The organism is Streptomyces sp. KL116D, assembly GCF_030766975.1.
GTDB lineage: Bacteria > Actinomycetota > Actinomycetes > Streptomycetales > Streptomycetaceae > Streptomyces > Streptomyces longispororuber_A.
This window is the reverse complement of sequence record NZ_JASERH010000057.1, coordinates 345,018-394,964: the sequence shown is the minus strand read 5'-3', so window position 1 is coordinate 394,964 and position 49,947 is coordinate 345,018. Positions and strand designations below refer to the sequence as shown.

40 protein-coding genes and 1 pseudogene (1 of these 41 cut by a window edge) are annotated in these 49,947 nt (G+C 71.6%); 16 read left to right on the top strand and 25 right to left on the bottom strand.

What is annotated here, in order from left to right; all coding sequences use genetic code 11:
* Positions 1 to 224 precede the first annotated feature (224 nt).
* Positions 225 to 851 (top strand): NADH oxidase, encoded by a 627-nt coding sequence (locus RBJ77_RS23860; RefSeq protein ID WP_372346880.1) that lies wholly within the window; start codon positions 225 to 227, stop codon positions 849 to 851.
* Positions 852 to 869: 18 nt separating this feature from the next.
* Here RBJ77_RS23860 and RBJ77_RS23855 read toward each other — a convergent pair whose 3' ends face one another.
* From RBJ77_RS23855 to RBJ77_RS23840, 4 genes are all read right to left on the bottom strand, one after another.
* Positions 870 to 1,478 (bottom strand): DNA-binding response regulator, encoded by a 609-nt coding sequence (locus RBJ77_RS23855; RefSeq protein ID WP_372346879.1) that lies wholly within the window; start codon positions 1,476 to 1,478, stop codon positions 870 to 872.
* Positions 1,479 to 1,603: 125 nt separating this feature from the next.
* Positions 1,604 to 2,782 carry a sensor histidine kinase gene (locus RBJ77_RS23850; RefSeq protein ID WP_372346878.1) on the bottom strand — a complete coding sequence of 393 codons (1,179 nt, stop codon included), beginning with the start codon at positions 2,780 to 2,782 and terminating at the stop codon, positions 1,604 to 1,606.
* Positions 2,783 to 2,969: 187 nt separating this feature from the next.
* Positions 2,970 to 5,300, bottom strand: coding sequence for a TOMM precursor leader peptide-binding protein (locus tag RBJ77_RS23845; protein WP_372346877.1), 2,331 nt, complete (start codon positions 5,298 to 5,300; stop codon positions 2,970 to 2,972).
* Complete coding sequence (locus tag RBJ77_RS23840; protein ID WP_372346876.1) at positions 5,297 to 5,476, bottom strand: hypothetical protein; 180 nt, start codon at positions 5,474 to 5,476, stop codon at positions 5,297 to 5,299. The genes RBJ77_RS23845 and RBJ77_RS23840 overlap by 4 nt, the downstream gene beginning before the upstream one ends.
* 262 nt (positions 5,477 to 5,738) lie before the next feature.
* Between RBJ77_RS23840 and RBJ77_RS23835 the strand changes: the two genes are divergently transcribed.
* Positions 5,739 to 5,948 (top strand): DUF6059 family protein, encoded by a 210-nt coding sequence (locus RBJ77_RS23835; protein ID WP_255966459.1) that lies wholly within the window; start codon positions 5,739 to 5,741, stop codon positions 5,946 to 5,948.
* Here RBJ77_RS23835 and RBJ77_RS23830 read toward each other — a convergent pair.
* The 15 genes and pseudogenes from RBJ77_RS23830 to RBJ77_RS23760 all read right to left on the bottom strand — a co-directional run bounded on the left by RBJ77_RS23830 (position 5,910) and on the right by RBJ77_RS23760 (position 20,016).
* Positions 5,910 to 6,512 carry an NADPH-dependent FMN reductase gene (locus tag RBJ77_RS23830; protein WP_372346875.1) on the bottom strand — a complete coding sequence of 201 codons (603 nt, stop codon included), beginning with the start codon at positions 6,510 to 6,512 and terminating at the stop codon, positions 5,910 to 5,912. The two genes, RBJ77_RS23835 and RBJ77_RS23830, sit on opposite strands and share 39 nt — an antisense overlap.
* Before the next feature lie 52 nt (positions 6,513 to 6,564).
* Positions 6,565 to 7,842 carry a phytoene desaturase family protein gene (locus RBJ77_RS23825; protein ID WP_372346874.1) on the bottom strand — a complete coding sequence of 426 codons (1,278 nt, stop codon included), beginning with the start codon at positions 7,840 to 7,842 and terminating at the stop codon, positions 6,565 to 6,567.
* Positions 7,839 to 9,335: an aminotransferase class III-fold pyridoxal phosphate-dependent enzyme gene (locus tag RBJ77_RS23820; RefSeq protein WP_255966464.1), complete on the bottom strand. Its 1,497-nt coding sequence runs from the start codon at positions 9,333 to 9,335 to the stop codon at positions 7,839 to 7,841. Before RBJ77_RS23820 ends, RBJ77_RS23825 begins: the two co-directional genes overlap by 4 nt.
* Before the next feature lie 5 nt (positions 9,336 to 9,340).
* Positions 9,341 to 10,237, bottom strand: a complete 897-nt coding sequence (locus RBJ77_RS23815; protein WP_372346873.1) for a methyltransferase domain-containing protein — start codon at positions 10,235 to 10,237, stop codon at positions 9,341 to 9,343.
* Positions 10,238 to 10,280: 43 nt separating this feature from the next.
* The gene (locus tag RBJ77_RS23810) at positions 10,281 to 11,390 is read right to left on the bottom strand and encodes a type III polyketide synthase (protein ID WP_372346872.1); all 1,110 of its coding nucleotides are present in this window, start codon (positions 11,388 to 11,390) and stop codon (positions 10,281 to 10,283) included.
* Positions 11,387 to 11,866, bottom strand: coding sequence for a hypothetical protein (locus tag RBJ77_RS23805; RefSeq protein WP_372346871.1), 480 nt, complete (start codon positions 11,864 to 11,866; stop codon positions 11,387 to 11,389). The genes RBJ77_RS23810 and RBJ77_RS23805 overlap by 4 nt, the downstream gene beginning before the upstream one ends.
* A 14-nt stretch (positions 11,867 to 11,880) precedes the next feature.
* Positions 11,881 to 12,702 carry a bifunctional 2-polyprenyl-6-hydroxyphenol methylase/3-demethylubiquinol 3-O-methyltransferase UbiG gene (gene ubiG, locus RBJ77_RS23800; protein ID WP_372346870.1) on the bottom strand — a complete coding sequence of 274 codons (822 nt, stop codon included), beginning with the start codon at positions 12,700 to 12,702 and terminating at the stop codon, positions 11,881 to 11,883.
* Positions 12,702 to 13,904 (bottom strand): acyl-CoA dehydrogenase family protein, encoded by a 1,203-nt coding sequence (locus RBJ77_RS23795; protein ID WP_372346869.1) that lies wholly within the window; start codon positions 13,902 to 13,904, stop codon positions 12,702 to 12,704. The genes ubiG and RBJ77_RS23795 overlap by 1 nt, the downstream gene beginning before the upstream one ends.
* Positions 13,905 to 13,909: 5 nt before the next feature.
* Entirely contained in the window at positions 13,910 to 15,100 is a 1,191-nt protein-coding gene (locus tag RBJ77_RS23790; RefSeq protein ID WP_372346868.1) for an acyl-CoA dehydrogenase family protein, read from the bottom strand.
* Positions 15,097 to 15,363: an acyl carrier protein gene (locus RBJ77_RS23785; RefSeq protein ID WP_372346867.1), complete on the bottom strand. Its 267-nt coding sequence runs from the start codon at positions 15,361 to 15,363 to the stop codon at positions 15,097 to 15,099. Before RBJ77_RS23785 ends, RBJ77_RS23790 begins: the two co-directional genes overlap by 4 nt.
* A gap of 380 nt (positions 15,364 to 15,743) precedes the next feature.
* Complete coding sequence (locus RBJ77_RS23780) at positions 15,744 to 16,532, bottom strand: thioesterase II family protein (protein WP_372346866.1); 789 nt, start codon at positions 16,530 to 16,532, stop codon at positions 15,744 to 15,746.
* 370 nt (positions 16,533 to 16,902) lie between these two features.
* Positions 16,903 to 17,292, bottom strand: coding sequence for a YrdB family protein (locus RBJ77_RS23775; protein ID WP_372346865.1), 390 nt, complete (start codon positions 17,290 to 17,292; stop codon positions 16,903 to 16,905).
* The gene (locus tag RBJ77_RS23770) at positions 17,289 to 17,840 is read right to left on the bottom strand and encodes an SRPBCC family protein (protein ID WP_372346864.1); all 552 of its coding nucleotides are present in this window, start codon (positions 17,838 to 17,840) and stop codon (positions 17,289 to 17,291) included. The genes RBJ77_RS23775 and RBJ77_RS23770 overlap by 4 nt, the downstream gene beginning before the upstream one ends.
* A 142-nt stretch (positions 17,841 to 17,982) precedes the next feature.
* Positions 17,983 to 18,225 (bottom strand): annotated as a pseudogene (locus RBJ77_RS23765) (BTAD domain-containing putative transcriptional regulator); the annotation flags it as partial.
* Between the two features lie 300 nt (positions 18,226 to 18,525).
* Positions 18,526 to 20,016, bottom strand: a complete 1,491-nt coding sequence (locus RBJ77_RS23760; RefSeq protein ID WP_372346863.1) for an MFS transporter — start codon at positions 20,014 to 20,016, stop codon at positions 18,526 to 18,528.
* A 304-nt stretch (positions 20,017 to 20,320) separates the two neighbouring features.
* On the opposite strand from RBJ77_RS23760, the gene RBJ77_RS23755 reads away from it, so the two are divergent.
* The 7 genes from RBJ77_RS23755 (at position 20,321) to RBJ77_RS23725 (ending at position 28,783) form a co-directional block, all read left to right on the top strand.
* Positions 20,321 to 21,469 carry a DegT/DnrJ/EryC1/StrS family aminotransferase gene (locus RBJ77_RS23755; protein WP_372346862.1) on the top strand — a complete coding sequence of 383 codons (1,149 nt, stop codon included), beginning with the start codon at positions 20,321 to 20,323 and terminating at the stop codon, positions 21,467 to 21,469.
* 156 nt (positions 21,470 to 21,625) lie between these two features.
* Positions 21,626 to 22,915 (top strand): nucleotide disphospho-sugar-binding domain-containing protein, encoded by a 1,290-nt coding sequence (locus RBJ77_RS23750; protein WP_372346861.1) that lies wholly within the window; start codon positions 21,626 to 21,628, stop codon positions 22,913 to 22,915.
* Between the two features lie 31 nt (positions 22,916 to 22,946).
* Complete coding sequence (locus RBJ77_RS23745) at positions 22,947 to 24,014, top strand: glucose-1-phosphate thymidylyltransferase (RefSeq protein ID WP_372346860.1); 1,068 nt, start codon at positions 22,947 to 22,949, stop codon at positions 24,012 to 24,014.
* Complete coding sequence (gene rfbB / locus RBJ77_RS23740) at positions 24,011 to 24,997, top strand: dTDP-glucose 4,6-dehydratase (protein WP_372346859.1); 987 nt, start codon at positions 24,011 to 24,013, stop codon at positions 24,995 to 24,997. Before RBJ77_RS23745 ends, rfbB begins: the two co-directional genes overlap by 4 nt.
* 36 nt (positions 24,998 to 25,033) lie before the next feature.
* Positions 25,034 to 26,338 carry a lipopolysaccharide biosynthesis protein RfbH gene (gene rfbH, locus RBJ77_RS23735; protein WP_372346858.1) on the top strand — a complete coding sequence of 435 codons (1,305 nt, stop codon included), beginning with the start codon at positions 25,034 to 25,036 and terminating at the stop codon, positions 26,336 to 26,338.
* Between the two features lie 46 nt (positions 26,339 to 26,384).
* Positions 26,385 to 27,773, top strand: a complete 1,389-nt coding sequence (locus RBJ77_RS23730) for an NDP-hexose 2,3-dehydratase family protein (RefSeq protein WP_372346857.1) — start codon at positions 26,385 to 26,387, stop codon at positions 27,771 to 27,773.
* Positions 27,770 to 28,783: a Gfo/Idh/MocA family protein gene (locus tag RBJ77_RS23725; protein ID WP_372346856.1), complete on the top strand. Its 1,014-nt coding sequence runs from the start codon at positions 27,770 to 27,772 to the stop codon at positions 28,781 to 28,783. Before RBJ77_RS23730 ends, RBJ77_RS23725 begins: the two co-directional genes overlap by 4 nt.
* A 410-nt stretch (positions 28,784 to 29,193) precedes the next feature.
* Here the strand turns inward: RBJ77_RS23725 and RBJ77_RS23720 are convergent, their stop codons facing one another.
* Positions 29,194 to 29,994: a BTAD domain-containing putative transcriptional regulator gene (locus RBJ77_RS23720; protein ID WP_372346855.1), complete on the bottom strand. Its 801-nt coding sequence runs from the start codon at positions 29,992 to 29,994 to the stop codon at positions 29,194 to 29,196.
* Positions 29,995 to 30,400: 406 nt separating this feature from the next.
* Between RBJ77_RS23720 and RBJ77_RS23715 the strand changes: the two genes are divergently transcribed.
* Entirely contained in the window at positions 30,401 to 31,519 is a 1,119-nt protein-coding gene (locus tag RBJ77_RS23715) for a hypothetical protein (RefSeq protein WP_372346854.1), read from the top strand.
* Between the two features lie 557 nt (positions 31,520 to 32,076).
* A complete protein-coding gene (locus tag RBJ77_RS23710; protein ID WP_372346853.1) occupies positions 32,077 to 32,391 on the top strand; it encodes a hypothetical protein in 315 nt (104 codons plus the stop codon).
* Between the two features lie 2 nt (positions 32,392 to 32,393).
* Here the strand turns inward: RBJ77_RS23710 and RBJ77_RS23705 are convergent, their stop codons facing one another.
* Positions 32,394 to 32,789, bottom strand: coding sequence for a RidA family protein (locus RBJ77_RS23705; protein WP_372346852.1), 396 nt, complete (start codon positions 32,787 to 32,789; stop codon positions 32,394 to 32,396).
* Positions 32,790 to 32,895: 106 nt separating this feature from the next.
* Between RBJ77_RS23705 and RBJ77_RS23700 the strand changes: the two genes are divergently transcribed.
* Complete coding sequence (locus RBJ77_RS23700) at positions 32,896 to 33,921, top strand: helix-turn-helix transcriptional regulator (RefSeq protein WP_372346851.1); 1,026 nt, start codon at positions 32,896 to 32,898, stop codon at positions 33,919 to 33,921.
* A gap of 20 nt (positions 33,922 to 33,941) precedes the next feature.
* Here RBJ77_RS23700 and RBJ77_RS23695 read toward each other — a convergent pair whose 3' ends face one another.
* The 4 genes from RBJ77_RS23695 to RBJ77_RS23680 all read right to left on the bottom strand — a co-directional run bounded on the left by RBJ77_RS23695 (position 33,942) and on the right by RBJ77_RS23680 (position 38,982).
* Entirely contained in the window at positions 33,942 to 34,328 is a 387-nt protein-coding gene (locus RBJ77_RS23695) for a fic family toxin-antitoxin system, toxin component (RefSeq protein ID WP_372346850.1), read from the bottom strand.
* Positions 34,325 to 34,660 (bottom strand): DUF1778 domain-containing protein, encoded by a 336-nt coding sequence (locus tag RBJ77_RS23690; protein ID WP_372346849.1) that lies wholly within the window; start codon positions 34,658 to 34,660, stop codon positions 34,325 to 34,327. The genes RBJ77_RS23695 and RBJ77_RS23690 overlap by 4 nt, the downstream gene beginning before the upstream one ends.
* Before the next feature lie 56 nt (positions 34,661 to 34,716).
* Positions 34,717 to 38,220 carry a protein kinase gene (locus RBJ77_RS23685; protein WP_372346848.1) on the bottom strand — a complete coding sequence of 1,168 codons (3,504 nt, stop codon included), beginning with the start codon at positions 38,218 to 38,220 and terminating at the stop codon, positions 34,717 to 34,719.
* Between the two features lie 201 nt (positions 38,221 to 38,421).
* Positions 38,422 to 38,982 (bottom strand): DUF3291 domain-containing protein, encoded by a 561-nt coding sequence (locus tag RBJ77_RS23680; protein ID WP_372346847.1) that lies wholly within the window; start codon positions 38,980 to 38,982, stop codon positions 38,422 to 38,424.
* Positions 38,983 to 39,346: 364 nt separating this feature from the next.
* Between RBJ77_RS23680 and RBJ77_RS23675 the strand changes: the two genes are divergently transcribed.
* The 4 genes from RBJ77_RS23675 to RBJ77_RS23660 all read left to right on the top strand — a co-directional run.
* Complete coding sequence (locus RBJ77_RS23675) at positions 39,347 to 40,927, top strand: class I adenylate-forming enzyme family protein (RefSeq protein ID WP_372346846.1); 1,581 nt, start codon at positions 39,347 to 39,349, stop codon at positions 40,925 to 40,927.
* 92 nt (positions 40,928 to 41,019) lie between these two features.
* Entirely contained in the window at positions 41,020 to 42,309 is a 1,290-nt protein-coding gene (hemA, locus tag RBJ77_RS23670) for a 5-aminolevulinate synthase (protein WP_372346845.1), read from the top strand.
* The gene (locus tag RBJ77_RS23665) at positions 42,306 to 43,847 is read left to right on the top strand and encodes a long-chain fatty acid--CoA ligase (protein WP_372346844.1); all 1,542 of its coding nucleotides are present in this window, start codon (positions 42,306 to 42,308) and stop codon (positions 43,845 to 43,847) included. The genes hemA and RBJ77_RS23665 overlap by 4 nt, the downstream gene beginning before the upstream one ends.
* Positions 43,848 to 43,988: 141 nt before the next feature.
* Positions 43,989 to 49,947 carry the start of an SDR family NAD(P)-dependent oxidoreductase gene (locus RBJ77_RS23660; protein WP_372346843.1) on the top strand. The gene runs 12,722 nt beyond the window's last position, so 5,959 of the gene's 18,681 nt are visible here — the first part of the coding sequence; the start codon lies at positions 43,989 to 43,991; its stop codon lies off the right edge, out of view.

Below are 49,947 nucleotides of genomic sequence, written 5' to 3'. Positions count from 1 at the left end.
TCACCTGGCCGGACCGGTGCGGCTGCCGCACCGGCGGGCTGTCTGCTGTCTGCACGGTCATGGCGGAACCGTAGGAAGCGCCCCTTGCGACCGGCCAAAGCCGGGCCGCCGACGAGGGACGCCGCACCGCACGGACATGAGAAGTTCATGGGGGACGAATGACGATCTGTCTGTCGGGGGCACGGCGACTCGGTGAGAATCGGGCCCCGACGAAAGGGGATGACATGTCGCGGGTCGTCGAGGGCCGCGCGCTCCATCTCTGGTCGTTGCACGAGGACGTGACCGTCGAACAGGGCGACACGGACGACGAGTTGGTACTGCGCAGCCGGTTCGGCACCGAGCGGATCAGCGCGCCCACACCCGTGGTGCGCGAGGCGCTCCGGAGGATGCAGCTCGGTCCCGTCCTGCTGGCCAACATCAGCACGGGCCGGCTGCCGGCCGACAGGACGGGCGGGGGCCGGGCCGCGTACCTGGTGCTGTGGCCGATGCTGCGCCGGCTGTCCCACCTGATCGTGCGCACCCTGAGCCTGGAGGACCTGAAGGGGCCGCTGCTGTCCGTCATCACGACCCGGCAGGGTGCCGGGTTCACGCCCGTCGGAGTGTCCGCGCAGCGGCTGATCCGGCTGATGAGCGACGTGTCGATGACCCTGGAGTCGGCGGGCCTCGCGCTGCGGTCCGCCGGGTCGGCGCACTGGGTGCAGCTGCACAGGCCGGAGGCCGTCTGGGTCGTCGGCCTGCTGGCCTGGCCGGTCACCCCGTCCCGGGCCGCGGCGATCCTGCCGCTGCCGCCGGAGGTGACCGAGGCCGTCCTCAGCTATCTGATCGCCGCGGGGATGACGGAGGACTGCTGACCGCTGGCGTCGGCCTCTTCACAGCAGCCAGCCGGACTCCTGCGCGATCAGGACGGCGTCCAGGCGGTTGCGGGCGTTGAGCTTGGTGGTGATGTTCGTCAGGTAGTTGCGGACCGTGCCGGTGGACAGGTGGAGCTTGTCGGCGATCTCCGAGGGCTCGGCCCCCTTCGAGGCGAGCCGCAGGACCTCGGTCTCCCGCTCCGTCAGCGGGCTCGTCTGCCCGCCCCAGGCCGCCACCGCCAGCTGCGGGTCGACCACGCGCATGCCCGCGCCCACCCGCCGTACCGCGGAGGCCAGTTCGGCCGGCGGGGCGTCCTTGAGGAGGTAGCCGTCCACCTTGGCGGCCATCGCCCGCAGCAGGGTGCCGGGACGGCCCATGCTGGTCAGGATGAGGACACGGCACTCCGGCAGTTCCTCCCGCAGGTTCGCGGAGGCCGTCAGTCCGTCGGTGCCGGGCAGGTCGATGTCGATGACCGCCACGTCGGGGCGGTGCCGCAGTGCCTCGGGGACGATGTCGTCCCCGTTCTCCACCTCACACACGATCTCGATGTCGTGCTCCAGATTCAGCAAGGCCACGAGTGCGCCACGCACCATGTGCATGTCCTCGGCCAGCAGTACACGAATCAACGTGCCGCCCCGTTTCGTCCCCCCGGCCCGCTTTCCGTGGGCCCCGAACGGCGGGGACTCTACCAACAGAACGCCAGTACGAGTATGGAAAGTTCAGGGTTCCAACACCGGCGCGCCGGGCGTGCTCACGCGGCGGGTTGTCGCGGGGCGACGGCCCGTACCTCGAAGGAGCCGTCCGCCAGGACGCAGGAGCTGAGCGTGCCGCCGATCTCGCACACCCGCAGGGCGAGGTTCTCCAGGCCGCTGCCGCCGTGCGGGGACGGCGCCGTCGGCTCGTCCGGCACGCCGTCGTTGACCACGGTGAGGGTCATCTCGTCGCGCTCGGCGGTGAGTTCTATGGCGCAGCGGGTCGCCTTGCTGTGCCGCAGGACGTTCGTCACGGCCTCCCGGAGCACCGCGGCGAGGACGTTCTCCACCTGGCGGTCGGCCGGTCCCGCCACCACGCGCAGCTGCACCTCCACGTCGGCGGCGTGCAGCACCGACTCCGCCGAGGTGACCTCCTGGTCGAGCGACATGTCGCGGAAGCCGCTCGCGACCCGTCGCACGTCGGCGAGCGACTGGCGGGAGATGGACAGGATGTCGGTCACCTCCTGCGTGGCCCGCTCGGGGTGGGCCGGGATCAGCCGGTGCACGAGCTCACTCTTCAGGGTGATCGCAGACAGGCTGAATCCGAGCAGGTCGTGCAGGTCCCGGGCGAACCTGAGCCGCTCCCGCACCACCGCGAGCCGGGCCAACTCGCCGTGGGCGTCGGCCAGTTCCTGGATCACCTCGCTGAGCCGCGACAGCGCGTAGACCACCAGACCGGTCAGCAGCGTGGACTGACACAGATAGATCGAGTCGACGATCCCCTGGCCGGCCAGGAGCGGCGGCAGGAACATGCTCAGGCCGGTGGCGGCGAACAGCGTCCAGGCGGCCCGGGACGGCAGCAGGAGCAGCAGCGAACCGGCGAAGAACCCGCCCAGCGCGCCCCATTGCGCGTGGTACACGAACAACGGCAGGTAGGTGAGCAGGAGTTGGGCGCCCAGGGTGAGCGCCTTGTCCAGCGGCGGCCTGCGTGCGGCCCATAAGGAGGAGTGCCGCAGCTGGATGAGGAAGACCACGACCAGCCCGGCGACGGCACCGGCCCGGCCGGTGGGGCTCAGGTTCGTGCTGAACACGTTCAGCGCCGTGATGGACGTGTAGCACAGCAGGGCCACGCGCAGGATGACCCGGGCCAGCCGCGGCCCGGGCAGGGCGAGGCCGGACCGGGTTCCTGTCGCGGGAGTGCCTATCGACGCGTCCGCCAGACGCTCACGCAGTCCCATGACCCATGCCCCGTCCCCCGACGTATATCGGCCTTCATGGACTCCTGCTCCGACCGGAGCGAGTTTGTCTCAGATCATATGGGACTGGCGTGAAGACTGTGGGTGACTTGTGTTGACAGAATGTTGACCGAGTGGCCGGGTTGCTCTTGAGGCAGGGGTGCGAAGTCACCTGCTTTCAGGGGGACTTCTACACGAACAGCGGGACAGGGTTCAGGTCGGCGTAGTCCGTCGGCCGGGCCAGCCTGCCGAGCTCCACCGGCACGTCGAAGAGCCGCCCCGGTGCCAGCCGCGCCCAGAAGTGCCGCAGGCCGGGCACGATCACCTTGAGCACGGGCAGTTCCAGATCCGGCCGGGTCTGGTCGAGGACCAGCAGTTCGAGGCCCCGGGCGCGCACCAGATCGTGCACCGCGGTGATGTCGTCCAGGAGATCAGTACGTGGCGAGTAGGCCCAACTCACGGGAACCTTCGGGTGGTTGAGCGGATCTGGGGTCAGGTACGGCTGGTTGGCGAGCGTGGCGGTGCGCCACCAGTGGACGGCGTCGGGGTCGTCGATCCCGTAGCCGGGGCCGCCCGGCCGGCGCGGCAGTACCGCCGGCAGCATCTGCCCCATCTCGGTGAGCGCCCGGCGCAGGGCGACCCGGGGATCGAAGTGGGCGCCGAAGCCGAAGACCACGTCCTGCGTGGGGGCGTCGGTGCGCCGGCTGAGCGCCGCCACGACGGGGATGCCGAAGTCGGAGGTGAGGTCCAGGGCCCACACCTCGCGCCCCATCCCCGCGCACCCCTCGCGGATCCGGTCCACCTCGGGTGCGGCGAACGCGTCGAGGTCCACGGCGGGCTGGCGGGTGCGGTTGTACCACCACAGGGCCACCGCGTCCCGCTCCACCAGCTCCAGGAACCCTTGCAGGAGCGCGTCCTCGGGACTGCTGCCCGCCGCGTTCCCGTTGGAGTCGCAGGTCAGCCCGTCCTCGGCCGGGGCACCGCTGGAGAAGTAGAGCATCGACGTGGGCAGCAGCCGGTGCCGCCCGGCCGTCATCGACCACACCGGGGTCCAGTCGGTGGGCCGCGTCTCGTCGAACGGCCGCGGCACGTACTGGAAGTGCGAGCCCCGCGCGTTCCACGCGTCGCGGTCGCGCAGCTGCTGCTCCCCGTAGAGCTGGCAGGCGTTGGGGTGCAGGGCGTCCGCGCCGAGCGCGCGGTAGCTGTCCCGGACGACGGGCTCGTCGCCCTGCCGCGTACCGCTGTACCGTTCCGCTGCCTCGCCCAGGGCACTGACCTGCGCCTCGGTCGGGTCGAGCCCCTTGCCTCCGCTCAGCGCCCGCAGGCCCGCGCGCAGACCGGCCAGATCGTGCGGGCTGAAGGCGAGGTTGTGGCCAGACAGATAGCTGTCGACGAAGTCGGGGGTGCGCGGGGCCCGCCGGATCTCCTTCACGATCCCGGTGACGGGGCCCACGAGATGGCTGTAGCGCTCCAGCGTCCGCGCCGGTTCCTCGGCCCGGTGGCCGTTGCCGTGACGCATGGTCTTCGGCCGGCTCGACGGGACGAACGGCGCGCCCACCGACCGCGCCACCAGGTCGGGGTCGCCGCAGACCGGGCACTGGGGGCGCCGGTGCACGGGATGGGCGGACGCCCGCAGCAGCATGGTGTCCAGCGTGTGCACCAGGCCCTGCGCCGGATACCGCATTCCCGCGAGCCACTTGGCGGCTTCCAGGACCGTGAGGTGCACGGCGACGGCGCGGCCCGCGGCCAGCGAGGCGGCCGGCCGCGCAGGCGGCCCCGCCAGTCCAAGGGCGCGCTGCACCGGCCACTCCGAGCGCCGGTGTCCGCGCAGCCGGTCGGCCAGACAGGACCAGCACGGGCCCTGTCCCGGACGGAAGATCGGCCCCACCCACGGGTCGGTGCCGCACACCTTGGCCAGCAGCCAGGGCGTCCCGTCGGCGCGGTGCCGCGCGTCGACGTCGGCGAGTTCGGGGGAGAGGTAGTCGTCGCACAGGACGAGGGTGAGTCCCGTCGAGGTGGTGGGGGCGGCGCCGGCGGCGGCGACCGAGAGCCCCGACTCGAGGCACGCGGCGCGCACCGGCTCCGCCTCGATGCCGGGCAGCGCCTCCAACCCGAGGGCGGCGCCCGCCAGTTCGGCCGATGCCCGGTGGCCGTCGAGGCCCGCCAGGTCCCAGTACGCCTCGGCCATCGGGTCGGCCTGATCGTCGCTGGTGCCGGCCGGGGCCGCCGGGCGGAAGCCCAGCAGCCCCGACCGGGTCAGTGCGTCCAGCGACTGCCCCGCCTCTTCGGCGGGCATCGCCAGGGACGCCTCGCGCAGCACCGAGTCGACGGTGTGCGTGCCGTCGAGCAGGGGCACGAGGACCTCCGCCTGCGGGCCGCGCAGCGCGGTGACACCGCGCCGCGAGACCAGATAGGCGGCTTCGCCGGGAACCACGACCGGGCTGAGATGACGCTTGAAGCCCACCAGCGCAGTGACGTCCGGGCGCACCGTCCCGGTTCTGTGCTCCCCGGCACCGGTCATGCCGCGAACTGTCCGGTGGCGTCGTTCGCCGGGACGGAGATGATGCAGATGCTGAACAGCGCGACGTCACACTGTCCCGCGCCGTCCAGGTCCTCGATCACCAGCGACCGGCTGGCCCCGCGAGCCTGGGTGGTGTCGTCGAGGTGGTGAGAGCCGGACGATACTGCGTTGACCATGGGGAAACCTCTCCCTTGAATGTGCCGGGCAGTGAATGTCTGGGCGGTGTGAGGTGCGGACGGAGACTCTCCGTGCGGGGGCCGCTGTCTCACGGCCAGAATTCTGCGATTACCGGCCGGACGCGGACAGTGCTGCCTTCACCTGTGGGGGGTGACGTTTTCACATGCGGCCGATGACCGGCCCTAGTGGCCGTTTAGCGCCGCCCCCGAGCATCGGGGCTCCGCGCCGCACCGTCGTGTGCGGCTGCCGAGAGGAGCCCCGATGTTCCGGCCCCTGGGTGTCATCGCCCGCGTCCTGGGCGAGGCGTACAACTGCCTGGTCGCCTACGGGCAGATGTGGCTCTACCTGCCCGACGAGCATCCCCGGTCCACGCTCTCGTACCCGCTGGAGAGGGTCAGGCCCGACATTCCGCTGAGCCCGGTCGAGCGGGCCCTAGACCGACAGCTGCGGGACCTGGACAGCCTCGGCTGACGCGCCGCCCCGGCGCATCGCGGCGAACTCCAGCACCTGGTCCGTGAGGATGTCCAGGCGGCGCGCGGTGCGCGGGTCGGCGCAGGCGCCGGACGCGGCGAACTCCGTGCCGGCCGGCACCACGACCCCCATCGGAACGGCCCAGCCGCGCAACGACTGCGCGCAGGTGCGCAGCGCGGCGAGCGCGGACGCGCCGGCCACCTCGTTCCACGCCACGCTCAGGCAGCCCACGGAGCGTCCGTCCAGGTAGCCGGGCACGTCACCGGCCAGCCCCTCGGTGTGGTCGAGGGCGTTCTTGAGCAGCCCGGACATGCCGCCGTGGTACGTCGGACTGGCCAGAAGCACCCCGTCCGCGGCGCGCAGCGCCGACAGCAGCCGCAGCTCGGCGGCGCAGGGGTTCGTGGTGTCCGGGTCGTAGGGCGGCAGCACCAGGTCGGTGCCGCACACCAGGGTGACCTCGGCTCCCGCCCGGCGGGCCCGCGCCGCGCACGCCCGCAGCGCGGCCGCGGAGACCGAGCCCGAGCGCAACGAGCCCCCGAGCGCGGCGATACGGATCGGACGCATGGCAACTCCGTTGGGTCTGAGGTGACTTGAGCTTCTGACGTGTCTGAGGGCGTCACAGACGGGCGGCCGCGGCCTCGGCCGCCCGGGTCCCGCTGAGTACGCAGGCGTCCGCGAGCAGACCGGAGGGCCCGACCCAGTCACCCGCCACGAAGACCCCCTGATGGCCGGGGACCCGCACGTCGGGACGGCCCGTCAGGCCGCCGGTGCGCGCCTCGGGCAGGGCCGTCATCGTGGTGATGCGCGGCAGGAAGCGCTCGTGCACCAGGGCGTCCTGCCAGCCGGGCTGGCACTGGTCGAGGAGTTCGTACAGCCGCTTGCGGACCTCGGTCGCGCCGAGTCCGGAGCCGTCGTCGTAGCGCGCCAGGTGCAGCACGGCGCCCCCCTCGGGGGCCAGCCGGGCCGTGCGGGAGAAGACCGACAGGTACAGCGGCTCGTCGACGCCGAAGACGAGCGTGCGGCGCGGGTCGGGCAGCCGGCTCAGCGCCACGTCCAGGCAGGCGGTGTGCAGGGGCCGGGCGACGGGAGCACCCGTGCCCGGCCCGGCCAGACCGAGGAGCCGGCCCGCCGCGCGCTGCGACAGACCGGCGAGCACCACCGACCGGGCGCGCACCGGATGCCCTTCGGCGGTCACCACCCGTGGGCGCGCCCCGCCCTCCACGACCGCGCACCGGGACCCGGTGCGCAGCTCGACACCCAGCTCCCCGGCCCGCGCGAGCAGCGCGTCGGTCAGGGTGCGCCAGCCGCCGTCGACGTACTCCACACCGCGCCGCACCTCGGCGAAGTGCAGCGACAGCGCGTCCGCGCCGATCATGTCGGGGCGGCCCGTGTAACTGCTCATGCGCAGCACCGCGAAGGCGGCCTGCCGGGCCCGCTCGGTGGGCAGCCGGTCGCCCAGCCACTGCGCGGCGTCGGTGCCGGCCAGGTCGGTGCGGCCGCGGGCCAGGCCCAGCAGCCGGGCCACCGCGATCCGTTCACGGAGCGAGAGGAGTCCGGTGCGCAGCAGCGGCCCGGCCGCCGCGTACCCCGGGTGCAGCGCCCCGTCCCGCAGGGCCAGCGCCCCGCCCAGTGCGGGCGCCCGGCCCGGGACGCGCACGCCCAGCGCCCGCAGCCGGTCCCGGGTGGTGCGGTACAGGGCGCGCGGGCCGAGCCCCAGGTGGAAGCCCTGGTGCTCGGTGGTGCGGGCCCGCCCGCCCGGCTCGCCGCCGCCTTCGAGGAGGAGTACCCGGCGTCCGGGGCCGGCGGCGGAGGCCAGCCGCACGGCCGCCACCAGGCCGGTCAGACCTGCCCCGACGACGACGGCGTCGGCCCGCTCGTCGGCCCCGGCGCTCATGCCCGACCGGTCCCGGGCAGGATGAACGGGAAGCCGTGCCGGTCGAGTTCGCGCGCGGAGTCGGTGACCGCCGACACCAGCGCGTCCAGGTCCTCCGTGCTGTGCGCGCCGCCGGTGAACAGCATCGGCAGGCTGAGCGTGTAGAAGCCGCGCTTGCGCAGCATCAGGGTCAGCAGGAAGAACGCGATGGGGTTCACCGACCCGGCGAACGCCCGGTAGTCGTCGTACGAGTCGTGCTCCAGGAAGCCGAACGAACCGATGAAGTCGCCGAACCCGACGAGCCGCAGTGGAATGTCCGTCTCGGCGCGGAACGCGGCGAGCCGCTCCTGCACGCGGGCGACCTTCGCCCGGGTCTCGGTGTAGTACGTGTCGCGCTGCTCGTGCAGCAGCCGCAGGCTCGCGTACGAGGCGCACAGCGCCAGGTGGTTGCCGGCGTGGGTGGTCTGCACGCAGGTCTTGCGGCCGATGTCGGTCAGCGGCAGCCCGGACGTCTGGGTGTGGTCGAGGAGCGCGGCCCGGCCGCCGACCGCGGACAGCGGGATGCCGAGTCCGCTGAGGACCTTGCCGTAGCAGTACAGGTCGGCCTCGATGCCGAAGTACGCGGCGGCGCCGCCGGGCCCGTAGCGGAATCCGGTGAGCACCTCGTCGAGGACGAACGGCACGCGCAGCGCCCGGCAGCGTTCGGACACCGTCTTCAGGAGCGGGACCGTGTGCTCGACGAACGGGAACGACGAGGACGCCGCCTCGGTCAGCACGCAGGCCAGCTCGTCCTTGTGCCGCTCGATCAGCTCCACGGCCCGCACCGGGTCGTTGGGCAGCACCAGCAGGTCGCGCGGCTCGGCGACCGGCACCCCGGTGAGGGCGGACTGCCGCTCGATGCCGCCGTCCGGCGCGTTGCCGGGGAAGGGCTGGGTCGGGTGGCCGTGGTACCAGAAGGCCGTGTTGTGCATGCCGAGGTCGTGCACGCCGTGCAGCGCGCCCTCGAACTTGGCCACCATCCGGCGGCCGGTGTGCGCCCGGGCCAGCCGGATGGCGGCCGCGGTCGCGTCGGTGCCCGAGTTGAGGAACGCGAACTTCTCGCAGTGCGGCACGAACTCACCCAGCAGGTCGACGAGTTGGGCCTCGACCGGGGTGCAGTAGCCGTTGCCGGTGGTGGTCGTGAGGTGGTCGCGGACGAAGTCCACCACCGGCTGCGGGCTGTGCCCGTGCAGCGCCTGCGCGCCGAAGCCGAGGTGACAGTCGGTGTAGGTGTTGCCGTCGGCGTCGAGGATGCGGCTGCCGTGCGCCTCGGTCACCATCAGCGGGAACTGGGGCGAGTGGAAGGGCCAGAAGACGTGGGTGGCGGCGTCCTTGGCGCGCAGCTGCTCGGTCGCCGCGGTCGACGCCTTCTGGCGTTCGGTGAGTTCGCCGAACAGGTCGATCAGCCACGGCTGGGTCAGCAGGTCGGCGACGAGCGACTCGACGGTCGTCGCGGCGGGGGCGGAGGTCGTCATGTCGGTCAGCTCCCGGCCGGCTTGGTCGCGCGCAGTACGCCGTAGTGCATGACCCCGCGCTCGTACGCCTGCTTCATCAGCGGCACCGAGTTGAGGAACCGGAAGATGTCCATGCCCTTGGCGCGGACCAGCTTCCAGATCACCGAGGGGTCGCGGACCACCGGTTTGACGATGTCCGTGGACAGCTTCCAGGTGTCCCACACCTGCTCCGACCAGTCGGCCGTGCGGACGTCGGCCAGGCCCAGCTCGCCCGCGAGCTCCGCGTAGCGCTCCAGCGGCAGGACGTGGGAGACCACGAAGTCGCGGTAGATGCGGTGCAGCAGCCGGGTCTCGTCGGCGTCCAGGCTCTCGTCGCGGGCGCACCAGGTGGCGACCAGGAGCGTGCCGCCCGGCTTGAGGACCCGGGTGCACTCGGCGAGGAACGCCTTCTTGTCCGGCATCAGCTCGCAGCTCTCCAGCGCCCACACGACGTCGAAGGTGTCGTCGGGGTAGTCGGTGTGCATCGCGTCGAGCAGCCGGAACGTGGTCTGGTCGGTGACGCTGGCCTCGGCGGCCTTCGCCTCGGCGCGGCCGATCTGCTCGGCGCTGATGGTGATGCCGTCGACGGTGCAGCCGAGCCGGCTCGCGAGGTGCACCGCGGAGGCGCCGATGCCGCAGCCGGCGTCGAGGACCTTGGCCATCGGCGGCACCGGGCCGAAGGCGATGAGCTCCTCGACCAGGCGCACCTGGGCGGCGTGCCGCCCGCGGTCGGGCTCGCCGTCGGGCCAGTACCCGTGGTGGATGTGCTCGCCCCACAGGTCCTCGTACAGCTCGATCAGCCCGTCGTAGTGGTCCTTGATGGCGGCATGGAGGTCGGGGGTGGTCCAGCGGGGTTCGAGCGCGCTCGTCGTCGTGATCGTCATGGCGGGAAGTCCCTCGGTTCGAGTGTGTCGGGTCGGGGCGGGGTCAGAAGCGGACGAGCGCCGATTCCATGGTCAGTCCGGGGCCGAAGGCCATGAGCACGCCGTACTCGCCGGGGGCGGGCCGCTCCTCGCGCAGGATCCGGTCCAGGATCAGCAGGATCGTGGCGGAGGAGCAGTTGCCGTGCTCGGCGAGGACCGCCCGGGACGGGGCGAGCTGAGTGGGCGTCAGGTCCAGCTTCTCGCCCACGAAGTCGATGATCTTCGGGCCGCCGGGGTGGACGCCCCAGTGCCGTACGTCGCCGACGCCCAGGCCGTGCGGGGCGATCAGCCGCTCGACGAACGGGCCGATGCTCTCGCCGATGTAGAACGGCACGTACGGGGAGAGCGTCATCCGGAACGCCTGGTCCTCGATGTGCCAGCTCATCGCGTGCGTGGTCTCGGGGTGGGTCTCGGTGTGCGTCCCGAGGAACACCGGCCCCGGCGTGGCGCCGCCGTCGTCCGCCGCCAGCAGCGTCATCGCGCCCGCGTCGCCGAACAGGGCGTTCACGACGGCCTGTTCGGCGGTGAACTCCGGGCGGTGGTGCACCGAGCAGACCTCGGCGCTGCCGGCCAGCACCAGCTCGTCGGGGCGGGCCGCCAGCGCGTCGAACGCCGTCTTGAGGACGTTGAACGCGGCGTTGCAGCCCATGTGCCCGATGAAGGTGCGCCGCAGGTCGTTGCGGAGCCCGAACTCCTTGGCGAGCAGGATGTCGGGGGTCGGCCCCGCGTACCCGGTGCAACTGGCCATCACGAACGAGCCGATCCGGTCGGTGAGCCGGTCCGCGTCGCCCGCCGCGCCCAGGACGCCGCCCACCGTGCTGCGGCTCATCGCCAGGACGTTCTCCTCCCAGGCGGCCATCCGCGGCTTGATCGGCGGATAGCCGTCCGCGTATGCGGTGCGCGGGTCCCAGGCCATGTGCCGGGTGCGCACCCCGGAGCCGCGGAAGATCTCCTCGGCCTTCGCCACGTCCCGGTACCTGTCCCGGTAGTACGTCTCGAACGCGTCCTGCTGCGGGACGACGGTCTCGGGCGCCGCGGTGCGCAGCGAGAGCAGCTTCGCCACCCCGCGGGTCCGGGTGCGGGCGGCCGCCGGGGCCTCGGACACCGTCGTCATGACGCAGCCCCGGCGCCTGACTCGACCCGTTCCTTGATGGCGGTGAGGAAGCCCTCGGTGACCTGGTCGCTCTGCTGCCGCGCGAACGGCTCGACCAGCGGCAGCACCACGGCGGCGATGTCGACGTCGGCCTCGGACCGCGTGTCGATCTCCAGGAAGGTGGTGCCGGGCTCGGTGCCGGGACCGGTGCGGAACTCGCCCCAGGAACGGAAGTTGTGCGCGCCGACCGGCTCCCAGCTGATCCGGGCCGCGTCGGCGGTGTCGAAGCGGGTGCGGTGGTCGGGGGTGTGGCTGACGGCACCGTTGGAGATGGTGGTCAGCACGTAGTGGTAGACGTCGCCGTCCTCGGCCGTGAGGCTTTCCACGCCCGGCATCAGCAGGCCGCAGCCCACGACGTCGAGCAGGAGCGCGCGTACGGCGTCCGGTTCGGCCTTCACCTCGGTGCCGGCGACGCTGGCGGAGCGTATGGAGACCATGGTTGTCCTGTCCTTCACGTGGTGCTTCGTTTGACGGCGTGGCCGATGTAGCTGGCCGAGACGTCACCGGTGAGGGTGAACGCGCCCAGGCGGCGGTGGCGCAGCAGGCCGGGCAGCAGCAGCGGCAGCGACCGGGCGGGGCCGAGCCCGCGGGTGTCGGCGAGCCGCAGTCCGACCGAGGCGAGCAGCACGCGCAGCTCGGTGGGCCGGATGAACATCTTCCAGTTGTGCGTGCCGGGCTTGATGATCCCGAGGAGCTTCTCGGCGACGAGGATGAGCAGCAGATAGCTGCGCACCGTCCGGTTCACCGTGTCGAACAGCAGCACGCCGCCGGGCACCAGCAGCCGGTCGATCTCGGCGAGCGCCGCCGGCAGGTCGTGGAAGTGCTCCAGGACGTCGGAGGCGACGACCGCGTCGGCGCAGCCCGCCGGCAGCCCGGTCCCGTACGCCGAGCCGACCTGGTACGTCACCTCGACGCCGGACGCCGCCGCGTGCCTGCGGGCGGCCTCCACGGTGCCGGGCGACAGGTCGATGCCGGTGACCCGGTAACCGCGCGAGGCGAGCTCCTCCGCGACGAGCCCGCCGCCGCAGCCCAGGTCGACCACCCGGATGGTGTCGGCGGCCCGGCCCGGGTGACGCTCCCTGAGGACGCGGTCGAAGTACCCGGTGCGCGCCGGATTCATCTCGTGCAGCGCGCGCAGCGGACCCTCGGTGTTCCACCAGTCGTCGCCGACCTCTTCGTAGTACGCGTTGTCGATCGGCACCAGGTCGGGGTCGAGGGCACCACCGGCGCGGGTCGCCGACGCGGACGGCGTGGACGGTACGGACGTCGTCATCACACCCACCTCGGGGTCTCGACCGGGCTGATGCCGAGGGTCGCCTTGCCGATGAACTCGCGGGACATGTCGTTGCTGAACGGCAGCAGCGGGCCCGCCTTGACGTCCCGCCAGATCTGTCCGATCCGTGAGCCGTCCCGGATCCCTGAACCGCCGATCACCTCGAACGCGGTCGCCACGACGTGCTCGGCCTCGTTGGTGATGTGGTACTTCGGGATGCAGGTGTCGGCCACGAACGCCGGCAGGTCCTCGCCCGGGTCCACGTGCCGGGTCGCGTACTCGGTGAGCAGGGCGTCCATCGTCGCGATCGACGACCGCATCCGGGCCACCGCGAACTGGATGCCGGGCAGCCGGGCCAGATCGGACACCGCCGTCGTGGCGCGCCCCCTGGTCCGCTCCACGGCCAGCTCGTAGGCCCGCTCGGCCAGCCCCAGGAACACCGCCGCGAAGCAGTAGTGCCCCCACTGCTGACGCGCCATCACGAACAGCGGGGTCAGCCCGTCGGGGAACACCGAATCGTCGGCGTCGACCCGCAGGCCGTCCAGCTTCAGCGAGTGCGACCCCGTCATCGGCAGCGCGAAGCCGCTCCACGGAGCGACCACCTCGATGCCCTCGGCGGGCTTCTCCACGAAGAACGCCGCCAGGTTGAACGGCGGCTCCAGGTGCGCGTCGTCGAGCCCCGCGGTCACCACCAGGTGCGTGGCCGCGTCGAACCCCGTGGCGAAGTGCTTCAGCCCGTCCAGGACGAAACCGTCCGGCACCCGCCGGGCCGTCGTGGACGGCCGCACCCAGTTGCCGCCCGACCCCTCGTCGGTGAACGGCCCCACCACGAACGCCCCGTCGCGCACCGCGCCGAACATCCGCTCGCGCACGGCCACGCTCAGATCGCTGCGCATCGACCCGGTCAGGACCGCGTGGATGGCCAGCGTGAACGCCGTCGACCCGCAGCCCCCGGCGATGATCCGCAGCAGCCGCGTGTTCTCCTCCAGCGTCGCCTCGAAACCCCCCAGGTCCGCGGGCACGTTGATCGCGGTGAGCCCGGCGTCCACCAGGTCCCGGATGTTCTCGCCGACGAACTCGCCGGCCCCGTACGCGCTCTGCGAGCGCTCCTCGAAACGCCGGGCCAGGGTCCGGGCGCTGTCCTGCAACTCGGCCCAGCGCACGGCCCGTTCGGTGCCCCGCACCGGTGTGGCGGTGGTCATGGCGATCAGCCCTCCCAGCGGGGTTCGGCGAAGACCGGCACTCCGAGCGCGTGCTTGCCCGCCCACTCGGCGGTCACGTCGGAGTTCGGCGGGACGAGCAGCCCGGCCACCACGTCCCGGTAGGCCCGCTGCAGCGGATGCGCGGACATCAGCGCGGAACCGCCCTGGACCTGCATCGCCAGCGACACCACCTCGTGGGCGAGACGGCACACGCTGTTCTTCATCACGCTCATCTCGATGTAGTGACCCAGCGGATCCTCCGCGATCGCCCGGTCGTGATCGGCGCGCACCGACTGGTACAGGTGCGCCTCCGCGGCCGCGAGCCGGGTACGCATCTCCGCCACCCGGAACTGCACGCCCGGCAGATGGGCGACCGTCCGGTCCAGCACGTGCAGGGTGCGGCCGCGCTGCTCGCGCACCACGGTCTCCAGCGCGCCGCGCGCGATCCCGAGGAACACGGACGCGAAGCTGCACCACGCCCAGTGCACGCCCTGCATGAACATCAGCGGCAGCGCGCCGGGCTGCCCCACCATGTGGGCGTCCGCGACGAAGAGGTCGTCCAGGAGCAGCGAATGGCTGCCCGTCGCCCGCATGCCCGCCGCGTCCCACTCGGCCGTGACGCTCACGCCGCGCTCCGGCTTGGGCACCAGGAAGCCGACCGGCTCCGGCAGGCCCCGGTCATCGGTCCTGGCCGCCGACAGGAACAGCAGGTCGGCCGCCGGGAAACCGGTGAAGAAGCCCTTGCGCCCGTTGAGCAGGTAACCGCCCTCGACCGGTTCGGCCTTCGTGGTGGGATGCCACCAGTTGCCGCCGACCCCGGGCTCGCTGAACCCGCCCGCGATCACCGCGCCGTCGTCGACGATCGCCCGGTAGGCCCGCTCGGCGGCGGGACCACCGATGCCCGCGATCATCGCGATGCCGTGGACGTGCATGTTCACCGCGAACGCGGTGCTCGCACAGCCCGTCGCGAGCGTCTCCTGCGCCCGGCACAGCTCCTCCAACTCCGCGCCCCCGCCGCCGTGTTCACGCGGCACCGTCATCGCGGTGTAGCCGGAGGAGACCAGCTCGGCGACGTTCTCGTGCGGGAAGCTGCCCGCCGCGTCGTGCTCCGCTGCCCGGCTGCCGAACCGCTCCGCCAGCTCCTCGGCCAGCGCGACGAAGTCGGTGCGCGCGGGCGCGTCCTGGGTGATGGTCATCGGGCGCCCCCGGCCACCAGCGGCCGCTCCTCGGGCACGGCCAGCGCCAGATAGCGCACCAGGCTGCCGACGGTGTCGCCCTCCGCCCGGGTCGCCATCGCCAGCCAGTCCGAGATCTCCACTCCCGCGTACGTCTCCCGGATGCGCTCGAAGAGCTCGGCCAGCTCCACCGAGTCCAGACCGAGGTCGCCGGTGAGCCGGCTCCGCTCCGTGATGTGCCGCTGGGCCGTCTCGGGGCGCACGGCGGCGAGTTGTTGCGTCAAGGTCGTCATGAAGGCTTGCGCCCGGTCGTCCTGCACATCCGCTCCTGGATATCTGGGGAGAAAAGTGGGTCGAAACCGCGGGAGAAGCTGGTGGTGCGTCGGCTGTGGGGTGCCTTTCGGCCATGGTGGTGGCGTCGGCTGTAGCGGCGGTTGTGCGGCCCGCCCTTCCTCCGGCGGGCTGCCCGCGGGCCCCCGGCCGACGGCCCGGCCCCGCCCGCGATCCGGGCGAGGCCGCTCGACGTTCCAGGAGGCGGGCGACGATGCCCCCGGCTCCTTCGACCTCCGTGTCACGGACGAACGCGGAGGCCGGGACCCCTCGTTCGCATGCGGTCCAGCACCCGTCCCGTGTACGTGTCCTGAGGCGTCGCCACCTCCGCCGGTCAGGCGGACAGGGCGCCGGCCAGCACCGGAGCCCTGTCGTACCGACGGATCACGGACGCGAGCTCCCGCAGGAAGGCGTCCTGGTGGGCGCGGATGAAGAAGTGCCCGCCCGGCACCACCCGCACCTCGCAGCCGCGTCCCGCGTGGCGTCGCCAGGCCACCACCTCGGGCACCGACACGAGCCGGTCCTTGGCCCCGATGAACAGGTGCAGCGGCACCCGCACGGCCTCCGCGTCCGGTGCGAAGGACGTCGTGCACAGCTGGAGGTCGTCGCGGGCGACGGGCAGCAGCGCCGCCAGGAACTCGGGGTGCTCCAGGATCACCCGGGGGATGCCGCCCAACGCGGCGAGAGACGCCACGAGTTCCTCGTCGCTCGCCCCCGGGTCGGCGATCTTCGGCGCCGGAAGGTGCGGCGCCCGGTACGAACTCAGGGCCAGCGCCATGGGCAGCGGTGCGCCACGGAGCTGCCGCCGGGCGGTCAGCGCGTACGCCACGAGGGCGCCCATGCTGTGCCCGTAGAACACGTGCGGGTGCTCCAGCTCCGCGTCCAGTTGCTCGTCGAGTTCGGCGACGAGCGCGTGCAGGTCGGTGAAGCGCGGTTCGGTCATCCGGCCTTCCCGGCCGGGCAGCTGGACGGGCAGCACCCGGGCGCCCGCCCCGTGCGCGTCGAGGTCGTGCTGCCAGCGCCGGTAGGCCGACGCCCCGCCGCCCGCGTACGGGAAGCAGAACAGCCGCACCTCGGTCTCGGCGCCGTCCGTCGGGGAGGTGTGGGACAAGTAGCGTGTCATTCCGTTCCGCCTCGGGCTCGTCCGGTTCGTCTGGACGCCCGCCGGGAACCGCGGCACCGTGGCCGGCGGGAAGGACGGACCGGAGGGCGGCGGACGACCGGGTCCCGGTGTGCGGACGCGCACGGCGCACCTGCCCGACCGGCCGGACATCCCGACGCACGGTGGAGCGGGTCCCGGCAGGCACGCCACGAGTATGTGATTGACCGCTAAAAGACAGCCAAATCGATCTCACCGCCGGCGGCCGCGCTGTGACGGCACCTCCGGCCGGGCGCCCGTCTTCCCGGCGATGCCGCGCACCGCCCGCGCCGGACCTGCGCCGAGCAGGCCGACGGCCCGGCCTGCCGCCGCGCGAACGCTCGCCGCCAGGTGCTCAGTGGCTGAGCAGCCAGCCGATGCGGTCGTAGGCGAGCACCTGGTAGATGACCATGATCGCCAGCAGCCAGCGGGCGGCCCGGCGCAGATCCGCGAAGTACAGAGCCGCCACCGCGCCGAAGAACACCGCGAGTTCGAGGAGCAGCCGCAGCGGGCCAGGCGTGTGGACGTCGCTCTCGCCCGAGCGCGACGGGTCGTCCGGCACGGCAAAGGTGCCCCACATCCAGCCGACGGCCACCGGCACGAGGACCACCGCGAGCCAGCGCCACGGCGACGGAACAGTGCGCCAGGCCCAGATGCCGAAGCAGACCAGCGAGGTCATCTCGAGCAGGAAGCGGATGGCGAGCACGACGTCGTTGTTGGCGAGCGCCAGAGTCGTGTGACTCACCGGGGGACCTCCGTCTCAGCCGTCTCGGCGGTCTCGGCAGTGGTCCTGAGGGCTTCCAGCCAGTCTTGCAGGACGGTGCGCAGCTTGGCACTGGGAAAGTACAGGGCGATGAGCGGGCCGCCGATGGACTCCTCCGACAGCACGTCGGTGGCGTGCCCGCCGTCGACGGTGGTGAGCCGGAAGCGGTGCACCGCCCGGGTGCCGGCGAGCACGCCGGTCCAGCACAACTCCTGCAGCGGTTCGACCACGGCCAGCGTCGACCTGATGGGCATCCCGCCCAGCTTCCAGCGGAACTGCTCGTCCGGCACGGTGCCCTTCGGTCCCTGCCGCACGGAGGTGACTCCCGGCACCCAGGAGGGCCAGCCCGGCAGGTCGTGCAGCAGCCGCCACACGGTGGCCGGGGGAGCTTCGATCCGCACCCGGCTGACGGCGGTCACGGGCGCCCGGTCGTCGATGAGGCCGCCTTTGGCGTAGTGCTGCCGGAGCTCGTCCAGCGAGGGCCCGCGGTAGAGGACGCGGCCGAGTAAAGAACGTGAGGCGACTGGCAAGGTGGCTCCCAGAGTGCGTGAGTGGAACGGTGTCGTAGGTCAGGGGAACGGTCGGCCGGCGGGTCGCTGAACCAGATCCCCGCCGCATCCTTCCCCGCCCTCCGACTCCCCAGCCCTGTGGACCGGAGCGTGAGGCCTCCGGCTAAAAGGCAGCCAAATCCATCGCAGCCGAGTCCAGCGCGGGGTCGTCGCGGAGGACGGCATGGTGCAGTCGCTGCAGGCGGCGCGAGGGCTCGATGCCGAGTTCGTCCACCATCGCCGCGCGCAGTCGGCGAAAGGCGTCCAGGGCCTCGCCGGAGCGGCAGCAGCGGTACAGGCACGCGATCCAGAGGGCGTGCAGACCCTCCTGGAGGGGGTAGCGGGCCGTCATGGCGCTGAGTCCGCCGAGGACCTCGGAGCATCCAGTGACACATGCCGGCCGAGGTTGGCCGCGAGCAGGGCGAGCACCTGCCGTGACGTGGCCGCGCTGGGCACGAGGGACCGACCGTGCACCGTCACCACGAGCTGCCCGAGGACACCGATCTCCATCTCCCCTTCTCCCTCCGCACTGTGCAGGCCTTCTTCAGGCCTCCGCGGCGACAGTCGCACGAGGGCGCCACCACCGACAGGGAAAGGAGCACGTGACAGATGCTGAATCCGTGGGGTGCGGCACATGAGATTTTCACGGTCGTGTCCCTGTCCGGGGTCAGGCCGACCGGACCGGCGCCTCTTTCCCCGTGCGCGGGGTGCGCACGACCGGCTTTCCCGTCTCTGCGTCCGCCGCGGGGCGGGCCGGACCGGGCAGCAGCAGTCCGGCGAGCACCGCGCCCGCCGCGACGATGACCCCCGCGGTGACGAAGCCCGCTGTCGCGGCGGCCTCGACGCCGGTGCCGGGCGCCGCGGCGCCGACCGTGCCATGCGCGAGGACGGTGCCGACGACGGCGACTCCGACGGCGTTGCCGAGTTCCATCATGGTGTCGCTGAGGGCTGCCGCGTTGCCCGACCGTTCGGGTGCGACCATGGACAACTGGGTGTCCGTCGCGGGACCGAGAGCCAGGCCGACGCCCACGCCGAGCAGCGCGAGCCCGGGCAGGACACCCGGGTAGCCGTCGGCCGCCGCGAGTGTCAGGGCGCCGGCCGCGGCGGCTGCCAGACCGGTGGCGACGCCGCCGCGCGGGCCGGTGCGACGGGCCAGCCACGGGGCGAGGGACGAGCCCGCGCCGACCGCGACCGCGATCGGGGCGAGCGCGAGACCGGCTTTCAACGGGCCGTACGCCAGGCCGAACTGAAGGAACTGGGTGAGGGTGAACAGCGTGCCGGCGAGCCCGCTGAAGAGCAGCATGATGCCGGCGCTCGCGCCGAGGAAGGCGGGACGGCGCAGCAGCGCGAAGTCGACCATCGGGCTGGGGTGCCGCCGTTCCCACGCCACGAAGCAGGTGGCGCACACCAGCGCGCCGCCGAACGCACCCAGGACGGCGGCCGATGTCCACCCGTCGCCCGAGGCGTGGATGGCGCCGAACACCAGGGCCACCATGACCGCGGAGCCGAGCACCGCGCCCACCGGGTCCAGCGGCCGGGGCACGGGCGCCGCCGACTCCGGCAGCAACAGGAGACCCGCGGCCAGGACGACGGCGACCGGCAGCAGGTTCACCAGGAAGACCGAGCCCCACCAGAAGTGGCCCACAAGGGCGCCGCCGAACACCGGCCCCACGGCCACCCCCAGCGCGGACGCGCTGCCCCAGACGGCCAGGGCGCGCGGCCTCTCGTGCTCGGGGAACACGTCCACCAGGATGGACAGGGTGCCGGGCATGACCAGGGACGCGGCCACGCCCATCACCGCCCGCGCGACGACCAGTTGGGCCGCTCCGTCCGCGGCCAGGGCGAGGAGCGTGCCGACGCCGAACAGCACGACGCCGAGCAGGGTGGCCCGCTTGCGGCCGTACCGGTCGGACAGGGTGCCCGCAGTGAGCAGGCAGGCCGCGAAGACCAGCGAGTAGCCGTCGACGATCCACTGGGCGGTGCCGATGCCGATGTCCAGGTCGTGCATCATGCTGGGCAGCGCGACGTTGAGCAGCCCGTTGTTGAGGATGATCACGAACAGGGCGAGGGAGAGGACCGCGAGCACCGCCCAGCGGCGCGGGTCCGGTGGGCCCGCGAGCCCGGACGTGTGGACATCCTCGTCGTACGTCGACCGCATCGCTGGTCCTCTCCTCGGGCTCACGGGGGCCGGCGCCGGTGCGCGCCCCGACGAGCGTGGCCCCGGCCGCTGAAGTCCCGGTTGTGGAACCTGTCCCACGCCACCTCGAACAGAACTCCCGAATGCTCACGGCTGAAGAACAGCCGAATTCCGCGATGCGCCGGGACCGGCGCTTTGCCGGACTTTTAGCGCAGCCCCACACGATGGAGCCCCGTCACCGTGTGTTCGTACGGAGCGAACACGTTCGGGAAAACCACTCGAATCGTTCTGACGTCGCTATCAGCCGGATACGCGAAAGGTAGTCATGATCAATCTCTTTCAGCCCCAAGTCGGAGCGGAGGAACTCGCCGCGATTGCCGAGACCTTCGAAGACAAGTGGTTGGGACACGGCCCGCGTACCCAGGCCTTCGAGGCTGCTTTCGCGGAGCACATCGATGTGCCTGCCGAACACGTCGTCTTCATCAACTCGGGCACGTCAGGGCTTTTCCTCGCCCTGGAGTCGCTGGACCTGAAGGACGGCGACGAGGTGGTGCTGCCGTCCCTCAGCTTCGTCGCCGCCGCGAACGCCGTACTCAGCTGTGGCGCCCGACCGGTCTTCTGCGACGTCGACCCCCGGACCCTCAACCCCACGGTCGAGGACATCGAGCAGGCGCTCACGCCCCGGACCAGGGCAGTGATCGTCCTGCACTACGGGGGCTCACCCGGTGACATCGTCCGCATCGCGGACCGTTGCCGGGAGCTGGGCGTCACACTCGTCGAGGACGCCGCCTGCGCGGTGGCCTCCCGGGTGGACGGCCGGGCCGTGGGCTCCTTCGGTGACATCGCCATGTGGAGCTTCGACGCCATGAAGGTCCTGGTCACCGGCGACGGCGGAATGATCTACGTCAAGGACCGGGAACGAGCGGTCAGGACCAGGCGGCTGGCCTACCACGGGCTTGCCCAGCCCAGCGGTTTCGGCCACGCGAAAGTCTCCTCCCGCTGGTGGGAGCTGGACATCCCCGAGCCCGGCCGCCGTGTCATCGGCAACGACCTCACCGCCGCGATCGGCGCCGTACAGCTGCGCCGGCTCCCCGAGTTCGTACGCCGTCGCAAGGAGATCTGCGCGCTCTACGACCGTGAACTGGCCGAGGTGCCCGGGGTGCTGCTGCCCCCCGCCCTGCCGGACGGCCACGAGTCCACCCACTACTTCTACTGGGTGCAGACCGACCCCGAGATCCGGGACCAGCTGGCCGGCGACCTCTACCAGGACGGCATCTACACGACCTTCCGCTACGCACCGCTGCACAAGGTCCCCGCCTTCGGCTCCCAGAGCCTTCAGCTGCCTCGCTCGGACTGGGCCGCGGAACGGACCCTGTGCCTGCCCCTGCATCCCGGGCTGAGCGACGAGGACGTGCGCACGGTCGCGGCAGCCGTGCGCAAGTCTCTCGAGAACCGGCGCCGCACGCTTTCATGAAGCGGACTTTCCGACGGGTGGCCAGGTAAGCGAGAAGTGGCCGCAGGGAATTGCGGGGTGGCCGCACAGCGCAAGTGAACCTTTAGAACCGGCCTGCACTCTGCTGGCGAACGGCAGCTGTCGGCGTCGCACCGACAATCTCGAGGAAGGTCAGCGATGCGCATTCTTTTCAACGTCTTTCCGGCATCGTCGCACGTATATCCAATCGCCCCACTGGCATGGGCACTGCAGAGCGCCGGTCACGAAGTCGTGATGGCCACCACCGAGGCCGGTCTCGACCCGAAGTTGTTCACGAACATCGCCTCGGCCGGCCTCACTTCAGTGTCACTGGGCGGAAAGGAGGAACTCGCCGACTCGCTGGCGCCCCTGCTCGCTGCCGCGAACCGCCCCGACCGACGTACCGCGTCGATCGACCCGGACGACGAGAACACCTGGCGCACCTGCCGGGGCATGCTGACCGACCTGCTCGACGCGCACTATCCGCCGGAGTCGGTCGGCGGCGGTCGCCGGCCGGTCCTGGACACGCTGGTGGAGTTCGCCCGGGACTGGCGCCCGGACCTGGTGCTGTGGGACCCACTGGCTCCGACCGGCGCGGTGGCCGCACGTGCCTGCGGTGCCGCCCACGCCCGCCTCCTGTTCGGCATGGACAACGTCGGTCTGGTCCGGTCCAAGACGCTGCAGGAACTGGCCGATCCGGCCTCCGGCCTGACGGAGGACCCGTGGCTGCCGTGGCTGGAGCCGGTGCTGGAGCGGTACGGTCTCGACTTCACCGAGGAGACGCTGCTCGGCCAGTGGACCGTCGACCTGACGGCGGCGCGGATGCAGTACCCGCTGGATCTGAGGTACGTACCGGTCCGCTGGATCCCGTACAACGGCGGCAGCGCGTTTCCGCAGTGGCTGCACACCCGGCCCGAGCGGCCCCGGGTGGTGTTCACACTCGGCCAGACCCGCCGGCTCATCGACGGTCCGCAGGGTGGTTTCCCCCTGCGGGAGTTCTTCGACTCCGTGTCCGACCTGGATCTGGAAATGGTCGCGACCCTGAACAGCGACCAGCTGGCCACCGTGGGTGAGCTCCCGGACAACATCCGCGCCATCGGCTACGTACCGCTCAATCAGATACTGCCCACGAGCTCGGCCGTCATCCACCACGGCGGCGGAGGCACCTCAGGGGCCTGTGTGGCGTTCCAGGTACCGCAGCTGATCGTGCCGATCCCCTTGTGGGACGAGAAGGTCATCGCGCAGTACATCAGCCGCCGGGGCGCGGGACTGGTCGTCGACCCCGCGGCGATCGACGTCGACAGCATGCGCAAGGACCTCGTCCGGCTGTTGACGGAACCGTCGTTCCAGGCCGGGGCCCACGACCTGTACGAGGACATGCTGGCCGCCCCGGCACCGAAGGACGTGATTCCGGTACTGGAGAGGCTGACTGCGGAGCATCGCGGCTGAACGTCCGCACCCACGAAGCGAGAGGACCACTATGAAAGCCCTGGTGTTGGCCGGCGGATCGGGCACCCGTCTACGGCCCTTCAGCTACTCGATGCCCAAGCAGCTCATCCCCATAGCGAACAGGCCGGTCCTGGAATACGTCGTGCGGAACATCCTGGACCTGGGCGTGAACGAGATCGGCATCATCGTCAACAGCCGCGACAACGAGATCCAGCAGGTCCTCGGGGACGGGTCGCGGTTCGGAGCCCGGCTGACCTACATCCGCCAGGAGGACCCCCTCGGTCTCGCGCACACCGTCGCCATCGCCCGGGACTTCCTCGGCGACGACGACTTCGTGATGTACCTGGGCGACAACATGCTGCCCGACGGAATCTCCGACATCGCCGACGACTTCGCCGCCTGCCGCCCCGCAGCCCACGTCGTGGTGCGCAAGGTCGCGGACCCGCGAGCCTTCGGCGTGGCCGAGCTGGGACCCGACCGCGAGGTACTGCGCCTGGTGGAGAAGCCGCAGCGGCCACGCAGCGACCTGGCCCTGATCGGGGTGTACTTCTTCACCGCCGCGATCCACGAGGCGATCGCGTCCATCACGCCCAGCGCCCGCGGCGAGCTGGAGATCACCGACGCGATCCAGTGGCTGGTGACACAGGGCGCGGACGTACGGGCCAGCGAGTACGAGGGCTACTGGAAGGACACCGGGAAGGTCGCGGACGTCCTGGAGTGCAACGCCCGCGTCCTGGACGGCCTCCGGCCCGCCGTGGACGGCACCGCCGACGACACCAGCGTGCTGGTGGGGCCGGTCGTCGTGGAGGAAGGGGCACGCATCGTCCGCTCCCGCATCGAGGGGCCGGCGATCATCGGCGCGGGCACCGTGGTGGAGGACAGCCACATCAGCCCGCACACGTCCGTGGGACGCGGCTGCGCGGTTGTCAACAGCCGCCTGGCGCACTCCATCGTCCTGGACGGGGCATCGGTCACCGGCGTGCAGGGCCTGCACAGTTCCCTCGTCGGCCGCTCCGCCACCGTCGGCATCACCACGCAGAGCACGGACGGCTACCGCCTGGTCGTCGGAGACCACACCCAAGTGGAAGTCGCCGCATGAAGATCCTCGTCACCGGCGGAGCCGGCTTCATAGGCTCCCACTACGTCCGCAACCTCCTCGAGAACCATTACCCGGGCTGGGAGAACGCACGGGTCACCGTCCTGGACAAGCTGACCTACGCGGGCAACCGCAGCAACCTCCCCGCCTCGCACCCGCGCCTGGAGTTCATCCAGGGCGACATCTGCGACGCGGAACTGCTGCGCGAACTGCTGCCCGGACACGACGCCGTGGTGCACTTCGCCGCGGAATCCCACGTGGACCGCTCACTGGCCGACGCGGGAGCGTTCTACCGCACCAATGTCCTCGGCACCCAGACACTGCTCCACGCCGTGCTGGACAGCGGTGTCCAGCGGGTCGTGCACGTCTCCACCGACGAGGTGTACGGCTCGGTGGAGGAGGGCTCCTGGACCGAGGACTGCCCGCTGCTGCCCAACAGCCCCTACGCAGCCTCCAAAGCCTGCTCCGACCTGGTGGCCCGCACGTACTGGACCACACACCGGGTGAACCTCTCCGTCACCCGCTGCTCCAACAACTACGGCCCGTACCAGCACCCCGAGAAGCTCATCCCGCTGTTCGTCACCAACCTGCTCGAGGGGAAGCAGGTGCCGCTGTACGGCGACGGACGCAACGTCCGCGAATGGCTGCACGTGGACGACCACTGCCGCGGCATCCAGCTCGTACTCGACAACGGCCGGCCCGGCGAGATCTACAACATCGGCGGCGGCAACGACCGGACCAACCGCGCCATCACCGAACGCCTGCTGGATCTGACGGGCCTGGGGCCGGAGATGATCCGCCACGTCGCCGACCGCGAGGCCCACGACCTGCGGTACGCCATCGACGACTCCAAGATCCGCGAGGAACTGGGCTATGCGCCGCTCACCGGCTTCGACGAGGGACTGGCCGCCACAGCGCAGTGGTACCGCGACAACCCGGGCTGGTGGAAGTCCGCCAAGTACCGAACCGAAGGTGCGGCGGGCTGAGGACCGCGGAGTGCCGGCCAACGGAAAGGAATGACGATGACTGACAACAAGGACATCGTGCTGGACGCGGTCCGCGACTACCACCGGGCGACCGCGTCGGACACAGAGTTCAAGCCCGGAGTGACGGAGATCTGGCCGTCCGGCGCGGTCCTGGACGAAGAGGACCGGGTCGCCATCGTCGAGGCCGCACTCACCATGCGCATCGCGGCCGGACCCAGCTCCAAGAAGTTCGAAACCGACTTCGCCAAGCTCCTCAAGCGGCGCAAGGCCCATCTCACGAACTCGGGTTCGTCGGCGAACCTCCTCGCGCTCTCCGCCCTCACCTCGGAGACGCTCGGTGACAGACGCCTGCAACCGGGGGACGAGGTGATCACGGTCGCGGCGGGATTCCCCACCACCGTGAACCCGATCCTGCAGAACGGGCTCATCCCTGTCTTCGTGGACGTGGACCTCACGACGTACAACACGACGGCCGACCGGGTGGCACAGGCGATCGGTCCCAAGACCCGGGCGATCATCATCGCCCATGCGCTCGGCAACCCCTTCGAGGTGGCCGAGGTGGCCCAACTCGCCAAGGACCACGACCTCTTCTTCGTCGAGGACAACTGCGACGCGGTCGGCACCCTCTACGACGGCCGGATCACCGGCACCTTCGGAGACCTGAGCACCGTCAGCTTCTACCCCGCGCACCACCTCACCATGGGCGAGGGCGGCTGCGTCCTCACCGACAACCTCCGCCTGGCCCGCGTGGTGGAGTCACTGCGCGACTGGGGACGGGACTGCTGGTGCGAACCGGGCAAGAACAACACCTGCTTCAAACGGTTCGAATACCAGATGGGCAACCTGCCCGCAGGGTACGACCACAAGTACATCTTCTCCCACGTCGGTTACAACCTGAAGGGCACCGACATCCAGGCGGCGCTGGGCCTGACCCAGCTCGCCAAGCTCGACGGCTTCGTCGAGGCACGACGCCGCAACTGGCGCCGCCTGCGCGAAGGCCTGGACGGCCTTCCGGGCCTGCTGCTCCCCGAGCCGACCCCACGGTCCCGACCGAGCTGGTTCGGCTTCGTCATCACCGTCGACCCGGAGGCCCGCTACACGCGCGCCGAACTGGTCGCACACCTGGAAGAACGGAAGATCGGAACCCGGCGGCTCTTCTCCGGCAACCTCACCCGGCAGCCGGCCTACATCGGCCGCCCCCACCGCATCGTCGGCGACCTCACCAACAGCGACATCATCACCGAGCACACCTTCTGGATCGGCGTCTACCCAGGACTCACGGACGAAATGCTGGACTACGTGGTCGCCACCATCAAGGAGTTCGTGGCCGAGCGCGGCTGAGCACCTGCCCCACCCACATCACCAGAGAGCCAGGGGAGTTACGTCGATGCCGTCCCATGTCCTCCAGAGGCGTGCGGTCCAGAGTCTGCCGGCACGTATCGCCGCATCGGCCGCGACCAACCAAGGAGTGCAGCTGCCCACCGAGCACTTCGACGGCTGGCTGGCCGAACGACGCAGTGCCAACACCTTCCGCGTGGACCGCATACCCTTCGCGGAAATGGAGGGCTGGTCCTTCCAGGAGCACACCGGGAACCTGGTGCACCGAAGCGGCCGCTTCTTCACCGTCGAAGGACTGCACTTCACGGAAGACGGCCCGCCGCATGGCGATGGCCCGCACAGCGACTGGTACCAGCCCATCATGCGGCAGCACGAGGTGGGTGTCCTCGGCATCCTCGTCAAGGAGTTCGACGGGGTGCTGCACTTCCTGATGCAGGCGAAGATGGAACCGGGCAACCCGAACCTGCTCCAGCTCTCGCCCACGGTCCAGGCGACCCGCAGCAACTACACCAAGGCCCACCAAGGCGGAGACGTCAAGTACATCGAGCACTTCGTCGGTCCGGACCGCGGCCGCGTCATCGTGGACGTGCGCCAGTCCGAGCACGGCTCGTGGTTCTCGCGGAAGTCCAACCGCAACATGGTCGTGGAGGCGGTGGGCGACGTGCCGCTGCTGGACGACTTCTGCTGGCTGACCCTCGGCCAGATCAACGAGCTGCTGCACCGGGACAACGTCATCAACATGGACTCACGCACGGTGCTGTCGTGCCTGCCCACCGACGACACATCGGGCGACGCCCTGCTCACCGACACCGAACTGCTCTCGTGGATCACCGGTGAGCGCACCCGGCACTGCGTGCGCACCGCACCAGCCCCCCTGGACCAGCTCCCCGGCTGGAAGCGCCGAGACAGCGTCATCGAACACGAGACGGGCCGCTACTTCGACGTCGTGGCCGTGTCCGTCCAGGCCGGGAACCGCGAGGTGACCGGCTGGACCCAGCCCCTGTTCGAGCCGGCCGACCAAGGCGTCCTCGCCTTCCTCACCCGCGAGATCGAAGGCACCCCGCACGTCCTGGTGCAGGCCCGGGTCGAACCCGGCCTCGTCGACACCGTCGAGCTGGCACCGACCGTGCAGTACACCCCGCACAACTACGCCCACCTGCCGGAGCAGGAGCGCCCCCCGTTCGCGGAATCGGTGCTCCACGCCGCCGGCGACCGGATCCGCTACGACGTCGTGCACGCCGAGGAGGGAGGCCGATTCCTCAACGCCGAGAACCGCTGCCTCGTCGTCGAGGCGGACGCCCCGCTGGATCCTCCGCCCGGCTACGCCTGGGTCACCCCCGCGCAACTCACCTCCCTGGTCCAGCACAGCCACTACCTCAACGTCCAGGCCCGCACCATGCTCGCCTGCCTCAACGCGACGAAGACCGTAACCCGATGATCGCCCCACTCCGGGTCGGGGTCATCGGATGCGCGAACATCGCGGTACGCCGGATGCTCCCCGCCTTCGCCGCCAGTCCCGACATCGAGGTCGTGGCGGTCGCCAGCCGCGACCGGGACAAGGCACGGCGGGTCGCGGACACCTTCGACTGCCGTGCCGTCCACGGGTACGCGGAGCTCCTGGCACGGGACGACATCCATGCCGTCTACGTGCCGTTGCCCGCAGCCGTGCGACCCCGATGGGTCGAGGCGGCACTGCGCACGAACAAACACGTCCTCGCCGAGAAGCCCGTCTCCACCGAATACGCCTGCACCAGAGACCTGTTCGAGCTCGCCGCCTCTCGTGGCCTGGTGCTCATGGAGAACGTCATGTTCGTCCATCACCGCCGGCACGAAGCCGTGCGGCACCTGCTCGCCGACGGGGCACTGGGCGAACTGCGCTCGTTCCACGCGGCGTTCACCATCCCGCCGCTCGCGGACAGTGACATCAGGTACCGGCCGGAGCTCGGCGGTGGGGCCCTGATGGACGTCGGGATCTACCCCCTGCGGGCCGCACTGCACCTCCTGGGCCCCGAGCTCGACATCATCGGCGCCTGCCTGACCCGGGGGACGGGCCGGCAGGTCGACACCTCCGGCGCCGCACTGCTGCGCACGCCCGGCGGCGTCACGGCCCAGATCGCCTTCGGCATGGAGCACACCTACCGCTCGGCCTACGAACTGCGGGGCAGCGAGGGCAGCCTGACCGTCGACCGGGCGTTCACCCCGCCCGCCGAGGACGTCCCCGTGATCGGTCTCCACCGTGGCGCGAAGGCCGAGGAGATCCGCCTGGAGCCGCACGACCAGGTGGCGGCCACCGTGGCCGCCTTCGCCGCCGCGGCGCGTGCCGGCACCCCACCGGACACCAGCGACACTCTGCGGCAGTCGGAACTCCTCAGCAGGATGGTCCGGATCGCCGCACGCAGCGAACACACGGCTTGGGGGACTGCTCAGGACCTCAAGATCTCAGCCTGAATCCACCGCCCGCGTCACCAGCGCCTGGTCCAGCAGCAGAAGGGTCACTGCCCCGGATGCGGCCGGCTGCTCCTGCACGCCGACCGGCCGGCGGCCGCTGATCGGCCTCCTCCTGGGCGCGAGTTCCTGGTCGGCCGCCGGCCCCACCGCCGCCGACGGCGCCGAGACGCACGGCCTCGGCCTCCGGATCACCGTGAACACCCGCCCCGGCACCGGCGCGCTGCGGCCCGGCATCCGCAGCCCGCCGGGGCCGCGGCACCGGGCGTGACGACGGCGGTCGGACCGGAGGGGCGGCGGACGTCCGGGTCCCGGCGTGCGGACACGGACGGGTCCACCGCCCGACCGGCCGGACGCCTCGACGCACGGTGGAGCGGGCCCCGGCAGGCACGCCACGAGCATGCGGTTGACCGCTAGAAGACAGCCAAATCGGATGCGCTGGACGACAGCGCCGGGTCCCCGTTGAGGATCGCCCGGTGCAACTGCTGCAACTGCTGCGACGGCTCGATCCCCAACTCGCTGGTGAGCGAGGCACGCAACCGTCGGAACGTCTCCAGCGCCTCGTCCGAACGGCCGCAGCGGTGCAGCGACAGGATCAGCAGGGCGTGCAGGTTCTGCTGCAGCGGATGATGAGCGGTCAGCACGCTCAGCTCACCGATCAGTTCGGCGTGCCGCCCCAGCAGCAGGTACGCGCTGGTCCGCCGCTCCAGGGCACCGCGCCGCACCTCGTCGAGGCGCCGCACCTCGGACTCCAGGACAGGCCCCGTCCGCACGTCGGCCAGCACCGGCCCGCGCCACAGCGCCAGCGCCCGGTCCAGCAGCGCCGCAGCCTCCTCGGCCTCACGCCGGGCCAGCGCCCGCTGCCCGCGCAGCGTCAGCTGCTCGAAGACCTGACTGTCCAGATCGGCCCCCGGCAACTCGAACAGGTAACCCGTGTGCGTGCGGCGCAGCACCGTCTTCGCGTCGGGCCCGCCGTACGGCGCCAGCGCGGCGGACAACGCACGCCGCAACTGCTTCACGTACGTCTGCACCACCCCCGCGGGCCCACCCGGCGGCGAGTCGTCCCACAACTCCCGCTCGATGGCGCCCAGCGAAACGTGCTGCCCGAGATTGGCCGACAGCAGCGCGAGCACCTGGCGGGGTTTGGCGGCACTGGGCACCAGCGACACACCGTGCGTCCGCACCACGAGCGGCCCGAGGACGTCGACCTCCATAGCTGCTGCTCCTTCCCCCAGTCGCAGGCGTCTGAAAAGTGACGGTCGCATACGCGCCAGGGGCCGGACAGGGAACGGGGCACGGACCCGCCGTGAGTTCACGGGGGCCACCCCCATGACATTTTCATGCCCACCCCGTCGCCCCGCCCCGAACGCGTGGCGCCTGCGGTGGCCTGCGCCTTTCTACCGGTCAGGCGGTCGTGGCCCGGCCCGGGGCCGCAGCACGCGACATGAGGCAAGCGACTTGAGGCAAGCGACATGAGGCAAGCGGCATGCAGTTCGTCAGTGAGGGCGGCGAGGCGCCGCCGCTCGGGTGAATCGCGGGGGCAGGGGCGTGCCAGGGCGGCCCCGGCCCGACCCGCACCCCCAGCATGCCGATGTGATCATCAGACGGAGGGGTGCGACGGTGGCGGTAACCGCAAGGTGGCTGCTGATCGGCGTCCTCCTGGGCGCGAGCTCCTGGTCGGCGACCGGACCCACCGCCGCCGACGGCGCCGAGACGCACGGCCTCGGCCTCCAGGTCACCGTGAACACCCGCCCCGGCACCGGAGCGCTGCGGCCCGGCATCCGCACCGGCGCCCCCGTCGTCACCTCGTACCGCCTCGTCAACCACGGCGGCGCCGACCTCCACGACCTGCGCGTCCGGGACTCGGCGATGCCCGGCGCCCGGATCCGCTGCCCCGGCGGCCGCAACCGGGTCCCGCTGCTCACCGGCCTGCGCACCGTGCGGTGCTGGGCCACCGGCGCCGGCGCCGCACGCGCGGGCACCTGGATCGGCGAGGCGCACGCGGCCGGACGCCAGCCGTACCTGCGCACCACCGTCCAGGCGTCCGCCCCCTCCGGATACGCGGGCGTCGGGGCCGCCCTCGCCCTCCGGGAGACGGCCCGCGCGACGGGGCCGGAGCGGGCCCGGATCCGCTACACCGTCACCAACACCGGCAACCGCCCCGCCTACACGATCCGCGTCACCGATCCCGTACTCGGCAAGGCCCCGATCACCTGCACCGCCGGAAGCCCGGTCCTCTCCCGGCTCGCGCCCCGGGAGACGGCGACCTGCACCGCCGAACTGCGACGCGCCCCGGGCACGTATCCGAGCCGGAGCCGGGCCGAGGGCGGCGACCGCCTGCGCACCCTCGACACCCGCGGCGGCTCCGTCGCCCCACCCCGCCTGATCGCGTACGCCTCCGCCCGCATCACCCTCACCGCGGCGCCGCCCACCGGCTCGAAGCGCCCCGGAACCACCGCGCCCAGGCCGCCCGCACCGCCCGCACGCGGCGTGGCACCCCCCCCCGTTCCCGTACCGCAAGAACCCGCCGCCGCCGCACCCGGCCCGGCGGCACCGGGCCCGCTGCCCCCTGGAGTCGGCCCGCTGCTGCCACTGCCGCCCGCGCCACCCGGTATCGCGGCCCCGGGCACGGCTCCGGGCATCGCCCCCCGCCTCACGAGCCCGGCACTCCCACAGCGCGGACGAGCGTCGCAGCCGGGAGTCGGCGCAGAACCTTGCCAGCGACCATCACGCCTCTGACCTGCCGTTCCCCGTTTCGTGGAGCTGACGGTCCCCCGGACGTTCAGTAATCGTTTGTTCCTCCGAGGGAAGCTTCTCTGCGTTGAATCGGCCTGGCGTCGAAATCGGCAGGCCACTCCTGTGCGTTACGGGCTCCACCCACGCGATCAGGAACTCAGCGGGTACACGTTGCCGCGTGCACCGCACAAGGTCGGCGCTCTGCACGCAGGGCGCCGATCTTGCATGTCACCTGCGCCGAGCCGCTTTGCCGTCACCGAACTCCGCGAGCGACTTCTGGCCTTCCTCGCGCGCCGCGAAGTAGGCAGGTCCACACAGGGCGCTGTTCCCGAGAGCGTGATGAACGACCTCGTCAGTGGGGACTACACCGCTTCCGCTGGTCGATGATCGCCAATCCACCGGATGAACAGCCTGTTCGCGGTGGACTCGACGCCGTTCACCCGGCACTTTCTGACGCGACGGGCGCCCCCCACCGCCGCTCGAACGGGCCTCGACTCCCGTACGACACCGTGGGGGAGCGGCACCCGCGGTGGCGTGCCGCTCCGACAGGAGGTCCAGGGATGGACGCGACACCACACAACGCCATGAGCGCCACACTGTCCGGCCTGCTCGCCGCCCAGGCCCTCCAGGAGCGCAACAAGACGCTCGCCCGCGCCCTGCTCGCCGCGGGCCACCACCGGCCGCGCTACGAGTCGCTGCTCGCCGAGGGCGACCGGGTCAGCGCGCGGATCACCCTCACGACGGGCCCCGCGCCCCGCACCCTCGTCGCCGAGTTCCGGTTCGACGCGCAGGGCGGGGTCAGCGAGTACCACGACTTCCTGGTCCCGGCAGGACTCAACTTCACGGCAGCCGCGGTCAGTTCACCCGCGGCCTGACCTCACGCGACCGCGGTCCCCTCCAACTCGACCAACAGGCCGGGCAGCGCCAGTCGCGTCACGCCCAGCATCGTGGAGGCCGGTGCCACCCGGGCTGCGCCCAGGCGCGCCGCCAGTACGCCGTAGTGCTGGAAGAGGAGGTCGACGTCGGTCGTGTAGACGTTCAGCCGGACCAGGTTCGCGAGCGTCATGCCGGCCCCGGCGAGCACCGCCTCCAGGTTGTCGACGCTCAGCGCCAACTGCGCCGCCATGTCACCGTCGTGCAGGGGCTTGCCGTCGTCGCTCGTCGCGGTCTGTCCGGAGGCGTACAGGGTGCGCGTCTGCCCGGAGACGACCTCCCCCTGGTCGAACCCCAACTCCACCGACCATGGCACCGGGTTGACCGCTGTTCGCTGCATCGTCGCATCAGCTCCATTCGTTTTCGGCTGCGCCGTCGTGGAACGAGCCTCGCGACAATTCACGACACCCTCCGTCATGTATGCGCTCGTTCGCTACGGTTCGCGGATGCGCGCCGACCGATTGGTCTCGCTGGTCCTCCTGCTGAGGCAGCGCGGCCGGATGACCGCGGACACCCTCGCCGCCGAACTGGAGGTGTCCACGCGCACGGTGCTGCGCGACATCGAGGCGCTGTCCTCGGCCGGCGTGCCGGTCTACGCCGAACGCGGCCGGTACGGCGGCTTCGAGCTGCTGCCCGGCTTCCGTACCGAACTCACCGGCCTCAACCACGACGAGGCGCTCGCCCTGCTCGCCGCCGGACCGGGCCGCCGCGACCAGGTCTTCGGACTCGGCCCGGCGCTCGCCTCGGCCGTGCGCAAGGTGGTCGACGCGCTGCCCGCCGGCCACGGGACCACGGCGAGCGACGCGGCCCGGCGCTTCCTCGTCGACCCGGAGACCGACCTGCTGTCCCGCAGGCTGACCACCGAGGACGTACCCGGCACCACCATGACCGAGGTCAGGCGCGCGGTCCTCACCGGCCACCGCCTGCGCATCCACTACGAGGCCACGGGCCGGGCACCCCAGTGGCGCACGATCGACCCGATCGGCCTGGTCACCGTGCGCGAGAAGGGCTACCTGCTGGCCACCCGGGAGGGCGCGGACCGCACCTACCGCCTGTCCCGCATACGGGCGGCCGAGGAACTCCCCGAACCGGCCCGGCGCCCCGACTCGGTGGACCTGGACCGGATCTGGCGGGAACGCTCGGCCCAGTTCTTCGCGGGCAGCGACCACCTCACCGTCCTGCTGCGACTCGCCCCGTCCCGCCGGGAGGAACTCCTGGACACCGCCCTGGCCGTCCGCGCCGAAACCCCCGACACCGCCACCGACGGCTGGCTCCGGTTCGAAGCGACCTTCCAGGACACCCGCCACGCCGAGTGGGCCCTGTGGCAACTGGGCCTCGATGCAGAGGCTTTGAGCCCGGTCTCACTCCGTACTTCGTTGCGTCGTCGTGCGGCCGCGCTCGCCGCACGGTACGCGGAATCGGGCTCGGGCTCGCCTGAGGGTGAAGTGGGGCCGGTCTCCGGGGAGTTGTGAGGTGCGCTTCTCGCGGACGCTCAGCCGACCGTCCAGTCCCGCAGCCGCCGCGCGATGCCCGCCACGCCCTCCTTGCCCGCGGCGGCGTCGTGGACCAGTTCGACCGCTGCCTTGAGGGGGTAGTCGAGGCGTCGGCCGTTCAGGGCCAGGTACGCCTCCGTGGCGTGCCACGCGAACGCCGCGTTCGAGTGTTCCAGGCACGGGAGCCGGGCCAGGGTCTGGAGCAGGGCGCCCGCCTTGAGGTTCAGGCTGCCGTAGATGTCGTGTTCCAGCGCTCGCGCGTTGACCCGGGCGACGGCCGCGTACAGGGGGCCGTAGTCGTCGACCTGGGGATCATCGTCGAGGAGTTCGGCGGCGTGGAGGAGGAAGGTCACGTCGAGCGGATGCTCGGGGACGGGCTGGCTCACGCGGCGTGCCCCTGCCCCTGCCCCTGCTTCTGCTTCTGACCTTGTTCCCGTTCCCGTTCCTCCAGGTCGCGGCGGGCGCGCTGCTCCGCGGTCCGCTGTTCCGGGGTGGGGTCGAGGCTGTCGGACGCGGCGCGGAACGCCTCTCCGCTGCGGGTCTTCGACTCCTCGAACGCCTGGAGGAACTTGCGCTCGACCGCGGTCGCCTTGTCGATCGCGGCGGAGAGGATGTACTCCTGCAGGCTCTTGCCCTCCTGCCGGGCCGCGGCTTCGATCGCCGCTCGCTGGGCCGGGTCGGGGAACCGCAGGTTCAGGGCCTTGGGACTGTTCGCCATGGTACCGATGGTACCGCTGGCCCTATCGGTCGGCCAGGGCGTGCTGCGCGCCCGCGTCACCGTCCGTCGGCCGCCAGCTCCCAGTCGAGGTGCCAGAGCCGTAGTCCGTCGTCGCCCGCGGACAGCAAGTTCCGTAGGTCCGTGGTGAGTTCGAGGTGCCGGATGCGTTCCTGGTGTCCTTCGAGGACGTGCAGACAGCGTCCGGTCGCCACGTCCCACATCCGTACGGTGCCGTCGTGGCCCGCCGAGAACGCGAACCGGGCGTCGGGAGTGAACCGCACGGCGGAGACCCAGCCCTCGTGGCCCGTGAACGTGCGCACGCACCGTTTGCTCCCGGCCTCCCACAGCCGGATCGGCTCGTCCTTCGCGCCGGACGACATCACCATGTGCGTGGACAGGGCGAGGCGGCCGTCGGCGCTGAGGCACGCCGAGAGGACCGGTTCCTTCGGGCCCTTCCAGGTGCGCAGGCACCGGCCTGCGTCGAGGTCCCACAGGCGGACGACCCCGGTGCAGTCGCCGATCGCCGCGAGCCGGCCGTCGGCGGACGGGGAGATCACGTCGACCGGGCCCGCGGGCCCGAGGGCCGACACGCAGCGGTCCTCGTCCAGGTCCCACCGGCGGACGGTGCCCTCGCCGCTGCCGAACAGGGCGTGCCGCCCGTCGCCGGTGAACCGTACGGTCCGCGTCAGGTCCCAGTGCGGGGCCGCCAGCCGGCGCCCGTCGCCGTGCAGCGGCCAGCGGGTGATCGCCTGCGGTTTGAAGCCGAAGCACAGGACGTGCCGGCCGTCGTCGGTCAGCGCCACCTCGCTCACGCTGCTCCGGTGGTCGGCGATGACCCGGTTGCACTCCCCGCTGTCCAGGTCCCAGACGCGGATCGTCCCGTCGCCCTGGCCGCTGACGGCGAGCCGGGCGTTCGCGGCCAGGCCGATCCCGGTGACGGCGCCGTACGCGAGGTGCCCGGCGTCCAGCGGTCGTGACCAGGCCGCGCGCAGCGACACGTGGCGGGCCGACCGGGCCAGTTCGTGCCAGACGGCCAGGACCTGGGGCGCGCGTTCATAACCGGGGAGCCTTCTGAGTGTGGTCAGCAGGTCGAGGGCGGGGCGGTGCCGGCCGTTCGCCAGTGCCCGGCGGGCCTCGGTGAGGAGTCCTTCCGCCAGGCCGCCGAGGCGGCTGACCTCGGCGTACTCGCGCGGCTTGATCACGTGGGGCTCTGCCGCGTAGGTGGTGTCGGGCAGCCGCCAGCGGTTCGTGGGGAGCTCGGGGTGGCCGCCGACGGAGCAGCCGAACCGGTCGTCGCCGGCGTCGGGGAATCCGACGTGGTGCATGCCGTGGCGGCCCGTGGAGAAGGTCCGCAGACAGCGGCCGGTGTCCACCTCCCAGACCCGGACGGTGTGCTCCCCGGTCGACCCGGACAGCAGTCGCCGTCCGCCGTCGCCGACCGCCAGGTGACCGGCCGCGGCGGTGTGCCCGGTCAGCGTGCGGATCAGCCGGCCTGCGACGGCGTCCCAGATCCGGATCGTGGCGTCCTCGCAGGCGACCACGGCGAGGCGGCCGTCCGGGGCGAAACACAGGGAGTGGGCTCGTGAGCCCGTGGTCAGGGCGCGGTACCTGCCGTCGGCCGTGCTCCACAGCCGCGCCCCGTCCTCCTCGGCGGTGAGCACGTGACGCCCGTCGGGGCTCACCTCGTACCGCGAGCCGTCCAGCGCACCGTCGACCGCGGGCCCCAGCGACCACAGGCGGGTCCCGGTGCGGGGTTCCCAGGCCTGGACGTGTCCGTCCGGGCCGATCCACACGCCGACGCGCCCGTCGGCGCTCAGCCGCACCGGGCATCCCCGCGGGGCGGCGGCCGCCGGGATGACGCGTACGCAGTCGCGGGCGGCCACGTCCCAGAACCGCACGGTGCCGCCGCGGTCGGTGGACAGGGCGTACGAGCCGTCGGGGGTGAGGTCGACGCCGAGCAGTTCCTCGCCGCCGCCCATGAGCGCCGGCCGTGTCGCGCCGGTGGCGGTGTCCCACAGGCGCAGCCCGCCGTCCCAGTGGCCGCTCAGCGCGAGCCGTCCGTCGGGGGAGAAGCGGATCGGCAGGTACCCCGAGACCTCGTGCCGGGCCAGGAGCCTTATGGGTGGCGTCAGTTGGAAGGGCTCGCCCAGCGCGCGGGTCTCGATGCGGTGGGCGTCGGCCACGCTCCCGTCGGCCGCGGCCTCCGCCGCCGCGCGGGCGTCGGTGTCGTCGGGCCGTTCTCGCGCGAGGACGTCGAGGAGTGCGCGGGCGGCGCCGAGGTCACCGCGTTCGAGGTGGACGCGGGCGAGGTGCAGGCGCGTCTGCCATGACGCGTCGGGGCCTGTACCTGTGGCGGCGTGGGTGTGGGCGTCGGCTTCGGCCTCGGTGACCTGCGGGAGCGCCTCAAGGCGGCTGACGAGTTCCGCATCGGTGATCGCCCCCGTCCGCCAGCTCAGCAGGCCCGCGTTGTACACGGCCCCGACGTGATGCGGATCGACCGAGAGGGCCTCGGCGAAGGCGCGTTCGGCGTCGGCGGTCCGGTCCAGGTCGAGGAGCGAGAGGCCCCGGTTGTTGAGCTCGTCGGCGCGCAGGTCGGCCGCCCGCGGTGCGGGCCGCGAATACGGCGAGCCGGTCTGCTGCTCGTGGATCTCCGTGAGCACGTCCGCGATGTCCGCCATCGAGGGCGGCCGGCCGGCGGGGGACTGGCGCAGGCAGCGTCGCAGCAGGTTGGCGAGTTCCGGGGGCGCCGCGACCGGATTCGCGGCGTCGCCGAGGTACTCCTCCAGGGCCAGACCGGCCACCGGGCCCGCCGACCACCACGCGCGGCCGGTGATCATCTCCAGCACCGTGACCGCGAAGCTGTAGACGTCGCTGCGCCGTCCGACGCTGTCGCCCGTGAGCTGTTCCGGCGAGGCGTAGACGACCGTCATGCCGCCCCACGGCACCAGCACGCTGAGCTCCGGCACCGGCACGCCGACGCCCGGCCCCGATGCGGCGCCCGGCCCCGATGTGGCGCCCGGCGGGACCACGGCGGCCTTCGACCGGGCGAGGCCGAAGTCGGTGATCTTCGCGGTGCCCGCGCCGTCGAGCAGGACGTTGGCCGGTTTCACGTCCTGGTGCACGAGGCCCCGGTGATGGGCGTGCTCCAGCCCGCGGGCCACCTGGACGGCCGTGTCCAGGACGCGGGCGACGGCCTGCCGGGCGCCCCCGGCGTAGAGCCGTCCGTCGCCGATCCACTCCGCGAGGCTGCCGCCCTCGACGTACTCGGCGAACACGCGGGGGACGCCGCCCACCACCCGTACGTAGTGGCAGGCGCAGACGTGCGGATGCAGTCCGAGGGAGACCCACGCCTCGGCCTCCCTGACGAACAGCGCCTGGTCGCCGGGGCCGTCGAAGAGTTCGGGGCGCGGACTCTTCACCGCCATGTCGATGCCCCAGCCCAGGTGCCGCACACGGTGCACGACGCCCATCCCGCCCCGGCCCAGCTCACCGATCACCCGGTAGCGGCCGTCGACGGTGTCACCGGCCGACCAGACGGCGGACGACGCAGGTGCGTTCACGGTGGCTCCCCCGTTGCTGACGACCGGCCGCGCCCCGGAGACCGGCGATCCCGTTGCCTCAGACGACTCCGTTGCCTCAGACGACTCCGTTGCCTCAGACGACTCCGTTTCCTCGGACGGTTCCGTTGCCCCAGGGGAACGAGCCACAGTATGTGACGTCGTCGAGGCGGGTGTCGATGTTCAACCGGGGGCGGTCGGTCCTCATTCGGGAGCCGTGGCCGCCTGCCGCCCAACGCCCTTGACCCTGGCCGGAGTTCCCTCCGGGTCGAACGCGTGCCGGAAGGTGAAGGCGTGCGGTGCGGAGCCGTGGTCGTGGAGGTGCTCCAGCCGGGAAACCCCGTCCTGCCAGGTGGGTTTCACGCCCTCGGAGACCCACCAGAACACGTGGCCGGGGTGGCCGGTCCGCTCGAACCAGTCGTAGCGCCGGTTCAGCGCCTGGCGGTGCAGGCCGGTGTAGATGGCGTCGAAGGCGGGGCGCAGGCCGGTCCAGAGGGAGAGGGTCGCGGCCAGGGCGGCGGTCTGCGCGGTGCGGCCCTTGTCGTACCAGGCCGGTGCGGCGAACTCGCCCCAGTCGCCCCAGTCCAGGTCGAAGAGCGTGCCCCGGCTGCCGTCCGCCGCTTCGGCGCGGGCGAGGTATCCGGGGTGCCGGCTGATCGTCCGGTAGACGGCTTCGCTGCTGTCGTGGAACTCGCGGGTGAGCGGTCCGGGATCGGCGAGGGGCGACTTCAGGACGCCGAATGTGTACAGAGCGAGTTGGGGCATGCGTCTCTCCCAGGTTGGGGGGCCTGGCCGTTCGCGAACTCCGAAGGCCAGGTGAACGTAGCCGCCCCCGTGATCCATGTCGAAGTTGCTTTTTCGTCCCCGAAGTGGCCTCTTGCGCGGGCTCATGTGACGCCTCTTGCGCGGCCGGGACACGGTGAGTTTTAGAAGGCTTTTAAGAAGAGCACACTGTCTCTTTGTCGAAGGGCACGTATACGCGCGACCAGGGAAAGAAGGAATTACTCAAGAAGCGCAAAACGATCGCTTGAGTGCCGGTGGAACAGGCTTGACCGACTCGAATTGCGCGGCGAAAGTTGAACCGCTCAATCGAATAGCGCCGTTAGTTGGAGAATAAAAGGAAGGTCCCATGAGCCTGCCCGAGCAATGGTGGAGTACGCATCGGAGTTATGTCTCGGAGATACTCTCACTGCTCGCAGCCGCGCCGGAACGAAAGGTCGCCCATTGGCGTGATAAAGCCTTCTCCGGTGGTGACCTGATCCGGTCCGTGACCGAAGCATTCCTTGCGCTGCGCGATCGCGGAGTGGGCAAGGGGGACGTGGTGGCCGTGCTGGCCGCGCCGAACAGCCCCGAAATGCTCACCGCGCGGTACGCGACGCATCTCCTCGGCGGCGCCGTCTGCTATCTGCGGACCACGAATCCCGGTACCCGGGCGACGGTCCTTCCGCTGGACCACCAGATCCAGATCCTGCGCGAGACCGGAACCGTGACCGTCTTCGCCGACGCCGAGGGCGCGGAGCGCGCGGCGGAGCTCGCCGACGCCAGCGGGATCCCGGTGACGCGGGTGCGGGACGTGCAGGACCGGCCCGATGGCGCCGACGCCCCCGACGTCCCGCAGGTCGAGGCGTGGGAGCCGGACGCGCTCGCCTTCATCGGCTACACGAGCGGCAGCACGGGCCGCCCCAAGGGCATCCGCCTCTCGGGCCGCGCGTGGGAAGCCACTCTGCAGGCGTGGATGGGGCTGGGCCGGCAAGCCGACTGCGCCTCGATCCTGGTGTCGACCCCGCTGAGCCACGGCGTCGCCCCGATGGTCGACGGGTGCCTCGCCCTGGGCGGGGCGCTCTACCTCCACGAGACGTTCGACGCCGAGAAGTTCGCGCAGGCCGTCGCCGCGGAGAAGGACATCTCGTGGACGTTCATGGCGACGAACCACGTCTTCCAGCTCCTCGACCACCTGCTGGAGCAGGGGGTCCCCGAGAGCGACGCCGTGGCGGCGGCCGGCATGACCTCGCTGAAGCGGATCGTCTACGGCGGCAGCCCCGCGGCCCCCGCCCGGATCGCCCAGGCGTTCCGGCTCTTCGGTCCCGTCCTGTGGCAGGGGTACGCCGCGAGCGAGGCCGGCCGCATCACGACCCTGACGCCTCCGGAGCACGGCGACCCGGAGCTCGCGGGCACCGTCGGGCGGCCCTTCCCCGAGGTGGAGGTCGTCGTCTGCAACTCGGAGTCGGGCGAGCAACTGCCGGCGGGGGAGATCGGTGAGGTCCGCGTCCGCTCGCCCCAGATGATGGACGCCTACAACGGCCTGCCGGAACTGACCGCACAGGTGATCAGGGACGGCTGGTACTTCACCGGCGACATCGGCTTCGTCGACGAGCGCGGTTATCTGACCCTCCTGGGCCGGGTGGCCCACGTCATCAAGGTCGGTGGCGTCAAGGTCCATCCCATCGTCCTCGAAGCGGAAATCCTTTCCCACCCGGGCGTCCGGCACGCCGCCGTCTACGGTGTGCGCGACGAGGACGGCAGCGACCACATCCACGCCGCGATCGAATGCGATCCGGCCGAGAACGTCGACGTGGCGGACATTCGCACGCGCATCACCGAGGCGCTGTCCCCGATTCACGTGCCGGAAAAGATAGCCGTCTTCGACGCGCTGCCGATGAACAGCAACGGAAAGCCCGACAAAGCGCTCCTGCGCGCGCAGAGCGTCTGACGCAAGCACTCGCAGAAATCGCAGAACTCGCGGACCTCGCAGGCCTTTTTGGCCGCATGTCAATCCAACCGCTCCATCGAGAAGGCGAACGAATGAACGCGCATCTGGCATCATATTTGAATGGGATAACCGCTGACGATCTCGCCGAGAGCAAGCGTGAATTCCTGGAGATCGGACGTCGTTCCGGCAGTTTCCCGCTGGCCACCGCGCGACGCGACGGGGTGGATTCGGAAGTAAGCGTCTGGTGCAGCAACGACTACCTGGGCATGGGTCAGAACCGCCAGGTCATCGCGGCCGTGCAGGAGGCGATCGACACTCACGGCGTGGGCTCCGGAGGCTCCCGGAACATCGGTGGGACCAACCACTTCCACGTCCGTCTCGAGAACGAACTGGCGGACCTGCACGGCAAGGAAGCCGCGCTCCTGTTCACCTCGGGATACACGGCCAACGAAGGCTCGCTCTCCATCCTGGCGGGGATGCCGGCGGACACCATCGTGTTCTCCGACGCGAAGAACCACGCCTCGATCATCGACGGCCTGCGGCACAGCGGCGCGAAGAAGCACATCTTCCGCCACAACGACGTCGCCCACCTCGAAGAGCTGCTCGCTGCCGCTCCCGCCGACGCCCCGAAGCTCGTCGTCGCGGAGACCGTCTACTCCATGTCGGGCAACGTCGCGCCGCTCGCCGAGATCGCCGACGTCGCGGACAAGTACGGCGCCACGACCTTCATCGACGAGGTCCACGCGGTCGGCATGTACGGCCCGCAGGGCGCCGGCATCGCCGCGCAGGAAGGCATCGCCGACCGCTTCACGGTCGTGATGGGCACCCTGGCCAAGGGCTTCGGCACGATCGGCGGCTACATCGCCGGACCGGCCGCCCTCGTGGACGCGGTACGGACCTACTCGCGCTCGTTCGTCTTCACCACCTCGCTGCCGCCGGCGGTCGCGGCCGGTGCGCTGGCGTCGGTCCAGTACCTGCGCTCCTCCGACGTGGAGCGCAAGTCCCTGTCGGAGAACGCCCGGCTCCTGCACAGCCTGCTGATCGAGGCCGACATCCCGTTCATCTCGACGGACTCCCACATCGTCTCGGCGTTCGTCGGCGACGACCGTCTGTGCAAGCGGGCGTCGCAGCTGCTGTTCGAGCAGCACGGGATCTACGTCCAGTCCATCAACGCCCCCAGCGTGCCCGCGGGCGAGGAGATCCTGCGGATCGCGCCGTCCGCCGTGCACGACCAGAGCGAGGTCGAGAACTTCGCCCACGCCCTGCACGGCATCTGGAAGGAACTCGACATCCCGACCGCGAGCGCCCGCGACTGGTCCACCTCCCCACTCCGCGGCGGATGGGCCGGCACCACCGCGAAAGACGGACTGCTGACCCGATGACCAGGTCCGTTGCCGCCGTGCTGTCCGACACGGCGGCGCAGTACCCCGACGACACCGCCCTCGTCCACGAGTCCGGGCACGTCACCTACGGGTGGCTGTGGGAACGGGCACAGCGCTACGCCTCCGTGCTGCGGGCCAACGGGGTACGGCCGGGGGACCGCGTCGCCATGCTCCTGGCCGACACCCCGCAGTTCCCCGCCGTGTACTTCGGCGTCCTGGCGGCCGGCGCCGTCGTCATCCCGCTGAACGTGATGGCGACCGTCCCGGAGATCGAGCACGTCCTGGCCGACGCCGAGGCCCAGTTCCTGGTGTGCGACGCCTCGTTGTTCACCCGGGCGCGCGAGGCGGCCGGGCCGCTGGGCACGGTGCTCCTCACCGTCGGCCCGGGCTCCGCGGACACCGTCGACGTGGAGAGCGCGGCCCAGCATGCGTCGCCGGTCGACGAGTCCGCGACGCGGGAACCCGACGACGTCGCGGTCGTGTTCTACACGTCGGGGACGACGGGGCAGCCCAAGGGCGTGATGCTCACCCACCGGAACATCCTGTACAACGTCGAGCGGATGGTCACCACGCCGTACGCGTTCCGGCGCGACGACGTCCTGCTCGGCTGTCTGCCGCTGTCGCACGGGTTCGGTCAGATCTGCGGCATGCTGACGGGCTTCCGCGCCGGCATCTCCATCGTCATGATGCCGAGGTTCTCCGGCCGTGAAGCCCTCGATCTGATGACGGAGCACGGCTGCACGGTGTTCATGGGCGTGCCGACCATGTACTTCAAGCTGCTCGACGCGGTGGCCGACGGCGGGCCGGTCCCCCGGCTCGACCGCGTGTTCAGCGGGGGTTCGGCGCTTCCGGTCAAGACCCTCGACGACGTCAGCGACACGTTCGGATGCCCGGTCTACGAGGGCTACGGGATGACCGAGACGTCGTGCAGCGTGGCCTACCACTACCCCGGCCTGACGTTCCGCCCCGGAACGGTCGGGGTGCCGATCACCGGCGTCACGGTCGGCACGGCCCGGCCGAACGCCGACGGCATCGAGCTGCTGCCCGTCGGTGAGGTGGGCGAGATCGTGGTGCGCGGCCCGAGCGTCATGGCCGGATACCTCGGCCGCCCGGACCTCACCGCCGAGGTGCTGACCGACGGCTGGTTCCGCACCGGCGACCTCGGCCGCCTGGACGACGACGGCTACCTCTCGGTCGTCGGCCGCAAGAAGGACCTCATCCTGCGCGGCGGCTACAACGTCTATCCGCGCGAGGTGGAGGAACTCCTCGTCGGACATCCGGCCGTGGCACAGGTGGCGGTCATCGGCGTGCCGCACCCCGTGCTCGGCGAGGAGGTGTGGGCGATCGTCGTGCCCGCCCGGCCGCAGGACCTTGCCGCCGGAGCGGACGAGGAGATCGTCGAGTGGGCCAGACAGCGTCTGGCCGCGTACAAGTACCCCCGCCGCGTGGAGTTCACCGACGCACTCCCCGTGGGGTCCAGCGGGAAGGTCCTCAAGCGGGAGCTCGTCGCGACGTACGAGCCGACCGCCGTGTCGTAGCAGTTGTCGTAGCAGCAGAACGAAACGAGCCGGCTGGACCGGCCGCCACAGCACCACCTTGACGTAGCACCCGCGGCACGGCTGCGGGTGCTACGCCTCCGCTCAGGCTTCGTACGTGACAATAGGCAGGACGGCTCGACCATGGCTGAATTCCAAGCGGACACGTCGACTTCGACCGAGGCGATCGCCATTGTCGGTATGTCCTGCCGGCTGCCGCACGCGGAGAACCCCGCACAGCTGTGGCAGCTGCTGCGCGACGGCCGCAGTGCGATCGGCGCACCCCCGGCGGGCCGCCCCGAACTGCCCGCGCGGCCGGGCGGCTACCTGGAGGACGTCAGCGGCTTCGACGCCGCCTTCTTCGGCGTCAGCCCGCGCGAGGCGTCGGCGATGGACCCGCAGCAGCGGCTCATGCTTGAACTCGCCTGGGAGGCACTGGAGGACGCCAGGATCCTCCCGTCCGGCCTCGCCGACACCCGGACCGGTGTCTTCGTCGGCGTCATCGCCGACGACTACGCCGCCCTCACGCACCGGCGCGGGGCCGACGGCATCACCCACCACACGCTGACCGGCCTCAACCGCGGCGTCATCGCCAACCGGATCTCCTACACCCTCGGCCTGCACGGACCGAGCGCGGCCGTGGACACCGGCCAGTCCTCCTCTCTGGTCGCCGTGCACCTCGCGGTCGAGAGCCTGCGCCGCGGCGAGTCCGCCACGGCCGTCGCCGGCGGAGTCAACCTCAACCTGGTGCCGGACAGCACCCTCGGCGCGGAACGGTTCGGCGCCCTGTCCCCCGACGGCCTCAGCTACACCTTCGACGCCCGCGCGAACGGCTACGTCCGAGGCGAGGGCGGCGCGTTCGTGGTGCTCAAGCCGCTGCACGCCGCCCTGGCGGACGGCGACCCGGTCTACTGCGTGCTGCACGGCAGCGCCATGAACAACGACGGGACGACCGAGGGCCTCACCGTGCCGAGCCCGGCCGGTCAGCAGGACGTCCTGCGGCAGGCGTACGAACGCGCACAGGTGCCCGCCGAGCAGGTCCAGTACCTCGAACTCCACGGCACAGGAACGAAGGTGGGCGACCCGATCGAGGCGTCGGCCCTGGGCGCGGTCCTCGGTGACGGCCGCGCGGACGGGGCCGAGCTGCGGGTCGGATCGGTGAAGACCAACGTCGGACACCTCGAAGGGGCCGCCGGTATCGTCGGCCTGCTGAAGGCGGCGCTCTGCATCCGCCACCGCGAACTCGTGCCGAGCCTGAACTTCGAAACCCCCAACCCCGACATCGAGTTCGACGCGCTGAAGCTCGCCGTCCAGCAGAGCCGCGAGCCGTGGCCGCGGCCGGACGAGCCGCTCTACGCGGGCGTCAGCTCCTTCGGCATGGGCGGCACGAACTGCCACGTCGTGCTGTCGGACCGGCCCGCCGAGGTGGCGGCGCCCCAGGAACTGCCCGGCGCCGAGCAGCCCGCATCGGGCGCGGTGCCGTGGGTCGTGTCCGGCAAGTCGGCCGCAGCCGTGGCCGGTCAGGCGGGGCGGCTGGTGTCGTTCCTGGAGGAGCGGCCGGAGCTGGACGTCGCGGCGGTGGGTCGCTCTCTCGCGGTGTCGCGGGCCCGCTTCGACCACCGTGCGGTGGTCGTGGGCGAGACCCGTGACGAACTCCTGGCAGCAGTAGGGGCGTTGGCCGCCGGTACGCCCGCGGCCGGTGTGGCGTCGGGCCGTGCGGTGCCGGACGGCGCGGTGGCGTTCCTGTTCTCCGGTCAGGGCAGCCAGCGCCTGGGCATGGGGCGTGAGTTGTACGTGGCGGAGCCGGTGTTCGCGGCGGCGTTCGACGAGGTTGTCGCGGCGCTGGACGTGCATCTGGACCGCTCGCTCGCCGGCGTGATCGTGGGTGAGCCGGAGCTGCTGGAGCGGACGGCGTTCACGCAGCCTGCGCTGTTCGCGATCGAGGTGGCCCTGTTCCGTCTGCTGTCCCACTACGGGGTGACCCCGGACTATTTGGTGGGTCACTCGGTGGGTGAGGTGGCGGCGGCTCATGTGGCGGGTGTGTTGTCGCTTCCGGATGCGGCGCGTCTGGTGTGTGCGCGGGCCCGGCTGATGGACGGTGTCGCCGCGGGCGGGGCGATGGCTGCTCTGAACGCGGGCGAGGGGCGCGTCGCCGGATGGCTCGACGGTCGGTCCGGTGTGGAGGTGGCGGGACTCAACAGCCCGGCCGGCACGGTCGTTTCGGGTGACGAGGCGGCCGTACTCGACGTCCTGGAGCTGGCACGCGCGGAGGGCGTGAAGGCGACGCGGCTGAAGGTGAGTCACGCTTTCCACTCCGCGCACCTGGACGGCATGCTGGACGAACTGACTGCGGTGGCGCGGGAGTTGACGCACGCGGTGCCCCGTATCCCGGTCGTCTCGAACGTCACCGGTGAGGTGATCGAGGAGTTCGCGCCGGAGTACTGGGCCGTTCAGGCCCGCTCGGCCGTCCGGTTCGCCGACGGGGTCGCCACCCTGGCCGGACGGGGCGTGACGGCGTTCGTCGAGCTGGGCCCCGACGCGACACTGGCCGGTCTGGCGGGGGAGTGCCTGGCGGGAGCCGAGGACGCCGTGGTGGTGTCGGTCCTGCGCAAGGGGCGTCCGGAGCGGCGCTCCCTGCTGACGGCGCTGGCCGCAGCGCACGTGCACGGCGTCGGCGTGGAGTGGGAGCGGCTCCTGCCGGGTTCGGGCCTGGTGGACCTGCCCACGTACGCCTTCCAGCGCCGGCCCTTCTGGCTGGACGGTCCGGCGGACGCGCCCACCGAGGCCCGGCCCGTCGAGACCCGCCCCGCCGGGGCGAGGCGGAGCCGGCCGAAGCGGCCCGCGCCGCGCGGCGACGAGCTAGCACTGGTGCGCGCGCACGTGGCGGCGGTGCTCGGCCACGGATCGGCGCGCGACGTACCCGTCGACACGACCTTCAAGGAACTCGGCTTCGACTCCCTCTCGGCCGTCGAACTGCGGAACGCGCTGAACACGGCCACCGGACTCGCGCTGCCCGCCGGCCTCCTCTACGACCACCCGACCCCGGCCAGACTCGCCGAACACCTCGCTGACCAGCTCCTCGGCACGGACCAGGACGGCGAAGGCGACGACCAGGACCAGTACTTGGACCAGGGCGACGACGCGTACGGACCCGTGGGCCCCGACGAGCCGATCGCGATCGTCGGCATGGCGTGCCGGCTGCCGGGCGGGGTCACCTCGCCCGAGGACCTGTGGCGGCTGGTCGGCGACGAGGTCGACGCGGTCGACGGATTCCCCACCAACCGGGGCTGGGACCTCGACGCGCTCCTCGCCCCCGACGCGGACGGCCCCGGCACGACCTACGCCGCCCGAGGCGGCTTCCTGCACGACGCGGACCGGTTCGACGCAGAGTTCTTCGGCATCAGCCCCCGCGAGGCGGCCGCGATGGAGCCCCAGCAGCGGCTGCTCCTGGAGACCGCCTGGGAGGCCTTCGAGCAGGCGGGCATCGACCCCGCCGCGCTGCGCGGCACCCGCACCGGTGTGTACGTGGGCGCCACGGCACAGGAGTACGGGCCGCGGCTGCACGAGCCGTCCGGCGGCCACGACGGCTACCTGCTGACCGGCAACACCGCCAGCGTCGCCTCCGGCCGCCTCGCCTACACCTTCGGACTCGAAGGCCCGGCGGTCACCGTCGACACCGCCTGCTCGTCCTCGCTCGTCGCACTCCACCTGGCCGCGCAGTCACTGCGCCAGGGCGAGTCCTCCGTGGCCCTCGCCGGCGGCGTGTCCGTCATGGCCACCCCCGGCATGTTCGTGGAGTTCTCCCGGCAGCGCGGCCTCTCCCCGGACGGCCGCTGCAAGGCGTTCTCCTCGACGGCGGACGGCACGGGCTGGGCCGAGGGCGTGGGCCTGCTCGTCCTGGAGCGGCTGTCGGACGCCGAGCGCAACGGACACCAGGTGCTCGCGGTGATCCGTGGCTCCGCCGTGAACCAGGACGGCGCCAGCAACGGCCTGACCGCGCCGAACGGGCCCTCCCAGGAGCGGGTCATCCGCGCCGCGCTGGCCGACGCCCGCCTGTCCGCGTCCGACGTGGACGCGGTGGAGGCGCACGGTACCGGTACCCGGCTCGGCGACCCGATCGAGGCCAACGCACTGCTGGCCACCTACGGCCAGGACCGCGAACAGCCGCTCCGGCTCGGCTCGTTGAAGTCGAACATCGGTCACACGCAGGCCGCCGCGGGCGTCGCGGGCGTGATCAAGATGGTCATGGCGATGCGCAACGGCGTCCTGCCCGCGACGCTGCACGTGGCCGAGCCGACCGCGCACGTCGACTGGTCGGCCGGCGCGGTGGAACTGCTGACGCGGGCCGAGCAGTGGCCCGAGCTCGACCGTCCGCGCCGGGCGGGCGTCTCGTCCTTCGGCATCAGCGGGACCAACGCCCACCTCATCGTCGAGCAGGCCACGCCGACCGTGGCTGCCGCTCAGGAGCCGTCGGCGCCGGGCCCGGTGCCGTGGGTGGTGTCCGCGAAGTCGGGGGCCGCCCTGTCGGAGCAGGCGGGGCGGCTGGTGTCGTTCCTGGAGGAGCGGCCGGAGCTGGACGTCGCGGCCGTGGGCCGCTCTCTCGCGGTGTCGCGGGCCCGCTTCGACCACCGTGCGGTGGTCGTGGGCGAGACCCGCGAGGAACTCCTGGACGCACTGCGCGCGCTGACCCCGGGCGAGGCCGCCACGACGGGCTCACTGGCGTTCCTGTTCTCCGGCCAGGGCAGTCAACGCCTGGGCATGGGGCGTGAGTTGTACGTGAGCGAGCCGGTGTTCGCCGTGGCGTTCGACGAGGTTGTCGCGGCGCTGGACGTCCATCTGGACCGCTCGCTCGCTGGCGTGATCGTGGGTGAGCCGGAGCTGCTGGAGCGGACGGCGTTCACGCAGCCTGCGCTGTTCGCGATCGAGGTGGCGCTTTTTCGTCTGTTGTCCCACTACGGGGTGACCCCGGACTTTCTGGTGGGTCATTCGGTGGGTGAGGTGGCGGCGGCTCATGTGGCGGGTGTGCTGTCGCTTCCGGATGCGGCGCGTCTGGTGTGTGCGCGGGCCCGGCTGATGGACGGTGTCGCCGCGGGCGGGGCGATGGCTGCTCTGAACGCGGGCGAGGAGCGCGTCGCCGGATGGCTCGACGGCCGTACCGGTGTGGAGGTCGCCGGTCTCAACAGCCCGACTGGCACGGTCGTTTCGGGTGACGAGGCGGCCGTGCTCGATGTCGTGGAGCTGGCGCGCGCGGAGGGCGTGAAGGCGACGCGGCTGAAGGTGAGTCACGCTTTCCACTCCGCACATCTGGACGGCATGCTGGACGAACTGACTGCGGTGGCGCGGGAGTTGACGCACGCGGTGCCCCGTATCCCGGTCGTCTCGAACGTCACCGGTGAGGTGATCGAGGAGTTCGCGCCGGAGTACTGGGCCGTTCAGGCCCGCTCGGCCGTCCGGTTCGCCGACGGGGTCGCCACCCTGGCCGGACGGGGCGTGACGGCGTTCGTCGAGCTGGGCCCCGACGCGACACTGGCCGGTCTGGCGGGGGAGTGCCTGGCCGACACCGAAGGCGTCGTCGTGGTGTCGGCCCTGCGCAAGGGGCGTCCGGAGCGGCGCTCCCTGCTCGCCGCCCTCGGCGCCGTGCACACCCACGGCGTGGAGGTGGACTGGGCGGGCTTCCTGCCGGGTTCCGGCGTGGTGGAGCTGCCCACGTACGCGTTCCAGCGCGAGCGCTTCTGGCTGGACGCACCGCGTTCCGGCGACGCGGCCGGCCTGGGCCTGACGGCCGTGGACCATCCGCTGCTGGCCGCCGTGATCACGGAGCCCGACGGTGACGCCGTGCAGTTCTCGGCCTCCGTGTCGCTGTCCTCGCACCCGTGGCTGGCCGACCACGCGATCGGCGGGACGGTCCTGGTCCCGGGCACCCTGTTCCTGGAACTCGCGGGCACCGCGGCCGAGCGGCTGGGGCACGCCACCGTGGAGGAACTCACCCTCCAGGCACCCCTGGTCCTCCCGCGGCAGACGGCCGCCCAACTGCGGCTGACCGTCGACCGGGCCGACGCGCGCGGCGACCGCCGGTTCACCGTGTACGCCCGCACCGGCGAGG

Coding starts and splice junctions, on each gene's coding strand:
- RBJ77_RS23725 (WP_372346856.1), top strand. CDS start 27,770: ATGATCGCCCCACTCCGGGTCGGGGTCATCGGATGCGCGAACATCGCG.
- RBJ77_RS23860 (WP_372346880.1), top strand. CDS start 225: ATGTCGCGGGTCGTCGAGGGCCGCGCGCTCCATCTCTGGTCGTTGCAC.
- RBJ77_RS23730 (WP_372346857.1), top strand. CDS start 26,385: ATGCCGTCCCATGTCCTCCAGAGGCGTGCGGTCCAGAGTCTGCCGGCA.
- RBJ77_RS23750 (WP_372346861.1), top strand. CDS start 21,626: ATGCGCATTCTTTTCAACGTCTTTCCGGCATCGTCGCACGTATATCCA.
- RBJ77_RS23745 (WP_372346860.1), top strand. CDS start 22,947: ATGAAAGCCCTGGTGTTGGCCGGCGGATCGGGCACCCGTCTACGGCCC.
- RBJ77_RS23705 (WP_372346852.1), bottom strand. CDS start 32,789: ATGCAGCGAACAGCGGTCAACCCGGTGCCATGGTCGGTGGAGTTGGGG.
- RBJ77_RS23710 (WP_372346853.1), top strand. CDS start 32,077: ATGGACGCGACACCACACAACGCCATGAGCGCCACACTGTCCGGCCTG.
- RBJ77_RS23825 (WP_372346874.1), bottom strand. CDS start 7,842: ATGAGCGCCGGGGCCGACGAGCGGGCCGACGCCGTCGTCGTCGGGGCA.
- RBJ77_RS23720 (WP_372346855.1), bottom strand. CDS start 29,994: ATGGAGGTCGACGTCCTCGGGCCGCTCGTGGTGCGGACGCACGGTGTG.
- hemA (WP_372346845.1), top strand. CDS start 41,020: ATGAACGCGCATCTGGCATCATATTTGAATGGGATAACCGCTGACGAT.
- RBJ77_RS23805 (WP_372346871.1), bottom strand. CDS start 11,866: ATGGTCTCCATACGCTCCGCCAGCGTCGCCGGCACCGAGGTGAAGGCC.
- rfbB (WP_372346859.1), top strand. CDS start 24,011: ATGAAGATCCTCGTCACCGGCGGAGCCGGCTTCATAGGCTCCCACTAC.
- RBJ77_RS23835 (WP_255966459.1), top strand. CDS start 5,739: ATGTTCCGGCCCCTGGGTGTCATCGCCCGCGTCCTGGGCGAGGCGTAC.
- RBJ77_RS23690 (WP_372346849.1), bottom strand. CDS start 34,660: ATGGCGAACAGTCCCAAGGCCCTGAACCTGCGGTTCCCCGACCCGGCC.
- RBJ77_RS23840 (WP_372346876.1), bottom strand. CDS start 5,476: ATGGTCAACGCAGTATCGTCCGGCTCTCACCACCTCGACGACACCACC.
- RBJ77_RS23815 (WP_372346873.1), bottom strand. CDS start 10,237: ATGACGATCACGACGACGAGCGCGCTCGAACCCCGCTGGACCACCCCC.
- RBJ77_RS23795 (WP_372346869.1), bottom strand. CDS start 13,904: ATGACCACCGCCACACCGGTGCGGGGCACCGAACGGGCCGTGCGCTGG.
- RBJ77_RS23760 (WP_372346863.1), bottom strand. CDS start 20,016: ATGCGGTCGACGTACGACGAGGATGTCCACACGTCCGGGCTCGCGGGC.
- RBJ77_RS23755 (WP_372346862.1), top strand. CDS start 20,321: ATGATCAATCTCTTTCAGCCCCAAGTCGGAGCGGAGGAACTCGCCGCG.
- RBJ77_RS23665 (WP_372346844.1), top strand. CDS start 42,306: ATGACCAGGTCCGTTGCCGCCGTGCTGTCCGACACGGCGGCGCAGTAC.
- RBJ77_RS23790 (WP_372346868.1), bottom strand. CDS start 15,100: ATGACCATCACCCAGGACGCGCCCGCGCGCACCGACTTCGTCGCGCTG.
- RBJ77_RS23820 (WP_255966464.1), bottom strand. CDS start 9,335: ATGACGACCTCCGCCCCCGCCGCGACGACCGTCGAGTCGCTCGTCGCC.
- RBJ77_RS23680 (WP_372346847.1), bottom strand. CDS start 38,982: ATGCCCCAACTCGCTCTGTACACATTCGGCGTCCTGAAGTCGCCCCTC.
- RBJ77_RS23845 (WP_372346877.1), bottom strand. CDS start 5,300: ATGACCGGTGCCGGGGAGCACAGAACCGGGACGGTGCGCCCGGACGTC.
- RBJ77_RS23830 (WP_372346875.1), bottom strand. CDS start 6,512: ATGCGTCCGATCCGTATCGCCGCGCTCGGGGGCTCGTTGCGCTCGGGC.
- RBJ77_RS23780 (WP_372346866.1), bottom strand. CDS start 16,532: ATGACACGCTACTTGTCCCACACCTCCCCGACGGACGGCGCCGAGACC.
- rfbH (WP_372346858.1), top strand. CDS start 25,034: ATGACTGACAACAAGGACATCGTGCTGGACGCGGTCCGCGACTACCAC.
- RBJ77_RS23700 (WP_372346851.1), top strand. CDS start 32,896: ATGCGCGCCGACCGATTGGTCTCGCTGGTCCTCCTGCTGAGGCAGCGC.
- RBJ77_RS23675 (WP_372346846.1), top strand. CDS start 39,347: ATGAGCCTGCCCGAGCAATGGTGGAGTACGCATCGGAGTTATGTCTCG.
- RBJ77_RS23850 (WP_372346878.1), bottom strand. CDS start 2,782: ATGGGACTGCGTGAGCGTCTGGCGGACGCGTCGATAGGCACTCCCGCG.
- RBJ77_RS23810 (WP_372346872.1), bottom strand. CDS start 11,390: ATGACGACGGTGTCCGAGGCCCCGGCGGCCGCCCGCACCCGGACCCGC.
- ubiG (WP_372346870.1), bottom strand. CDS start 12,702: ATGACGACGTCCGTACCGTCCACGCCGTCCGCGTCGGCGACCCGCGCC.